The sequence below is a fragment of the Salinithrix halophila genome, assembly GCF_042650125.1.
Classification (GTDB): domain Bacteria; phylum Bacillota; class Bacilli; order Thermoactinomycetales; family DSM-45169; genus Salinithrix; species Salinithrix halophila.
The window spans coordinates 1-57,671 of sequence record NZ_JBHSAP010000007.1 but is presented as its reverse complement, the minus strand read 5'-3'; the positions used below and the strand labels follow the sequence as shown (position 1 = coordinate 57,671).

General features: G+C 51.8%; 46 protein-coding genes, 1 pseudogene and 2 riboswitches (1 of these 49 running past the window's edge). Of the genes and pseudogenes, 36 read left to right on the top strand and 11 right to left on the bottom strand.

The genetic code is table 11. The features are described 5' to 3' along the window. From ACFOUO_RS02475 to sdhB, 12 genes are all read left to right on the top strand, one after another. Positions 1–129 carry the final stretch of an ABC transporter substrate-binding protein gene (locus ACFOUO_RS02475; RefSeq protein WP_380701819.1) on the top strand. It extends 1,101 nt beyond the left edge of the window, so only the last 129 of its 1,230 coding nucleotides appear in the window; its start codon lies beyond the left edge, outside the window; it ends in the stop codon at positions 127–129. A gap of 170 nt (positions 130–299) precedes the next feature. Next, positions 300–1,154, top strand: coding sequence for a carbohydrate ABC transporter permease (locus tag ACFOUO_RS02470; protein WP_380703215.1), 855 nt, complete (start codon positions 300–302; stop codon positions 1,152–1,154). A 13-nt stretch (positions 1,155–1,167) separates the two neighbouring features. After that, positions 1,168–1,983, top strand: coding sequence for a carbohydrate ABC transporter permease (locus ACFOUO_RS02465; RefSeq protein ID WP_380701817.1), 816 nt, complete (start codon positions 1,168–1,170; stop codon positions 1,981–1,983). A gap of 253 nt (positions 1,984–2,236) precedes the next feature. Continuing rightward, positions 2,237–2,413: riboswitch (Lysine riboswitch) on the top strand. Positions 2,414–2,529: 116 nt separating this feature from the next. Next, a complete protein-coding gene (locus ACFOUO_RS02460) occupies positions 2,530–3,774 on the top strand; it encodes an aspartate kinase (RefSeq protein WP_380701815.1) in 1,245 nt (414 codons plus the stop codon). 263 nt (positions 3,775–4,037) lie between these two features. Continuing rightward, a complete protein-coding gene (locus tag ACFOUO_RS02455) occupies positions 4,038–5,666 on the top strand; it encodes a peptide ABC transporter substrate-binding protein (RefSeq protein ID WP_380701813.1) in 1,629 nt (542 codons plus the stop codon). Positions 5,667–5,764: 98 nt separating this feature from the next. Beyond that, the gene (locus ACFOUO_RS02450) at positions 5,765–6,694 is read left to right on the top strand and encodes an ABC transporter permease (RefSeq protein ID WP_380701811.1); all 930 of its coding nucleotides are present in this window, start codon (positions 5,765–5,767) and stop codon (positions 6,692–6,694) included. Positions 6,695–6,697: 3 nt separating this feature from the next. Further along, complete coding sequence (locus tag ACFOUO_RS02445) at positions 6,698–7,621, top strand: ABC transporter permease (protein WP_380701809.1); 924 nt, start codon at positions 6,698–6,700, stop codon at positions 7,619–7,621. A gap of 12 nt (positions 7,622–7,633) precedes the next feature. After that, positions 7,634–8,656 carry an ABC transporter ATP-binding protein gene (locus ACFOUO_RS02440; protein ID WP_380701807.1) on the top strand — a complete coding sequence of 341 codons (1,023 nt, stop codon included), beginning with the start codon at positions 7,634–7,636 and terminating at the stop codon, positions 8,654–8,656. A gap of 66 nt (positions 8,657–8,722) precedes the next feature. After that, a riboswitch (SAM riboswitch) is annotated at positions 8,723–8,841 on the top strand. Positions 8,842–8,974: 133 nt separating this feature from the next. Further along, complete coding sequence (metX, locus tag ACFOUO_RS02435) at positions 8,975–10,084, top strand: homoserine O-acetyltransferase MetX (RefSeq protein WP_380701805.1); 1,110 nt, start codon at positions 8,975–8,977, stop codon at positions 10,082–10,084. A gap of 368 nt (positions 10,085–10,452) precedes the next feature. Beyond that, the gene (locus ACFOUO_RS02430) at positions 10,453–11,103 is read left to right on the top strand and encodes a succinate dehydrogenase cytochrome b558 subunit (protein WP_380701803.1); all 651 of its coding nucleotides are present in this window, start codon (positions 10,453–10,455) and stop codon (positions 11,101–11,103) included. A gap of 15 nt (positions 11,104–11,118) precedes the next feature. Then, the gene (gene sdhA / locus ACFOUO_RS02425; protein ID WP_380703213.1) at positions 11,119–12,894 is read left to right on the top strand and encodes a succinate dehydrogenase flavoprotein subunit; all 1,776 of its coding nucleotides are present in this window, start codon (positions 11,119–11,121) and stop codon (positions 12,892–12,894) included. Next, positions 12,891–13,661, top strand: coding sequence for a succinate dehydrogenase iron-sulfur subunit (gene sdhB, locus ACFOUO_RS02420; protein ID WP_380701801.1), 771 nt, complete (start codon positions 12,891–12,893; stop codon positions 13,659–13,661). The genes sdhA and sdhB overlap by 4 nt, the downstream gene beginning before the upstream one ends. Before the next feature lie 113 nt (positions 13,662–13,774). On the opposite strand, the gene ACFOUO_RS02415 is transcribed toward sdhB, so the two are convergent. From ACFOUO_RS02415 to ACFOUO_RS02400, 4 genes are all read right to left on the bottom strand, one after another. Then, positions 13,775–14,671, bottom strand: coding sequence for a DUF1002 domain-containing protein (locus tag ACFOUO_RS02415; protein ID WP_380703211.1), 897 nt, complete (start codon positions 14,669–14,671; stop codon positions 13,775–13,777). Positions 14,672–14,769: 98 nt separating this feature from the next. Further along, complete coding sequence (locus tag ACFOUO_RS02410; RefSeq protein ID WP_380701799.1) at positions 14,770–16,863, bottom strand: penicillin-binding transpeptidase domain-containing protein; 2,094 nt, start codon at positions 16,861–16,863, stop codon at positions 14,770–14,772. A gap of 136 nt (positions 16,864–16,999) precedes the next feature. Continuing rightward, positions 17,000–18,538 carry a fumarate hydratase gene (locus ACFOUO_RS02405; RefSeq protein ID WP_380701797.1) on the bottom strand — a complete coding sequence of 513 codons (1,539 nt, stop codon included), beginning with the start codon at positions 18,536–18,538 and terminating at the stop codon, positions 17,000–17,002. Between the two features lie 148 nt (positions 18,539–18,686). Beyond that, positions 18,687–18,941 carry a DNA alkylation repair protein gene (locus ACFOUO_RS02400; RefSeq protein WP_380701795.1) on the bottom strand — a complete coding sequence of 85 codons (255 nt, stop codon included), beginning with the start codon at positions 18,939–18,941 and terminating at the stop codon, positions 18,687–18,689. Between the two features lie 140 nt (positions 18,942–19,081). Here ACFOUO_RS02400 and ACFOUO_RS02395 point away from each other — a divergent pair, with 140 nt between their 5' ends. Further along, positions 19,082–20,722 carry a M2 family metallopeptidase gene (locus ACFOUO_RS02395; protein WP_380701793.1) on the top strand — a complete coding sequence of 547 codons (1,641 nt, stop codon included), beginning with the start codon at positions 19,082–19,084 and terminating at the stop codon, positions 20,720–20,722. A 188-nt stretch (positions 20,723–20,910) separates the two neighbouring features. Here ACFOUO_RS02395 and ACFOUO_RS02390 read toward each other — a convergent pair whose 3' ends face one another. Together ACFOUO_RS02390 and ACFOUO_RS02385 are read right to left on the bottom strand one after the other, a co-directional pair. Next, a complete protein-coding gene (locus tag ACFOUO_RS02390) occupies positions 20,911–21,684 on the bottom strand; it encodes a hypothetical protein (RefSeq protein WP_380701791.1) in 774 nt (257 codons plus the stop codon). A gap of 165 nt (positions 21,685–21,849) precedes the next feature. Beyond that, on the bottom strand, positions 21,850–22,566 hold the full coding sequence (locus tag ACFOUO_RS02385) for a CAP domain-containing protein (RefSeq protein ID WP_380701789.1): 717 nt from the start codon (positions 22,564–22,566) through the stop codon (positions 21,850–21,852). A gap of 245 nt (positions 22,567–22,811) precedes the next feature. Here ACFOUO_RS02385 and ACFOUO_RS02380 point away from each other — a divergent pair, with 245 nt between their 5' ends. From ACFOUO_RS02380 to ACFOUO_RS02320, 13 genes are all read left to right on the top strand, one after another. Then, positions 22,812–23,243, top strand: a complete 432-nt coding sequence (locus ACFOUO_RS02380; protein WP_380701787.1) for a hypothetical protein — start codon at positions 22,812–22,814, stop codon at positions 23,241–23,243. Positions 23,244–23,522: 279 nt separating this feature from the next. Beyond that, on the top strand, positions 23,523–24,524 hold the full coding sequence (gene sbnA / locus ACFOUO_RS02375; protein WP_380701785.1) for a 2,3-diaminopropionate biosynthesis protein SbnA: 1,002 nt from the start codon (positions 23,523–23,525) through the stop codon (positions 24,522–24,524). A gap of 19 nt (positions 24,525–24,543) precedes the next feature. Then, on the top strand, positions 24,544–25,569 hold the full coding sequence (gene sbnB / locus ACFOUO_RS02370) for a 2,3-diaminopropionate biosynthesis protein SbnB (protein WP_380701783.1): 1,026 nt from the start codon (positions 24,544–24,546) through the stop codon (positions 25,567–25,569). Positions 25,570–25,648: 79 nt separating this feature from the next. Further along, positions 25,649–27,499 (top strand): IucA/IucC family protein, encoded by a 1,851-nt coding sequence (locus ACFOUO_RS02365; RefSeq protein WP_380701781.1) that lies wholly within the window; start codon positions 25,649–25,651, stop codon positions 27,497–27,499. After that, positions 27,496–28,728 (top strand): MFS transporter, encoded by a 1,233-nt coding sequence (locus ACFOUO_RS02360; protein WP_380701779.1) that lies wholly within the window; start codon positions 27,496–27,498, stop codon positions 28,726–28,728. Before ACFOUO_RS02365 ends, ACFOUO_RS02360 begins: the two co-directional genes overlap by 4 nt. A 39-nt stretch (positions 28,729–28,767) precedes the next feature. Next, positions 28,768–30,582, top strand: coding sequence for an IucA/IucC family protein (locus ACFOUO_RS02355; protein ID WP_380701777.1), 1,815 nt, complete (start codon positions 28,768–28,770; stop codon positions 30,580–30,582). Then, positions 30,579–32,459 carry an IucA/IucC family protein gene (locus tag ACFOUO_RS02350; RefSeq protein WP_380701775.1) on the top strand — a complete coding sequence of 627 codons (1,881 nt, stop codon included), beginning with the start codon at positions 30,579–30,581 and terminating at the stop codon, positions 32,457–32,459. The genes ACFOUO_RS02355 and ACFOUO_RS02350 overlap by 4 nt, the downstream gene beginning before the upstream one ends. Beyond that, positions 32,446–33,237 (top strand): HpcH/HpaI aldolase family protein, encoded by a 792-nt coding sequence (locus ACFOUO_RS02345; protein WP_380701773.1) that lies wholly within the window; start codon positions 32,446–32,448, stop codon positions 33,235–33,237. Before ACFOUO_RS02350 ends, ACFOUO_RS02345 begins: the two co-directional genes overlap by 14 nt. After that, a complete protein-coding gene (locus ACFOUO_RS02340) occupies positions 33,234–34,448 on the top strand; it encodes a type III PLP-dependent enzyme (RefSeq protein WP_380701771.1) in 1,215 nt (404 codons plus the stop codon). Before ACFOUO_RS02345 ends, ACFOUO_RS02340 begins: the two co-directional genes overlap by 4 nt. Before the next feature lie 24 nt (positions 34,449–34,472). Next, positions 34,473–35,228: a ParB N-terminal domain-containing protein gene (locus ACFOUO_RS02335; protein WP_380701769.1), complete on the top strand. Its 756-nt coding sequence runs from the start codon at positions 34,473–34,475 to the stop codon at positions 35,226–35,228. Between the two features lie 299 nt (positions 35,229–35,527). After that, a complete protein-coding gene (locus ACFOUO_RS02330) occupies positions 35,528–44,527 on the top strand; it encodes a golvesin C-terminal-like domain-containing protein (protein ID WP_380701767.1) in 9,000 nt (2,999 codons plus the stop codon). Between the two features lie 83 nt (positions 44,528–44,610). Beyond that, positions 44,611–44,991, top strand: a complete 381-nt coding sequence (locus ACFOUO_RS02325) for an Imm50 family immunity protein (RefSeq protein WP_380701765.1) — start codon at positions 44,611–44,613, stop codon at positions 44,989–44,991. Positions 44,992–45,029: 38 nt separating this feature from the next. Next, positions 45,030–45,410: an Imm50 family immunity protein gene (locus tag ACFOUO_RS02320; protein WP_380701763.1), complete on the top strand. Its 381-nt coding sequence runs from the start codon at positions 45,030–45,032 to the stop codon at positions 45,408–45,410. Between the two features lie 23 nt (positions 45,411–45,433). On the opposite strand, the gene ACFOUO_RS02315 is transcribed toward ACFOUO_RS02320, so the two are convergent. Continuing rightward, positions 45,434–45,646, bottom strand: coding sequence for a hypothetical protein (locus ACFOUO_RS02315; protein WP_380703291.1), 213 nt, complete (start codon positions 45,644–45,646; stop codon positions 45,434–45,436). On the opposite strand from ACFOUO_RS02315, the gene ACFOUO_RS02310 reads away from it, so the two are divergent. From ACFOUO_RS02310 to ACFOUO_RS02290, 5 genes are all read left to right on the top strand, one after another. Beyond that, the gene (locus ACFOUO_RS02310; RefSeq protein ID WP_380701761.1) at positions 45,608–46,126 is read left to right on the top strand and encodes a polymorphic toxin-type HINT domain-containing protein; all 519 of its coding nucleotides are present in this window, start codon (positions 45,608–45,610) and stop codon (positions 46,124–46,126) included. The two genes, ACFOUO_RS02315 and ACFOUO_RS02310, sit on opposite strands and share 39 nt — an antisense overlap. 59 nt (positions 46,127–46,185) lie before the next feature. Continuing rightward, positions 46,186–46,734: a hypothetical protein gene (locus ACFOUO_RS02305; RefSeq protein ID WP_380701759.1), complete on the top strand. Its 549-nt coding sequence runs from the start codon at positions 46,186–46,188 to the stop codon at positions 46,732–46,734. A gap of 174 nt (positions 46,735–46,908) precedes the next feature. Further along, positions 46,909–47,157: a CPCC family cysteine-rich protein gene (locus ACFOUO_RS02300; protein WP_380701757.1), complete on the top strand. Its 249-nt coding sequence runs from the start codon at positions 46,909–46,911 to the stop codon at positions 47,155–47,157. A 44-nt stretch (positions 47,158–47,201) separates the two neighbouring features. After that, on the top strand, positions 47,202–47,972 hold the full coding sequence (locus ACFOUO_RS02295; RefSeq protein WP_380701755.1) for a polymorphic toxin-type HINT domain-containing protein: 771 nt from the start codon (positions 47,202–47,204) through the stop codon (positions 47,970–47,972). 474 nt (positions 47,973–48,446) lie between these two features. Continuing rightward, entirely contained in the window at positions 48,447–49,604 is a 1,158-nt protein-coding gene (locus ACFOUO_RS02290; protein ID WP_380701753.1) for an FAD-dependent monooxygenase, read from the top strand. A 67-nt stretch (positions 49,605–49,671) separates the two neighbouring features. Here the strand turns inward: ACFOUO_RS02290 and splB are convergent, their stop codons facing one another. After that, positions 49,672–50,700 (bottom strand): spore photoproduct lyase, encoded by a 1,029-nt coding sequence (splB, locus tag ACFOUO_RS02285; RefSeq protein WP_380701751.1) that lies wholly within the window; start codon positions 50,698–50,700, stop codon positions 49,672–49,674. Beyond that, complete coding sequence (locus ACFOUO_RS02280) at positions 50,693–50,962, bottom strand: transcriptional regulator SplA domain-containing protein (RefSeq protein ID WP_380701749.1); 270 nt, start codon at positions 50,960–50,962, stop codon at positions 50,693–50,695. The genes splB and ACFOUO_RS02280 overlap by 8 nt, the downstream gene beginning before the upstream one ends. A gap of 294 nt (positions 50,963–51,256) precedes the next feature. Between ACFOUO_RS02280 and ACFOUO_RS02275 the strand changes: the two genes are divergently transcribed. The 3 genes from ACFOUO_RS02275 (at position 51,257) to ACFOUO_RS02265 (ending at position 53,477) form a co-directional block, all read left to right on the top strand. Then, the gene (locus tag ACFOUO_RS02275) at positions 51,257–51,655 is read left to right on the top strand and encodes a YxeA family protein (RefSeq protein ID WP_380701747.1); all 399 of its coding nucleotides are present in this window, start codon (positions 51,257–51,259) and stop codon (positions 51,653–51,655) included. Between the two features lie 207 nt (positions 51,656–51,862). Further along, positions 51,863–52,477: a PH domain-containing protein gene (locus ACFOUO_RS02270; protein WP_380701745.1), complete on the top strand. Its 615-nt coding sequence runs from the start codon at positions 51,863–51,865 to the stop codon at positions 52,475–52,477. 733 nt (positions 52,478–53,210) lie between these two features. After that, positions 53,211–53,477 (top strand): hypothetical protein, encoded by a 267-nt coding sequence (locus tag ACFOUO_RS02265; protein WP_380701742.1) that lies wholly within the window; start codon positions 53,211–53,213, stop codon positions 53,475–53,477. 357 nt (positions 53,478–53,834) lie between these two features. Here the strand turns inward: ACFOUO_RS02265 and ACFOUO_RS02260 are convergent, their stop codons facing one another. Both ACFOUO_RS02260 and ACFOUO_RS02255 read right to left on the bottom strand, forming a co-directional pair. Then, complete coding sequence (locus ACFOUO_RS02260) at positions 53,835–54,125, bottom strand: DUF3986 family protein (protein WP_380701740.1); 291 nt, start codon at positions 54,123–54,125, stop codon at positions 53,835–53,837. A 201-nt stretch (positions 54,126–54,326) separates the two neighbouring features. Continuing rightward, entirely contained in the window at positions 54,327–55,538 is a 1,212-nt protein-coding gene (locus ACFOUO_RS02255) for a peptidase M23 (protein WP_380701738.1), read from the bottom strand. A gap of 277 nt (positions 55,539–55,815) precedes the next feature. On the opposite strand from ACFOUO_RS02255, the gene ACFOUO_RS02250 reads away from it, so the two are divergent. Beyond that, the gene (locus ACFOUO_RS02250; protein WP_380701736.1) at positions 55,816–56,466 is read left to right on the top strand and encodes a hypothetical protein; all 651 of its coding nucleotides are present in this window, start codon (positions 55,816–55,818) and stop codon (positions 56,464–56,466) included. A gap of 681 nt (positions 56,467–57,147) precedes the next feature. Beyond that, positions 57,148–57,563: pseudogene (tnpA, locus tag ACFOUO_RS02245) on the top strand (IS200/IS605 family transposase). Positions 57,564–57,671 lie beyond the last annotated feature (108 nt).

Sequence of the window (57,671 nt, the reverse complement as noted above, 5' to 3'; positions counted from 1 at the left end):
CCCTTCCAATACGGCGATTACGGTAACAAGTTTGCCGACGAGGCCAGCAAAGCGGCAGAATCCGTGGTACTGAAACAGGAAAAATCCGTGGAAAACGCCCTCAAGAAGGCGCAGGAACGGGTCGAATGACAGAGAGAGAAAGGGAGGGAGCCGACTAGCTCCCTTTCGCCCTTGAAAGGAGGTATGGAACCATGTCCATGGACCACCCTAGAAAATCGCAACCAGTTCCCCCGTCTCGAGCGATAAACTCAAAACCGCCGTCGCCGGGGGGGAGAAAGAGGTGGACCAGTGATCCCGTGATGGGGTATCTGTTCACCTTGCCGGTGATCGTTTCCCTAACCGTGTTTTTGATTGGCCCGATCCTTTACGCCTTTTATCTCAGCTTTCAACAGTTCACGTTTCTTAATCCGGACTTGTCCCAGTTTGTCGGTTGGGACAATTATATGCGCCTGTTACAGGATAAACGCTTCCACACGGCGTTAAAGAACACCTCTTTTTATTCCCTAGGAGTGGTGCCGGTGCAAGTGAGTATTGCCTTGTTGCTGGCCCTGATCGTCAACAGCCGTCTCCGGGGGAAGACATTTTTTCGGGTGGCGTATTTCCTGCCCACAGTCACTTCTACCGTCGCCGTGTCCGTCATGTTCCTGTTTTTGTTTAAAAGGGATGGGCTGGTTAACGCTTTTTTGTCCCTCTTCGGGGTGGAGGGGCGCAGTTGGATGCTGGATATTGATTTTGCTTTACCCTCGATCATGTTGATGGCCGTGTGGACCACGGTCGGCCAATTCATGGTGATCTACTTGGCCGGGTTACAGGACATCCCATCCGATCTTTATGATGCGGCGGAGGTGGATGGGGCGGGCCCCTTCCGGCAGTTTTGGCACATTACGCTACCGCTCTTAAAGCCCACCACTTTCTTTATCGTGGTCATGTCGATCATCGGTACTTTTCAGGTGTTTGATCAGATGTACGTGATCTCCAAAGGGGAAGGCGGACCGTTGGATTCCACCCTCACGGTGGTACTGTATCTATACAATGTCGCCTTCAAAGATTTTGAGATGGGCTATGCATCGGCGATCGCGTTTTTCCTGTTTGCCGTTATTCTCGTCCTCACCCTGATTCAGCGCAAATTTTTCGGTGAGGAGACACGTATGTAAAGGAGGGGTTTCCATGAACCGCCTGTTGCGGATTTTATTCTACACCGTGGTGGTGGGATATGCATGTCTCACACTGGGACCCTTCCTGTGGTCCATTTACACCACCTTCAAAACGACGCCAGACATCAATCGGTTGTGGGTGCCGTTATCGGATCTCACTATCGCCAACTATGTCCATATCATTCTGAGTGATCAATATCCCTTTGCTCGCTGGTTTCTAAACAGTATCGTGGTAGCGGTGATCGTCACGGTCGGCAACCTCGTGTTCAATTCCATGGCGGGCTACGCCCTGGCGCGGATCGAATTTCCCGGTCGGACGGTGTTATTCTTAACCATTCTGTCCGTGATGATGGTGCCGGGACAGGTGATCCTGGTTCCGATGTATATCCTCTTGTCCAACCTGGATTGGGTCAATTCCTATGCCGGGCTGACAATACCGTTCCTGGTGCAAAGTTTCGGGATCTTTCTCATGCGTCAGTTCTTCCTGTCGGTTCCCCGGGAGCTGGAAGAGGCGGCCTTTCTCGACGGTCTCAGTCGTTGGGGGGTGTTCTGGCGGATCGTGATGCCCCTCGCCAAGCCTGCGCTGGCGGCCCAGACTATTTTCATTTTTATGGGAAACTGGAACAGTTTTATGTGGCCCAACCTGCTGGCCAGCACCAAAGATATGTATACAGTGCCCGTGGGCCTGAACACCTTGTACGGCGAGTATGACGCTTTCTGGAACAACATCCTCGCCGGCGCCATGTTTATGACCGTACCGGTAATTATTGTGTTTATCTTGTTTCAACGCCATTTTATTAAGGGAGTATCAACTACGGGCTTAAAGTGATGGGGTTCGGGTGGCGGGGTTGGTTCCATCATTTCCGTTCACAAGCTCCCTCTCTGACTGAAGGAGTACTGGTGACAGCCGGATGTCCATACGGTTCCCTTCTTTTCCCGTAAGAAAGGTGTTGTACTGTTTTTGTCGGTATGTTACCATCGTAAACAATTAAAAATACGGGCGAGAGCGAATGATTGAAAAATTTTACGTTTGCTTTTTTCGCTCGGGGGTAAGTGAACAATCGAAAACCCTCACGATTCACGTGTGAATAAGAGGTGCAAAAACCATCAGTATCCGTTGCGAGGTGCGGTGCCGAAGAACGGCGGAGAAAGGGGTTTATTGCCGAAGTCCGTCCACCCGCCGCGGGAGGAGGGGTTGGGTCCGTCACCGAACAGGGGCGGGACTGTCACGGGATTTTCCGTGGAGAGCTGATCACAGGGAGCGAGTGAGGCTGGTGTGTGCCGTTGGTTAAGGCGACAGCTGGAACTTCCTGCTGTGGCCTTTTCTTGTCTCAAGGGCCGCACCGTAAAAAGGAGAGGAGATTCTAACAGGAAAATGGGACTCGTCGTACAAAAGTTTGGCGGAACTTCCGTCGGCAGTGTGGACCGTATCCAAAACGTCGCGGAAAAAGTGGCTAGAACCCATGCTGAGGGTCACCAGGTTGTAGTGACGGTGTCGGCGATGGGAAAGACCACGGATGAGCTGGTCTCCCTGGCTCGGCAGATAAGCAGTCACCCTCCCCAGCGGGAGATGGATGTCCTCCTGACTACGGGCGAGCAGGTGACCATTGCCCTTCTTAGTATGGCTTTGCAGGAGAAAGGGTTGAAAGCGCGTCCCATGACGGGCTGGCAGGCGGGCATCCAGACGGATCCCATTCACGGAAAAGCGCGAATCGACCATATCGATACCCGCAGGGTAAAAGAATGCCTCGAGTGGGGAGAGATTGTTGTTGTTGCAGGCTTCCAGGGAGTTTCCGCCGAGGGAGAGATCACGACTCTCGGACGGGGGGGATCTGATACGACGGCCGTCGCCCTGGCTGCAGCGCTTCGGGCAGATCGGTGTGAGATCTTCACCGATGTTACCGGTGTCTTCACTGCTGACCCCCGGATGGCGCCCAAAGCAAGCAAGCTGAAGGAAATTTCCTATGAAGAGATGCTGGAACTGGCTAACTTAGGGGCGGGGGTTTTGCACCCGCGGTCTGTGGAGTGTGCCATGACCCATCAGGTCCCGTTGGTAGTCCGATCCAGTTTTGTTGACGAAGAAGGTACCTGCGTTAAGGAGGCGGACCAGATGGAAGAACAGATCAATGTGCGGGGAGTGGCCCACGATCTTCAGGTGGCGAGGATGAAAGTCCTGGGCCTTCCCAATCGGGCTGAGACGCTGACGACGCTCTTCACCCGACTGGCTAATGCTCACATCAATGTGGATATGATTGTTACCAGTGAACATGACGATGAGCGGATCGATGTGGCTTTCAGCGTTCACGAGGATGAAGGAGACGAGGCGCAAAGCGTGATCGAGGAGTACCAGGGTGAGTTGGGCTGTATCAAGGTTCTCTCTGAGACGGGCTTGGCCAAAGTATCCGCTGTGGGGGCGGGAATGGTCACCAATCCTGGTGTCGCGGCACGGATGTTCACATCCCTCTCCGAAGCAGGAGTCCGAATTAAGATGGTTTCCACATCGGAAATTAAAATCTCTTGTGTCATTCCTAAGGGACAGGCGGAAAAAGCGGTCCGGGAGCTCCATACGACTTTCGGCCTTGATGTAGAGGAAGAGGCGCTTGCCGGCGTCGTTTCATAAGGAAAGACGAAACGTATAAAAAACTGGGAGGGACTCCATTTCCTTCCCAGTTTTTTCTATGCTCTCAATCAAATAAAAATTGGCCATTCCTTGCAGGACTTTTTTTATAGAAGACGGAATATAGATAAAAGGGCTGAATGCTCGTTCAACCGGATTACGGGTCATTATCTCTTCGGTCCTGTCGGGGACGAGCAGACGGCACGGAACCTGGTGAACCTCAATGGTCGCTGGGGCCCATTTTTCTCAAGGGGGTTGTGAAGCAAATGTCAAAGAGGTGGACCAGTTGGATTGCAATCGGATTGGTACTCAGCATGGCTTTCTTGGCGGCTTGTGGGAGCGATGCCGGTAAGGGAGCTTCAGATGAACAAGTTCTCACTGCAGGGATGGTTGTAAGTGAGCCGCCAAACTTGGATCCGGCAAAAACAGAGGATTCTCAATCTGGCTTGATCGCCCGCCATGTGATGGAAGGGTTGGCCAATATGGATAAAGAGGGTGAACCGACACCGGGGATCGCTGAGAAATGGGATGTGAGCAAGGACGGAAAGAAAATCACCTTCCATCTGCGCGATGCCAAATGGTCCAACGGGGATCCGGTGACAGCGGGGGATTTCGAGTACGCATGGAAGCGAGTGCTCAATCCTGATACCGGTTCCACCTATGCCTATCAGCTGTTCTACCTGAAAAATGGCGAAAAGTACAACAAAGGGAAAGCCAAAGCGGATGAAGTCGGGGTAAAGGCCGTCGATGATAAGACGCTGGAAGTGGAATTGGAAAAACCGACACCGTATTTTATCTCGCTGACTTCCTTCTACACCCTGATGCCCGTCAACAAAAAAGTGGTGGAGAAGAATAAAAAATGGGCCGCCAACGCCGATACCTTCGTGAACAACGGAGCGTTTAACTTGGCCGAATGGAAACATGATTCCAAGATCGTGTTGAAAAAGAACAAGGATTACTGGAATGCGGACAAAGTGAAGCTGGCTCAGATCAACCTGCCCTTTATCGGGGAAGATAAGACCGGCTACCAGATGTTTAAAGCCGGTGAAATCGACTATGGCGACAAGACGATTATCCCTGCTGACATGATGGGAGACCTGATCAAAAAAGGCGAAGTGAAGAGCGTTCCGGAATTGGCCAGCTATGCCTACGAATTTAACGTGAAGGAAAAACCCTTTACCAACGAGAAGATCCGGAAAGCCTTCGCGATGGCCATGGATCGGAAATCCATCGTCGAAAATGTTGCGCAAGGGGGTCAACTCCCCGCCAATGGTTGGGTCCCCCGTGGAATGCCCGATTTTGCAGCTGAGAAGGATTGGGTACAAGCGCATGACACGTACTTAAAACCCACCGCCCAAGCCGAAGAAGCGAAGAAGCTTCTGAAAGAAGGAATGAAGGAAGAGGGCTGGGATAAGCTTCCGCCAGTTACCATCGATTACAACACAGATGAAGGACATAAGAAGATCGCTGAAGCAATTCAACAGATGTGGAAGAAAAACCTCAATGTTAATGTAAAACTGCGCAACTCCGAGTGGAAAGTGTATTTGGAGAAAAAACATACCGGAGACTTCCAGGTCGCCCGCTTCGGTTGGCTGCCGGACTATGTGGATCCGATGACCTTCCTGGATATGTACACGACGGATTCCGGTCAAAACGATCCCAGCTATAGTAACAAAAAATATGACGCATTGATTAAGAAAGCCAAATCGACAGCCGACCAAAAAGTCCGGATGGAAGCTCTGCACAAAGCGGAGAAGATCCTGATGGAAGATATGCCGATTGCCCCCATCTATTCTTACACGCACAACACGATGCAAAAGGAAAATGTGAAAAATGTGATCTACAAGAAAGATGGCCACACGGACTTCCGTTTTGCTTACCTGACTGAAGAGTAACCGTATAGGCAAGTGGCACTCTCAGTTTTGGTGCAGGAAGAGATCACCCCGATGGGGTGGTCTTTCCTTGCTTATAATCAAGCGGGAGGTGGATTGCAATGCTTCGCTATATTGGAAAGCGCTTAGCCGTTATGTTGACGACCTTATGGGTAATCTCTACCTTGACTTTTATCTTGATGAACTGCATTCCGGGAGATCCCTTCACCTCGGAAAAGAAACTTCCGGAACAAACCTTGAAAAATTTGAAGGCAGCTTATGGTCTGGACAAGCCGCTGCCGATGCAATATGTAGTTTATATCAAGAACTTGGCTCAAGGGGATTTAGGGTTTTCCATCAAAAACACGAACCGAACCGTCAATGATATGTTGAAAGAAGGATTTCCCGTCTCTGCCCAGTTGGGGTCGCAGGCCTTGATTCTCGCTATTTTTGCCGGAATCGTGATGGGAACGGCGGCTGCTCTGAAACAGAATAGGTTGCCTGACTATACCCTCATGGTTTTGGCGGTAATCGGTCTCTCGGTGCCCAGCTTTGTGATTGCTCCCCTGTTTCAAAAATATTTTGGGTTGAAGTGGGAGCTCTTGCCCATTGCAGGGTGGGGGGAATTTGACAAGACGATCTTGCCTGCCATCGCCCTCGCTTTTACACCGCTAGCGCTGGTGACACGGTTGATGCGTTCCAGCATGTTGGAAGTGATCGGGCAGGACTATATCCGGACTGCACGAGCCAAGGGGCTGCCTCCCTGGCGTGTCATCAGTTCCCATACCTTGCGGAATTCGATCATTCCCGTGGTGACACTCATCGGTCCCTTGGCAGCAGCGATTCTTACCGGGAGCTTTGTCATTGAGAAAATCTTTTCCATACCGGGCATTGGAAAATATTTTGTTGAGAGTATCACCAATCGCGATTATCCGGTGATCATGGGGACCACCATCTTTTTTGCCGCCTTTTTGATTACAATGAATTTCTTAGTGGATTTGGCTTATGGGCTGATTGATCCCCGGATTAAAGTCGGCAAGAGGGAGGCATAACGAATGGCGATACCCGCAGAAAGGTTTGAACAAGCACCGAAACGGGACCTTGAAGCAGAAACGATATCGAGACCCAGTGTCAGCTATTGGCAAGATGTATGGAGAAGGTTGCGTCAAAACAAATTGGCCATGATCGGACTCGGCATCATTACTTTGCTTTTGGTCATGGCGATCGCGGGCCCCTTTATGCTCCCATACACCTATTATGAGCAGGATCTCGGGGCTGGGAAAAACCTGGAGCCCTCCGCTTCCCATTGGTTTGGTACGGATGACTTGGGCCGGGATGTTTTTGTTCGGACCTGGCATGGTGCACGGATTTCTTTGACTATCGGTGTGGCCGCAGCTCTGATTGATCTGGTAATCGGGGTGATATACGGGGGTCTCTCCGGGTATCGAGGAGGGCGCACGGATGAGATCATGATGCGGATCGTGGATGTCCTATGGGGGCTTCCCTATCTTCTCGTGGTGATTCTGATCCTGATCGTTATGGATAACCCGGGCTTGATCCCCATCTTAATCGCACTCACGGTTACCGGTTGGTTGAATATGGCACGGCTGGTCCGCGGCCAGGTTTTGCAAGTAAAAGAGCAGGAATTTGTGATGGCCTCCAAAACCCTTGGTGCGAGCACCCGTCGGTTGATGACCAAGCATCTGATTCCTAACACCTTGGGTCCGATCATTGTCATACTGACCTTCACGGTCCCCAGTGCCATTTTTGCCGAGGCCTTCCTCAGTTTCTTAGGGCTTGGTGTCCAAGCGCCCATCGCGAGCTGGGGAACCATGATCAACGACTCCTTAGTAGTTGTCCTATCCGATGAATGGTGGCGGCTGTTTTTCCCGGCGTTCTTTTTAAGCTTAACCTTGTTGGCTTTTAACGCTTTGGGTGACGGCCTGCGGGACGCCCTGGATCCAAAGATGCGAAAGTGAGGAGGGAGATCCATGAAAACGATTCTAGAAATCAATGACCTGCATGTATCCTTTCAGACCTATGCCGGTGAAGTGAAAGCCGTTCGCGGGGTCAACCTCCGTCTGGAGAAAGGAGAGACGCTAGCTATTGTAGGGGAATCGGGGAGTGGAAAGAGTGTCACTGCCCAGTCTGTCATGCGTTTGATCCCCTCCCCGCCAGGTCGCATCAAGAAGGGGGAAATCCTTTTCGACGGCCGTGACTTGACTAAGGCTACCGAAAAAGAGATGTTCAAGATTCGAGGCTCGGAGATCGGAATGATCTTCCAGGATCCGATGACTTCTCTTAATCCGACGATGACGGTGGGACGGCAGATCACCGAAGGGTTGATGTGGCACCAGAAGTTCAGCCAAGCAGAAGCGAACAAGCGAGCAGTGGAGATGTTGCGCTTGGTGGGGATTCCCACGCCGGAAAGACGAGCCGGTCAATACCCCCACCAGTTCAGTGGAGGTATGCGGCAACGGGCGATGATTGCCATCGCCCTCGCTTGTAACCCGAAAATCCTGATCGCTGACGAACCGACGACCGCCCTGGATGTAACGATCCAGGCCCAGATATTGGAATTGATGACAGAATTGCAGCATAAGACAGAGACAGCCATCATCCTGATTACCCATGATCTTGGCGTGGTGGCAGAAACCGCTCAGCGGGTGGCGGTGATGTATGGAGGCAAAGTGGTGGAGACAGGCCGGGTGGACGACATTTTCTATCAGCCTCGCCACCCATATACCTGGGGACTAATGCACTCCATGCCCCGTCTAGACTGGAAGCAGGATGAAGATCTCGCCCCGATCCCCGGCTCCCCGCCGGATTTGTTCGATCCACCAAAGGGATGTCCCTTTGCTGACCGATGTCCCCACGCCATGCATATCTGTCACGATGAGATGCCGGAAGTGACGGAAGTATCGGGTTCCCATCAGGTCTCCTGCTGGTTAGAACACCCCCAGGCTCCGTCCGTGGGGAAGGACAGCCTGCAAATCAACATCGCTTCCAAGTGAGTCCTTGACAGCGGGCATTCGCTCGTCATATGATAAACAAAATGCAAGTGAATTGAATCGAAAATCTTCTTATCCAGAGCGACGGAGGGACTGGCCCGATGATGTCGCGGCAACCCCATTTCCCAATCAGGGGAAAGGAGGGTGCCAATTCCTGCAGGGCTTCTTGCGGCCCTGGAAGATGAGAAGAGGCCGTCGGATTGCGTATCCACCTTCGCATACCCGCCCTCTTCGTTCATCGAAGAGGGCGTTTCCTTTATCAAAAACTCTCCAATGAACCAACTAACAGGATATGGAACCGCGAACAAAGGAGGAGGTAGGATGCCGATCACCGCGAAGACATCGACTCCGTGTGAAACGAAAACCCGCAACCTGTCGATCGGATCCTTTGAACTGGAATCAGGGGAGACCTTATCGTCCGTGGAAGTGGCAGTAGAAACCGCCGGTATGCCGGCCCCGGGGTATACAAACGCTCTTCTCGTCTGTCATGCTCTAACCGGGGATTCCCGGACGGTTGGGGATGAATCGGCTTCCGGATGGTGGGAAGGCCTAATCGGTCCGGGAGGTTATGTGGACACAGGCAATTATTTTGTCATCACCATGAATGTTTTGGGTGGTTGCAACGGTACGACGGGTCCAAAGTCGATCAACCCCATAACCGGTCAACCCTATGGTTCCGATTTCCCCTTTGTCAGCATTCGCGATATGGTTCGACTTCAGAAACGCTGTTTGGAGGAAATGGGGATTTCCTCCGTACGGGCGGTGATTGGCGGCTCGATGGGAGGGATGCTTGTACTGGAATGGGGAATCCTCTATCCGAAATTCGCCGACAGACTGGTGCCGATCGCCACAGCTGATGCCCTTTCCCCTACGGCAATCGCATACAATGACATCGGTCGCCAGGCGATTCTTTCCGATCCGGATTACCGGGGTGGACATTACTATGATGGGAACGGTCCCGCCCGAGGGCTCTCCATTGCCCGTATGATGGGGATGATCACCTACCGGACGAGCACCCTTTTTGAAAAGCGGTTCAGCCGTCACCTACAGCAAGGGGAGACGATCAATAGCCTAGATTCCGTCTTTCAGATTGAGAGTTATCTCCGTTATCAAGGAAAAAAGCTGGTGGACCGATTTGACGCCAACAGTTATCTCTATCTTCTGAAGGCGATGGATACCCATGACATTGGTCGGGGAAGAGGCGGTCGATCAGCCGCCTTAGCCCGCATCCAATGCCCGGTATTTGTGATCGGGATTCGCGAGGATATTTTGTTCCCTGTTCACCAGCAACGGGAATTGCATGGCACACTCACCCAACTGGGGAAATCCAGCAAACTATTGGAGGTATCATCGGAATATGGTCACGATGCCTTTTTGGTCGAATTTGACGAAATCGGGCCCGCCATCCGAGATTTCCTGATGGAGGATTGAGGTATAGGTCAACCTATGGGGAAACTCACCAGCCCAGCCGAGGACAACACGGGAAAGTTTCAACCTTTTGAGCGGACCGGAGGTGATTCTGACCCGTTTTCTTTTTTGTGAATAGGAAGGCCTTTTCATAGGAAAGGAAATCCAACGGATGGCGTACCATAGTAGGGTAAGGGAGGTTCTGTCAAATCCAGTCAGGGTCAGCTTGACCAGTTCTAACCATGGGAGTACAATGAAGTTGTCAACAAGGTGAAACTTCTTTCCATACAATTAAACAGGAATGTTACCATTACCGGCGTTTCGCCGGTTCCGCTTTGAGGAGAGAAGCTTTTACAATTCGCAATCTTATAAGGGGCAATGGGGGGCAAAAGATGAGCAAGCAGGGTAGTTTCTTCAACCGGCGGCTGCACTCCCTTTTGGGTGTCATCCCAGTCGGCTTTTTTTTGCTTGAGCACCTCTGGACCAACTACCACGCCACCCAAGGGGTGGATTCCTTCCGGGAACAAGTGGATTGGTTATGGAGCATTCCGTTCCTGACGGTTCTTGAGATCTTCTTCATCTTCCTGCCGCTGCTGTATCATGGTGTGTACGGTTTGTACATCGCTTTCACAGCACAGAACAATCTGAACAATTTCGGCACTTTTCGCAACACCATGTTCATGTTGCAACGTGTGACCGGTGTCATCACCCTGATCTTCGTCACCGTTCATGTTTGGCAGACGCGGGTTCAGGTGGCGTTGCAGGGAATGTCGTCGGAAGAACTGACACGGCAGACGGCGGATGTGATCAACAATCCGGTTAACTTTGTCTGGTATCTGATCGGGATTGTGGCAGCCGTCTTCCATTTTTCCAACGGCATGTGGTCCTTTCTCGTCAGTTGGGGGATCACTGTCGGCCCCCGCGCCCAGCGGGTTTCCACCTGGGTTTGGATGGCCGTCTTCGTGCTGGTCTCCTATATCGGCATCCGCGCCCTGATCGCATTTACTAATCCGGAATTCACCAACATGCTGGCTCAGCGCTAAGAAGGGGGCACTGCCATTATGAAGGAGAAAGTGATCATCGTCGGCGGCGGCCTCGCCGGCCTCATGGCTACCGTCAAAGTGGCCGAAGCGGGAGCCGACGTCGATCTATTTTCAGTCGTACCTGTGAAGCGTTCCCACTCCGTCTGCGCCCAGGGGGGCATCAACGGAGCGGTTAACACCAAGGGAGAGGGCGACTCTCCCTGGGAGCACTTTGATGATACCGTCTACGGTGGGGATTTCCTCGCAAATCAGCCGCCGGTGAAGGCGATGTGTGATGCGGCACCGGGGATCATCTACCTGATGGACCGGATGGGAGTTCCTTTCAACCGTACACCAGAGGGCCTCCTCGATTTCCGCCGTTTCGGCGGCACCAAGCATCACCGGACGGCCTTTGCGGGGGCGACCACAGGGCAGCAACTCCTTTACGCCCTGGATGAACAGGTTCGCCGTCAGGAAGTAGCGGGCCGTGTAACCAAATATGAGATGTGGGAGTTCCTCTCTATCATTCAGGATGACGAGGGACGCTGCCGCGGGATTGTCGCTCAGGATCGCCGCAGCATGGAGATTCGGTCTTTCCACGCCGACGCCGTCATTATGGCCACCGGCGGGCCGGGGATCATCTTCGGTAAAACGACCAACTCCATGATCAATACGGGGACGGCGGCCAGCGCAGTCTACCAGCAGGGTGCCTACTATGCCAACGGTGAATTTATCCAGGTTCACCCGACGGCCATCCCTGGAGATGATAAACTGCGCCTCATGTCCGAGTCCGCCCGTGGTGAAGGCGGACGCGTCTGGACCTATAAAGACGGCAAACCTTGGTATTTCCTTGAAGAGATGTACCCTGCTTATGGGAATCTGGTCCCCAGGGATATCGCCACCCGGGCTATTTTCAAGGTCTGTGTGGACGATAAACTGGGGATCAACGGGGAGAATATGGTGTATCTTGATCTATCCCATAAAGACCCGAAAGAGCTGGACATCAAGCTGGGCGGGATCATCGAGATCTACGAGAAGTTCATGGGCGAAGATCCACGCAAAGTCCCGATGAAGATCTTCCCTGCTGTTCATTACTCGATGGGCGGCCTCTGGGTCGATTTCAACCAGATGACCAATATTCCGGGTCTCTTCGCAGCCGGAGAATGTGAATATCAATACCACGGAGCCAACCGTCTGGGAGCCAACTCACTCCTTTCCTGTATCTATGGCGGGATGGTGGCGGGCCCCAACGCGTTGGAATATGTCCGCGGGTTAGATAAATCTGCGGCAGATCTCTCCTCCAACCTGTTCGACAGCCATCAGGCACGAGAACAGGAGAAATATGATAATATCCTGAAGATGGACGGGGATGAAAACCCCTATAAAATTCATCAAGAACTGGGAGACTGGATGACGGACAACGTGACGGTGGTCCGGTATAACGACCGATTGAAGAAGACGGACGAGAAAATCCAGGAGCTGATGGAACGCTACAAGCGGATTAATGTCACTGATACCGGTAAATGGAGCAACCAATCAGCCACCTTTATCCGTCAACTGTGGAACATGCTGGAGCTGGCCCGGGTAATCACCATCGGTGCTCTCAACCGGGACGAAAGCCGTGGTGCCCACTATAAGCCGGACTTCCCGGAACGTAACGACGAGAAGTTCCTGAAAACCACCAAAGCCAAACATACCGACAATGGACCTGCCTTCGAATATGAAGAAGTGGACGTCTCCCTGATCAAGCCTCGACCGCGCCGCTATGATGTAGCCAAAGCAGCCGAGGAGAAAGGGGCAAAACAATCATGAGTGAAACGGCAGCAGCGATGGAGAAAAAGACCGTCCGTTTCCTTATCACCCGGCAAGATTCACCAGATGCTGAACCCTATACGGAAGAATTCGAGCTGGAGTACCGGCCCAATATGACGGTCAACTCTTCCTTGATGGAGATCCAGCGTAACCCCGTCAACTGCAAAGGGGAAAAAGTGGATCCTGTCTCTTGGGAGGCCAATTGTCTTGAAGAGGTGTGCGGTGCCTGTTCCATGGTGATCAATGGAACACCGCGCCAAGCTTGCACGGCCCTCGTTGATAATCTGGAACAGCCGATCCATGTTCAACCGATGAACACCTTCCCGGTAGTTCGGGACCTGGCAGTGGACCGCAGCCGTATGTTTGATGCGCTGAAGCGGGTAAAGGCGTGGATCCCTATCGATGGTACCCACGATCTGGGCCCGGGACCTCGTATGCCGGAGAATGAGCGACAGTGGCGCTATGAACTGTCCAAATGTATGACCTGTGGGGTCTGCCTTCAGGCATGTCCCAACGTCAACTCCCGTTCCGAATTCATTGGTCCTTTCGCGGTCGCCCAGGTGGACTTATTCAACTCCCATCCGACCGGGGAAATGAACAAACAGGAGCGGACGGACGCCCTAACGGCGGACGGCGGTCTGCAGGAGTGCGGGAATTCCCAGAACTGCGTCCAATCATGTCCTAAAGGAATTCCCCTAACGACCTCGATCGCCCGTATGAACTGGGAGGGTACCAAAAACATATTCAAAAAATGGCTCTCCATCTGATTGATTCGCTCTAAAGATTCCTGCCCCGTGATAGGAGGGTAGGGGTCTTTTTTTAGGAATCGAGGAGAGAAAAAAAGGCAGGGTACGATTTGTACCCTGCCTTTCCGGTGTGATTAGGAGAAGATGCTTTTTAGAGAGCTGAACAGGTCAGAAAGCCAATTCAGCAGTTGATCGAAAAAGCCTTGGGCTTCCTCGGATTTAGCCCAGTCCAATCCCTTCTGGAGATTCCCCTTCAGTTGGTCCAGCTGGCCGCTGAGGGCACCCCAGTCGATGTCGAGCTTGGAGAAGTCATGCATGACATTGGTAACGTTTTGGATCTGCTGATTGTTGAGGTTGATGTTTAAGTCTCCGGCAACATTAACAACAATCTGGCGCACTTCTTCTTCGCTCTTCGGTTGTTGTTTGGCGATCTCTTCTTTTACCTTGTTCATGAAATCGGCTGCTTTGTTCTGATCGCCAATCTGTTGACCCAGTTCAGAGGTGCGCTTCATTTCCTCGTTGGCTACCTGCCGTTGCTCCTGGCTGATCTGCTTGTTCGAAGCTTTTTCGAAAGCCATCATGATGCCGGTGAGAGCGGCAGTGCCGGTGACGGGTTCCGGGGAAGTAACGTATACTTGGGCATCCTGTATACCAGCTGTTAAGAGGGCGTTGGCATACATCTGTTCAGTGACCCGGGTGACGTTGTTGGCTTTCACCTGGATCCCGTTGCCGGAATCTTGAAGGGTAATCCGAGCAGAGGAATAGGCTTTGTTGTCTCCTGCGGCGGGAGTGCCACCTGATTGGCCTCCGTGCAGATAATTGCGGATATCGGCGATACTGACGTCAATGGTTTCCACGTTGGAATCCACATTCATCTCTTGCAGGAGGGACTGCCGTTGGCTTTGTGATAAATCTGCCCCAAGAGTAACCACGGTTTTGCCCGTTTGAGACTCTGCTGACGCTCCCCCCGGCAGTGCAAAAGAGCCGAAGGCCAGGGATAGGATGAGAGCGACCAGCACGAATTTGTTCATTTTCAAGTAGAAAACCCCCTTCTTCCTTATATAGACGATAAAAACGGAAAAGATGTTTCAACTGACCTCATTATAATCGATGAGGAAATATAAGGGAATCACCGATACCGTGCTTTGATCATTTTTTTGACTCCCGGGAAAAGGTAGTGGCTTCCGCCACGATCCTGAACTTCATCCACAAAGGCGGCACAGACAATATCCGGTTTATCGTCCTTATCTTTACCGGCCATCCAGGCAAGCCAACCGAGCTGTCGTTGATATTTGTCATCGCGGCTGGCCTTTAGCTCCGCTGTGCCGGTTTTGGCTCCCAGGCTGACCCCTGGAGTGCGAAGGTCACGGGCGGAACCTTTCGGTTTTGTTACCACCCCAGTGAGGAGTTCCCGGACTTTAGCGGAAACTTTAGGGGAGATCACATCTTTTTTCCATATTTTCGGCTTGTTGGTCGTATCGTCTTTCATCAAAATGCGGGGCTTCAACATATCCCCATCGTTGGCAAAGGTATTGTACATGGTTGCCAGATGGATGGGGCTGATCAGGAGTTGTCCCTGTCCGTATGAAGTATCCGCCAACTGAATCTCGGATTGGAACTTCTTGTCGTTGGAATACTGGGAGGGGGTAACATCCAGGGGAATATCCATTTTCTCATCAAAACCGAATTGTTTTAGGTATTTAATCATGGTAGGGCCGCCGATTTTAAGCCCCACACGGGCAAAGTAGATATTGTCCGACCAGGCGAGAGCTTTGGCTAAGTCGACGCCTCCACCGGGGTTATCCACCCGCCTTACAAAGTAACCGCCCCAGCTGGAATCCTTTTGCCACTTGCCGGAATCCGTATTGTAATGGGTTTTTGGCGTGATTTTTTTTGAATCAAGGCCGATGGCGGAGGTGATAGCTTTCATGGTTGACCCTGGCGCATACGTAACCTTGGCTCGGTTGGCCAGCGGTTGGGACGAGCTGCTGATCTGCGCCCAGTCCGAACGGGACATTCCCTTTATAAACGTATTCGGGTCGTAGGAAGGGGCGCTGACCATAGCTAGGATGTCTCCGTTTTTCGGATCGAGGGCCACCCCTCCGCCTTTATCCGTGGATTTCCGTTGAATGGCGCTAACCATTTGCTTTTGCGTTTTCAGATCGATGGTAGTTTGAATATCTTTTCCGTTTTTGGGGGGCTTTTTAGCGATCAGGGATTTTTCCTTACCATGAGCATCGGTGGTGACAATTCGGTAACCGGGCTCCCCGCGTAAGGTTTCTTCCATATATTTTTCCAGCCCAGATTGTCCGATCCAGTCTCCGGCTTGATAGCCCTCTTTCTTCTGTTTTTTCAATTGATCTTTGGTAATTGGCCGAATATAACCCGTTACATGGGCTGTCAATTCTTTTTGGGGATAGCGGCGGACCGAGGCGTCGCGAGCCATAACCCCGGGGATCGCCTTTTCTAGTTTCCCGGCCTTCGCCTGATCTTTCCCGGAGAATGTCCGGACGGTAACAAATTCCTCCGGTTTCTTTTCCCCGGATTTCACCTTGTTATAAACCTCTTTAGCGGAAAGATCGAGGGCTTTAGCCAGCTTTTGACTCGTCGCTTTCAAATCTTTGACCTGATTGGGGATTACACCAACGGCGGTTTTCTCATCATTGACCGCGAGGGGTTCGCCGTTTCGGGCCGTGATCTCCCCGCGTTTCCCAGGAGGCGTAGGGGTGACACGAATCCGGTCACTTTCTTTCAGTTCAGGGAAGATGAGGGAAGGCGACCAGTCGACCCGCCAACCTTCGTCGTCTTCGACAAGATGAGCCTTATTCTTGAAGCTGATGTCTCGGACGATACCGGATTGAATATGGGTGGTGAAGGGGATCGATTCCGGCTCTTCCTCATGAGTTTGGGCGAACTTAAACTGGATGTCTTTTTGTTGGATTCCTTCGGCGATAGCTTTGTGTCGCTTCACAAACGCTTTTTTCTTTACTTTTTGCTTGGACTCATTACTCAGAAGGTTATACATCGAATCGTACTTTCCTTGTTCCCAGTAGTCTATGTAACGGTTCATCACGGTTTTAGGACCGGGCCCGGAGTCTTGCGTCGCGTAGACCACTCCGGCCACACCAGTGACCAAGACCACACTCAAGGAAATCAAAGCTGTTTTTTTGTTTATTTTAAACCGACGGAACCATTCCACTATTCGCTTCTTCTGTTCCTCCATAAGCGTACTCCTCACCTCTGTTTCTCTGGTGTTGGGATTTTGACATTTCTCATTCTATCGCTTCTCTTGTATCCTGTGAATAAATTTCTTTCTCCCCAATCAAAAATAGGGCGGTTGTCGTACCGCCCTAACCTCCTCAGGAGAAAACTGGATCTTTCAACTTGGCCAGCCGCTCAAGTGACGTGTTTTCCACTTCTTTGTGCAGACTGTTGCCATTCGCATCCATGGTCACGATGGCGGCGAAGTTCTTCACCTGTAGGTGCCACATCGCTTCTGGTACACCGAATTCCATGAAGTCCACCCCGTCCACGTGAGTGATGCAGTCGGCATAATATTGAGCCGCTCCGCCGATCGCGTTAAGGTAGACGGCCCCGTGTTCCTTCAAACCTGCTAGGGTACGGGCTCCCATACCGCCTTTGCCGATAACGGCTCGGATGCCGAATTTGCCGATGATGTCGGCCTGATAAGGCTCCTCCCGGATGCTGGTGGTAGGGCCGGCTGCTTTGACCTCCCAGTTGCCGTCTTTGTCTTTCAGCATCACGGGTCCGCAGTGGTAAATCACTCCGCCGTTGAGATCCACGGGGGAGTCGTGGTCGATCAGGTACTTGTGAAGGGCGTCCCGCCCGGTATGGAGGGGGCCGTTAAGGATGACAACATCCCCTACTTTCAGGCTTCGGATCTGCTCTTCGGTGATCGGTGGAGTGAGAACGATTTCTCGGCTGCCTTCCGATGCAGCTGCTGGTTCTCCTTGGCTGGGTTCGGAGACGGTAACAGGAGGCTCTTCTTTATAAAGCCAGCGCGTGATCTTGCCGTTATCGGGGTCGATCATCACACCCTGGCGGCGGAAAGCCCAACAGTTGTAGGCCACGGAGACGTAAAAACTGGCTGGAATCCGGTGCATCGATCCGATTTTACAGCCCAGCAGTGTCGTGTTGCCACCAAAGCCCATCGTTCCGATGGAGAGTTCGTTGGCATGATCCATGATATAGGATTCCAGCTTCGCCAAGTCCGGATGGGGGTTGGTATCGAAGGTTTTCCGAAAGAGCTGTTTTTTGGCTAGCTCATATCCGGTGGTCCGATCGCCTCCGATCCCTACTCCGATGAAACCGGCACTGCAACCTTGCCCCTGTGCCTGATAGACGCTGTGCAGAATACATTTACGAATGCCGTCCAGATCGCGTCCTGCCCGGCCTAGGCCTTCCAGTTCACAGGGGAGGCTGTATTGGATATTTTTATTTTCGCAACCTCCCCCCTTGAGGATCAAGCGAATGTCGACTTCATCCTTATCCCACTGTTCGTAATGGATGACAGGGACGCCTTCGCCGAGGTTGTCTCCGCTGTTCTCTCCGGTCAGGGAATCGACGGAATTGGGGCGGAGTTTTCCGGTTTTTGTCGCCTCCACAATCGCTTTTTTAATCTCCCGAGTGATTTCCAACTGGTTAACGCCCACAGGGACGTGAACATAAAAGGTGGGCATCCCCGTATCCTGACAAATGGGGGAGACATTTTCCTCAGCCATGGTGATGTTGTCCGTGATGGTGGACAGGGCCAGGGCCGATCGCGTCCCGGCGTCTTCCTTCGCTTTGGAAAGACGGATCGCCGCCCGCACATCAGGGGGGAGGTTGGTCGAAGCCTCGGTGATCAATTCCAGCAAGCTGTCTTTTAATGAGTGCATCCGTTCCGACTCCTTTATCACAAAAAGTCCAGTCGTGAAAGCCTAATCATCCCCTATTATACATGAATCCGTTTGATCCTTCAGGAGGGTGGTCGAGAACGGCAAAAACCCCTTCTCTTACTTAGGAAGGGGTTGGTAACAGGAAGGCTCAGAGCTGTGGTTGACCGGTACCTCTCTGGGCGGATTTGACGAAACGCGTTTCCTCCTCCACCACTCCGCATACCCCGCACTGAACCCGGAATTTTTCCCCTTTGTAACGGGTCTGGAAGGGATCGTCTTCTTCAACGCGTTCTAATATCTCGCCGCTCTGGGGATCTTTTTTAACGGGAACGACTACCTGTTCAATCAAGTTAAACCGGCTACGATTGGTTCCGCAGGATGGACAGAGATAGGGTTTTTCCATCGTGATGCACCTCCTTTTCCTATCCTCCCCGGGCTGGTTTGATTCATTCGCAGCAGGGACGAAAGGGAAGCGTGTGGAAAAGGAAACAGGTACGGTTCCGAAACACCCTAAGAGACGATTGCTGGAGGAGGAGACAAACCATGAAAGAGAAAGCCCAAGCGCTACTGGATCAGTGGGTTCCGACTATCCGTTCGCTGGAGAAACGGATTGCCGAAGCTTATTGGATGGCACAGACAACCGGGGACAAAAAATACGAAGAGGAGTATGCCCGTTACTTGAAAGAATTGATCGCATTCTATGCGGATGCGAACCGCTTCGAAGCGCTGAAATCGCTGCGGGATAAAAAGTGCGAGGATCCGATCCTTTCCCGTCAGGTGGAGCTATTGTATCTGGAATTTGCGGGAAATCAGATGGCGCCGGATGAGATTGAGGAATTGGTCAACCTGGAAACAGAGATTGAAAGTGCCTTTGTTAACTACCGGGCAACGTATAGAGACCGCAAGGTCTCCGACAATGAATTGAAGGAAATTTTCCGCGCAGAGCGGGATACATACAAACGGAAAGATGCCTGGAAGGCGAGCAAGCAAGTGGGAGGCGTCGTTGCCGACCGTGTCCGGGAACTGGTCCGTTTGCGGAACAAGGTGGCCCGCAATCGAGGCTGGCGAGATTATTACGATATGTCTTTGCAACTTCAGGAACTGGACGAAAAAGAGCTGTTTACGGTCCTGGCCGATCTCAAAGAGCAGACCGACCAGCCTTTTGCGAATATCAAGAAGGAGATGGACAAGGCCATCGCCAGTCGATATGTCCACTTGCGACCGGAAGGGCTACGACCTTGGCATTATGAAGACCCCTTCTTTCAGGAAGCACCAGCCGTTTTCGATGTCGATCTGGACCGGCATTTCCGTGAGAAAAAACTAGAGGACTTGGGGAAGAAAACGTTTAGAGGGGTCGGACTGGATATCCAAGATATCCTGGAGCGGAGTGATTTGTATGAGCGGGAAGGGAAGTCCCAGCACGCTTTCTGTATCGATATCGACCGGGAGGGAGACACCCGGATCCTCTGCAATCTCCGCCCCGACGCCTATTGGGTAAACACGCTTCTCCATGAACTGGGACATGCGGTTTATGACAAATACCATGATGCCAAACTGCCTTATCTGCTGCGGAAACCGGCTCACATCTCCTCTACGGAAGCGATTGCCATGCTGATGGGGCGGATGGGCAAAGAACCCGTGTGGTTATTCCGGATAGCGGGCCTGTCTAAGGAAGCGCTGAAGGAAGTTGCGGAACCCCTTGCCAAGCAGACCATGCTGGAAATGCTCATTTTCGTTCGTTGGTGCCTAGTGATGATCCATTTTGAACGGGAGTTATATGCGGATCCGGAACAAGATCTCAATCGCTTGTGGTGGGACTACGTGGAACGATTCCAGTTTGTCCCCCGACCCGAAGGGCGCGATGAGCCGGACTGGGCGGCCAAAATCCATCTCGGTACTTCTCCGGTCTATTATCAGAACTATCTCCTTGGCGAGCTAACGGCATCCCAGATCTTCGCCTCGATGAAAGAGGTCTTCCCCGCTAAAGAACATCCTCTGGTGGAAAACGAAGAAGCGGGCCGTTTCCTCCAGGAGAGAATCTTCTTCCCTGGGGCCCGGTATCCCTGGAACGAAATGCTGGAGCGGGCCACCGGGGAAAAGCTGAGCCCCCGATATTTTGTCGAGCAGTTCCTACCAGAGAATTCGGAGGAAAAGGAAGAACCCCCGGTGCCTCGTGGTCGATGAGCCTTCCATAAGTTATATCGGAAGATATAAAATCTATCGGCGATTCGATTTGGAGACAGGATGTAGAGGCTCTTCCTATGTTCAGGCTATTTCTGGGGTTTGGTTGGGGTTCATAGGGCAGTTCGGCGATAAAGGAGCAATCAAGGAGCAATCAAAAAAAGGGCGGCACCGAGGGGTGTCGCCCTTTTTCATGTTTCGTCGTCGTCCTCTTTCTGAGTCGGTTCCAGGGAGCGCAAGAGCTCGCGGTAGCGGTGGACCGTGTGTTTGAAATGATCGCGGATCCGCTCCCGTGACCAACCCTTTTCCGACAGGAGAAGCAGATGGTCCAGCCACAAGGGAGACCAGGAGAGCCCCATTACTTTTTGAGTAAAGGCGTGGGCGGCGATTTCCCGGAGTCGCACCAGCCGTTCCCGAAAAGCGAAAGGACCCCAACGTTTTCGGACCACCCGAGGTAAGCGGGAATCGGTTCGTCCCAGCCGGGTGTTCTCCAAATGGTGAAACCATTCATGGAAAAGGTGGAGGGCGATTAGGTCATCCTCCCGAACCCGGAATCCTCCCTTCCGGATGAACTGATCCAGTTGGTCGAGAGAAGAGCGATAGATTTCGATCGTAGGAGGCTTAGGGCGGTACTGGGCGCGTACCCATCCGGAGGAGGACGGCTCCTGTTGTGCGAAGCGCACTCGTACGCCCGTATGGATCACACGGTCAATCCAATGGCCCAGATCCCCGTCGTAAGTGAGCCCCTCCGCCGCTTCTTGACCGATGGCCAGGGCCCCCTCCAGACAATGGGGGATTTTCTGCGTCGGGAGACGAGGGAACATCTCATCCTGTTCCAGCTCGGTATAGGCCAGTTCGAGGGCGGGGATGGAAGGCCAGTTCCGATCCAGGGGAATCTCTCGCAGACTGTCTGGTGGACGGACGGCCTTTGTCGATGGGACGGACCGCCCTGATTTTCTTTCCATGCCAATTCCTCCCCGTGGTGCTCCTTCCGTCCCAATCTATGACCGCATAGGCTTGACTCATTCGCCTGTTTAAAAGGGAAAAAATAAGCCGGGGATCCGACGAAAAAAACCTCTTCCTATGGGGAAGAGGTTCAGATGATGCAAAATTTTTTAGAGCAGGAAGTTCTATTTTGCGATGAACATTTGGGTCCAGTAATGGCCGTATGATCCCCCTCTGGCATAACCGACGCCAATCGTGGTGAGATCGGGGTTCAAGATGTTGGCACGATGTCCTTCGCTGTTCATCCAGCCTTCCATCACCTTTTTCGCAGTAGACTGTCCGCCGGCGATGTTTTCGGCAGCTGTAGAATAGCGGATTCCGTATCGTTTCATCATATCGAAGGGGGACCCATAGGTTGGAGAGTCATGGGAAAAATAGTTATTGGCGATCATGTCTTTCGATTTGTCCCGAGCAACAGAGGAGAGTTTACCGTCCGCCCGCAACGGTTTTAGCCTGTTTTTGGCCCGTTCTTGGTTGACCAGCTGCACCACTTCCCGCTCGATGGCCTTCATAGACGAGGGCTGATTGGAACCGGTGGACGGAGTAGTGGAGGGCGTTTGGTTCCCGGAAGAATTCGCCTTGTCACGGTTGTCGGTCGGTTGCTGTACCGCCTTTGGACGTTTCTTTTTCTTAGTGACTTTTTTCGGTTTTTTCGTTACAAACCAACTGGGGTTTTCTTCCTTAAGCATTCGCATCTGGTAGCCGATGACAGCGTTTTGGACGATACGATCACAAGTGAGCGACTCCCCTTTTTCACGGGCATCGATTGTGGGGGCGGGCCCCGCAGATACCAACCCGAAAGTAAGCACTGTCAAAAAGAGAATAAGACCGCTTTTTTTCACATTCAAGCCTCCCTTGTTCCTCAATCTTTGGCTTTCATACAGAGTAACGGAAGAGATGGACAAGAAGTTTCTTATTGGAATAATAAAGAAGCCAAATGGGCATCTTTAATTATAAAAACGTCCGGGGGGATCTTAGGAAAATAGCGATCCTAAGCTTTTTGTCGACGAGCTCCTGTGGAGGTTTGCCAAGGGGGCTCTACTCTATAGGCCTCTATTTGTCACGAACCTTGAAGGAGGGATCGTTGTTGTTTTTTCATGGCATCCCCTTTATCCATCTGATCCGTCAATTTCCAGTACTTGCCTCCGGAAGCCGAGGAAACCGCAGAAGCCCGACTCAGGCTGAAGATGCCCGCAGCCTCCGGGAAAGCCTGGGTTTCGTCCCTGTCCATCTGTTACGTTCCTCACGGGAATACCCAATGGAAGTCTGCTTGAGAGAGTGCCTCCGGTATGGGGATACGGTCCTGGCCTTTCCAACGATCCCTTATCCCCGAGTCCAGCTGAGCCGGCGGGAGTGGGGTGTTCCAAAACTGGCAGTGGAAGAGGCTGCTTGGGTTTTTACCACTCGGGAAACATCCCTGGGATGGCTGAGGAAGCATTTGCCGGAACGCCCTCTTTTGCTAATGCAACCGGGAACAATCGGGCATCGTAGGCATTTATCCCCCCGGCTCCGCCCTTGAGGAAATCACCCTGGCGAGCCTCTTCGTAAGAAAGCTGGATTTCAAACTGCATAAAAAGTCGTACTATTCAGTCATAAGAGTGAAACTCATCTTTCTACGAATGATACCTCTGTGTTTTATGTAGAAGAACAGACGTACAAAGCGGTGGCAAGACTCTCCCGATTAATTTTGCGAGATTTTTTAAGAGAGAATGGGTTGACCTGATAACGATTATCATTTACATTGAAAACGGACCTTAATTGAGAAGTGTTCTCACACTAGGAAAGCAGGGTGATCTTTTTGCCTGAGAACCGTAACCCATATGGCTCGGTGAAGAAATCGGTACTGGACTGTGTCGGCAATACCCCCCTAGTCTCTCTGGACCGGTTGTTCCCCGATCCAGGCTTCCATGTCATCGCCAAGTTGGAATTGATGAACCCGGGTGGAAGCATGAAAGATCGACCCGCTCGTTTTATCATCCAGCAAGGGTTGAAGAACGGGACGATCCCCCCGGATGCCCATATCATCGAGAGTAGCTCGGGAAATCTGGGTGTGGCGATTGCTATGACGGCCAAGGTGTACGGACTGAAGTTCACCTGTGTGGTGGACCCCAAGACGACAAAAACCAACGTGAACATTCTCCGCCAGCTGGGCGCCAATGTAGAAATCGTTCAGGAGCCCGACGATCAGGGTGGATACCTGAAAACGCGAATCCAGCGGGTGAAGGAGTTGTTACATACCATTCCGGACAGTTTCTGGATCAATCAGTACGCCAATGATTTGAACTGGCAATCCCATTACTACGGCACCGCCAAAGAAATGGCTGAACAATTGGAGGAGCCGGTGGACGTATTTTTCGCCCCGGTCAGCACCTCGGGTAGTATCCTAGGTTGCGCCCGGCGCCTCCGGGAGAAGTTTCCCCACATTCGGATTGTAGCTGTGGACGCTGTTGGATCGGTTATCTTTGGCGGCAAACCTGGTAAACGGGAACTTCCCGGAATCGGCTCCAGCCGGGTACCCGAGCTTCTCAACCCCGACGAGATCGATGACGTGGTCTATGTCAGCGACCGAGAGGCGGTGGAAGGGTGCCGCTCCCTCCTTGGAAAGGAGGGCATCTTCGCCGGAGGCTCCTCCGGCTCCGTCGTGGCGGCTATCCGCAAGACCTTGCCCAAACTATCCCATCCCTGTCGGGTGTTAACGTTGTTCCCGGACCGGGGGGACCGCTATCTCGACATGGTCTATGACGACGAATGGGTAGCTGGACTGGAATCCGACGTCACCAATCAACTGATCGTAACCTGATATAGAAAGGATCCATGAGATGAACAACCAAACCACCGTCGAACCGAAACTCCTCTACCTAAGCAAAAGCGACATCGCCCGATTGGGTGGTGACCGATCCCATCTGTACGTTGATGCGATCCGGCGCGCCCTGACCCTGCATGCCCGGGGGGATTTCGTACAGCCGTTGAAACCGTATTTGCGTACGAAAACCCAAGGGGGGCACATTGCGGACCGCATCATCGCGATGCCGGCCCACCTCGGAGAGCCAGCGATCTCCGGTCTCAAATGGGTGGGAAGCAAACACGATAATCCCTCCGAACGAGGGATGGAACGGGCAAGCGCCCTTATTACTCTAAATGATCCTGATACGAACTACCCGGTAGCCGTCATGGAAGGGAGCCTGATCAGTGGTATGCGGACGGCGGCAGTTACAGCCGTTGCCGCTGGCCATCTCGCCAAAGAAGGATTCCGCCGAATCGCTCTCATCGGATGCGGTGTCATCGCTCGGATGCAGGTAATGTCGCTCCTGGAACAGTACGGACACGCTGACGAGGTTTTTCTTTACGATATGCGTCGAGAAGCGGCTAACTGGCTGGCAGAAGAAATCAAGGCTCAACACCCACGTGTTGCAGTGACGGTTACTGAGGGGGCCGAAGAGGCGGTACGGCAGGGCGAAGTCGTTGTCACCTGCACGGTGACGGACAAACCCTACATCCCCTACGAGTGGCTGGCTCAAGGAACCTTTGTCAGCAACGTCTCGATCATGGACGTAGAAAAAGAGGTTTTCCTCAAGGCGGATAAAGTGGTTGTCGACGACTGGGAGCAGAGCAACCGAGAGAAAAAAGTGATTAACCAGTTGGTGTTGGAGGGGCGTTTTTCCAGGGAAGCTCTCCATGGGGAACTGGGGGAGATCGTTGCTGGAAGCAAACCCGGTCGGGAAAGGGATGATGAAATCATCCTGCTCAATCCCATGGGAATGGCGATTGAAGACATCGCCTGTGCTCAGGACGTCTACCAGAGGGCTCTGGATGAGGGAGTCGGTACCTGGCTAGACCTGTACTGATCAGACAATGAATTTGTCAATCATCTGGATATGCGAAGATCTTCAATATGGAATCGACTGACGGCATGGAGGCGTTGATATGCAGCCATTGACAAGCACTGCGTCCGAAGCGGCCCCTTCCTCCACCATGGAACGGGCCCGTGACAGGGTGATGGAGGATCTCGTCCAGGCCCTGATCTACGAGAAGCTGTTCGGCATCGTAGAACGGGGAAGTATCACCGAAGCGGGGCCCCCACCGTCTGTCAGAACCTACCCCCTGACGGCTGGAGAGTCGTGGTTCCGCCTCCCATTGAACAGGGGGAAAGAGATATGGTTTCGGGTCAAAGATGATCCCCGTTTTGGCGGATTTCGCCTGAGTCGGCTTCCAGTCTTTTGTCTGAAGCTGTCGGAAGGCGGGGAGGACCGGCTGAGTCGTCCCACACCCGCAGAACTGGTTCGTCTTCTTCTTAAGGAAAAAGGGGCGGGGTTGGATTCCTATCCTAACGTCGACGGCTTTTGCGAAGAATTGGAGACAGCAGTCTTCCATACCGCCCTCTCTATGGAAGCGGAAGGTGAGAAGACGGCGTACGGTACAGGACCCTTTTTGGAAGGGGAGCGGCGCGCCGCCCTGCGGGATCGTCCCTTTCACCCAACGGCGAAAGCGAAGGTGGGGTGGAGCGAGTCCGATTGTCGCCAATATGCCCCGGAATGGGGGCGGGATTTTGGCCTAGACTGGATCGCGGTGGCGCGGGATCGGCTTCGTTCCGGAGGAGACTTCGATCCTGACGGATTCGCTGAGGTGCTCCTAACGTCTGGTGAACGGCAGGAGTTGAAAGAAGCCGCTAGCCGTCGGGGTATCGATCCCGAAGGTTTTGCCCTGTTGCCCGTCCACCCGTGGCAAAAGGAACGGGTTTTGCCCGGTATGTTCGAAAAGGAGATGGCGGAAGGGAAAATCTGTACCGTTGCCCAGGGAGTGGGGCGCTATCGGGCGACTTCTTCCCTTCGTTCTCTCGCTCCCGCCGGGGGCGGCGATGTCCATGTCAAACTGCCCCTCGGTGTGGGCTCCCTGAGCGCATTACGCATTCTGCCTCCTCGGTATCTCGACAACGGGGAGAAGGCGGAAGCGGTGATGCGTGGACTTTGCCGCCAGGATCCCCTTCTAAAGAAGCGGGTACGCCTCTGTGGGGAAGGGGAGTGGAGTGCCTGGCAGGCGCCGGGAGAAGATCTCTTCGCCGACAAACCCGGTCATCTGGCCGCTCAGATCCGAAGGTATCCGTCAGACCTAGCGATAGATCCAGAGGTGACGCTCCTCCCAATGGCAGCCCTGGCGGCGGATGACCGAGAGGGAGGGCTCCGATGGGTAAAAGATCCTCTCGTCCGTTTCCGAGAATTGTGCGACCGCTTCTTTGAAGTGGGCTTCCTGTTTGCCGGTTACGGGGTGATGCCGGAGTTACACGGGCAGAATGTCGTTCTCATCCTGCGGGGCGAGCGGGTGGAGGGGCTCCTGCTTCGGGATCACGACACCTTGCGTATTCACCGCGGCTGGATGGAACGGGCGGGAGTTTCCGACCCGGGTTACACGGTGAAACCAGGGACGCGGAATACCTTGATCTTGCCGACGCCGGAAGATATGGTTTCCTACTTGGTAACCCTGGGTATTCAAGTCAATCTCTATGCCATCGCCGATGCCAACTGCCGCCGTTTTGGGATGGAGGAGGAAGATTTCTGGCGGGGGATGGAGGAGTCAGCCCGAGACACCTTATCCCGCCTCCCCCTGAGAGACGAGGTGCATTCCGTTATCGAACGGGTGCTGTTTCAAGAGGATGTCTGGCCTTTCAAACAAATCTTAACGCCGCTGTTGAGGCGGGAAGGAACGGGGGGCGGCAGTATGCCGTCGGGGACCGGGAGCATCCCAAACCCTTTCCGCCGGAAAGGAAAGGCGCTCCGATGACGGCGAGCCAGTGGCGGCGCAGCTTTCGTGCCCTCTGGTTCAGCCAGTTCATCTCCATTGCTGGCCTCACCGTGGTCGTCCCGCTCCTCCCTTTCTACATGGAGGAGCTGGGGGCCCATGGTGACGCCAACCGTTGGTGGACGGGGCTGGCCTTGGCCGCACCCGCGATCACTCTCTGTTTGTCTTCCCCTATTTGGGGCCGGATCGGGGATCGGTGGGGACGGAAGTGGATGGTTGTCCGGGCCGTCTTCGGCCTCTCTGTCAGCGTTGCTTTCATGGGAGTAGCCCAGACGCCGCTCCAATTTCTCTTCTGGCGTTTAGTACAGGGATCTTTTGGCGGCGTTGTGGATGCAGCGGCTGCCTTCGCCGGTTGCCAGGCTCCAGAGAAGGCACGGGGCAAATCCCTGGGTTTTCTGCAGAGTGCTACGGCGGCAGGTTCCTTGGTCGGTCCCTTGATCGGAGGTCTGCTTGCCGACTTGTGGGGGTTCCGCCCCCTTTTCTGGCTGATGGGGGGGCTCACAGCGGTCGCGGGCTTGATCGCGATGATCGTCCTGAAAGAGCCCGCTCGCGAACCTGTCAAGGAGAGTGAGAAAAGGGCATCCTTTGCACAGATTTCCCGCTCCCTATTGGAAAACCGGGGGGTTCGATCCCTGATTTTGGCAGGAATCTGTGCACAAGCAGGGGTGTTCGGTCTCGTTACTGTCTTCGCCCCCATGGTGCGGGATATGGCTGGATCCGATCAGTTTGCCGCCACCTGGGTAGGGGGGCTCCAGGCGGCTACTTGGGGGGCGACCATCTTGGGCGCACCCTGGTGGGGCCGAAAGAATGATCGGGGGCAGATTGAACGTCATTTTTTCTGGGCATCCGCGGGTTGCGGGGTGAGTATTTTCCTGCAGATCCTTCCCCATGACCCAGCATGGTTGATTCCCCTTCGCATCTTGCAGGGTTTCTGCTTCAGTGCCCTTCTCCAGTCCGTCTTTCTCAAAGTAACCCGGCATGCGGGAGAAGCGGTGCGCGGCACCTCCATCGGTGTTACCAACAGCTTTCTGGTCTTCGGCCAGGTGCTGGGATCCCTCGGGACTGCCTGGGTAGGGGGATGGCTGCCGGTGGAATGGGTAATTATCCTCCTTGGCACTCTTTTCATGACCGGAGCCCTTCTGGTTCACCACCAACCTCGTTTTGGAGGTCCCCGCCTGGCGTCCTGGACACCGTCACGGGATCGGCAATAAAAGCACTGGACGACAATTTTCTGGAAATGGGGTAGGATGATGAAACCGACTGAACCACGACCGAAAGGAAAAACAACCTCCGCTTCCCCCCGGAAGGAGGCGGAACGGGCGGCTCTTCGCCGCCTCCTCAACGCCTGGCTGCGGGAGACGGGGATCTCCGATCCTCGCATGTCTCCGGGGGATTCGTCGATCCGCGACTTGCCGGAAATGGTCTGGTCCCAGGTTCGCGTGCAAGGAGAGCCGATACGGATCGACTTGCCGAAAACCGGGAAGGCCCTCCTCGGCGGGGTGACTTGGCTGTCTCCCTTCGGTCACCATGACTTTGGCGATGGCTGGTGGGTGGCCCCCGTTCCCGGGGCGGCTCTCCAGGAAACGGGTTCCTATAGGGAGACGGCACGACTCATCATGGAGGAACTGGCAGCAGGGGAGGGAGAGTCCGAAGCCGCTCGGGCAAGGATGGAACAGCTCCTCGACCAGGTAGAAAACAGTGTCGGCAAGACTGCCCGCTACCTTTTCCACCGTGCTCAGGCATCGGTTGATCCCTTGGGGGACGCCGATCCCATTGACAGGGTCCGGGCGGCGGAACAATCCCTCTTTTTCGGTCATCCTTTCCACCCGACCCCGAAAAGCTCCGAAGGGTTTTCTGAAGAGGATCTTGAGCGGTTCGCTCCCGAGCTGGGAGCCGCCTTTCCCCTGCGTTGGTTTGCGATCCATCCAGATTGGGTGGAAGAGGCGGGAACCTCTTCTGTTCCGACTGAGGTAGACAGGGAAGCCATGCGGAACCTTCCAGAAGGGAAGCACGATTATCGTTTGATCCCCGTTCATCCTTGGCAGGCGGAGTACCTTTTTTCCAAAGAATCCATCCAGCGACTCATTGGGGACGGAGTGCTCGTTGATTTGGGAGAAGTGGGAAAGCCTGTATACCCCACTTCTTCGGTACGGACGGCCTGGGGGCCGGGTCATGCCGCTGCCTACAAGATGCCTCTCCATGTTCGCATCACCAACTTCATCCGCAATAATCCCCCGGAACACCTGCGCCGCTCCCTGGATGCGAGCCGGTTTGTCGCTTCGAAGCGAAAAGGGTGGGATTATCCCGGGTTTGAGGTGTTGACGGAGACCGGGTACCGGTCTTTCCACCCCACTGACGGTGAGGGGGATTTGGCGGCGGATTTGAATGTGCTGTTCCGGGAACATCCTTTTTCAGACAGCAAAGAAGCGCCCTTGGTGGTGGCTTCGCTATTGGAAGAACCGGTGGAAGGGGAGAGCCCTCTCCTTCTGCGCGCTGTTAAACAGGCTGGAGGGGAAACCGGGGAGACGATTTCCGCTGCCCTTGCCGAAACCTGGCTCCGGCGGTACCTGGAGATTTCCATGGTTCCCCTTCTCCGGGTGTTTGCTGATGACGGCGTCAGCCTGGAAGCTCACGTACAAAACTCCATGCTTCATCTGGAGGAAGGTTGGCCGGTTCGTTTTTATGTCCGGGATATGGAAGGGGTGAGTCTGAGCCGCGAGCGTCTCAGTGTCTCGGGGGAGAGCATCCTTCCAGCGGACAGCCCGGTCTTGTATCCCGATGGGGAGGCCTGGATGCGTCTGCAATACTATTTCTTTACGAATCACTTGGGCCATCTGATCCATATCCTGGCCCGGTATGGCAACCGGGACGAAGGGGAGCTGTGGGATGTCGTTCGGGTCATACTGGAGGAATTGAGGGATCAGGAGGGCAACCGGTATGCTGCCGATCTGGCCGCCTCCTCTAATCTCCCAGCCAAAGCCAATCTGGTCAGCCGCTTCCGAGAACGCGGCGAACATCCCGATTATGTGGCAATCCCCAACCCCATGCGAGAGGTGAGTCGATGAAGATGATCGAAGGAGATTCCCGGACCGATACGGAATCCGCTGTGATGGAACGAGATCTCGATGCTCTGCTCCAGGAGACGGTGAAGTCTCAGGAATATGTTGCGGTACGCCGACGGATTTTCCGCCAGTTGGTGGAATCCCTCCTCTATGAAGGGGTGCTTGGGATCCGGATCGAAGAGAAGGGCGGAGTGAATTGGTTTGTGATGGAAGGCCGAACGGAAGCCGGAGAACCTGTCTTATACCGAGCACCCGGAACCCGACGCTTTACCTTCAACCGAATCCGCCTGACGGGACCCGTGGAGCGCGTGGAAGGGGGACGGTCGGAGGAGGCCAGTTCCCTCGCCTTGTTCCTGACAGAGACGAAAGAGACGACGGGGGCGGATCCAGAGCGGTTAAAAGGATTTATCCGTGAGCTGGAGGAGACGCTGTTCAAAGACGCCCTCTGCCAAACCGTTCGCCGGAAGGAAGGGCGCCGTTTTGCAGGGCGGGATGGGGATGCCCTGGAGGCGGAGTTGATGGATGGCCACCCCTACCACCCTTCGTATAAATCTCGCGTCGGTTTTGATGTGGCTGCTCACTTGGCCTACGGGCCCGAATTTCGCCGTCCGATCCATCCGGTCTGGGTGGCAGCAAGGCAGGAAGCGACCCGGGTGGACGCCCTCGACCCCGGATGGGAAACGCTGGTTCGACGACAATTGGGCGATGCCCTTTGCACCCGATTTGCGAGACGGATCCAGGAAGCGGGCCAAGACCTCGCCAGCTATGTGTGGCTACCCCTCCATCCTTGGCAGTGGCGGAATGTGGTTGCTCCGCGCTTCCAGACGGAGATCCAGGAAGGAACCCTTATCTGGCTGGGTGAATCGGAAGAAGCCTACCATGCTCAACAGTCGATCCGTACCCTGATGAATGCCGATGCGCCGGATAAGGAGTATCTAAAGCTCGCCCTGAGCATCCTGAACACCTCCACCGGGCGCGTACTGGCTCCTCATACCGTGGCTAACGCTCCCCGAGTGAGCGGATGGATGAAACAAATCCTGGCGGCAGATCCCTTCCTTCAGGAGGAAATCGGTCTTGTCCTATTGGGAGAGACCGCCGGTGCCAGCTTTATTCCGACTGTACCAGAAGCCGTTCGCGACGGGGTATACGGAGTGATGGGAAGTATCTGGCGGGAAAGTATTCATCCGTTTCTGGAAGAGGGAGAAGCCTTTGTCGCCTTCAACGGTCTCACCCAGCGGGATACCGACGGAACGCCTCTGATCGATGCCTGGGTGAAAGAACAGGGCGTGGAAGAATGGACCCAGCTCCTGCTCCAAGCGAGCGTCATTCCCTTGATCCATCTTCTCTACGCCCATGGAATCGGAGTGGAAGCCCATGCTCAGAACATGGTCCTGATTCATGAGGGGGGCATTCCCAAGCGGGTGGCTTTGAAAGATTTTCATGACGGGATCCGTTTCTCTCGGCAGCACTTGGCTGCTCCCATCCCTTGCCCGGAGCTGGAGGCGACTCCCGAGGAACACGCCCGGGTCAATCGCAATTCCTTCATCGAAACCGAGGATCCGCGGCAAGTTTCCGATTTTATGCACGACGCCTTTTTCTTTATCAACTTGGGAGAACTGGCGATGTTTCTGCACGATGCCTATGATCTGTCGGAGGAACGCTTCTGGTCGATGGTTCAGGACATCATCCACTCCTATCAGGCACGTTTTCCTGAGCAAAAGTTGCGCTATGAACGGTTCGACCTCTTCTCGCCGACGGTGGAGGTGGAACAGCTGACCAAGCGGCGGCTGTTCCCGGAGACGGAGATCCGTGTCCACCCCGTGGACAACAGCCTGTCCCCTCTGGCTGGGAAGGAGGGGCGCACCTGTGCGACGAAATGAAATGAAGCGAAAGCTGGAGGTGGGGGAGCCGGTCTATGGCCTTTTCTGCACGACCCCCTCTCCGGTTCATGTGGAGATGGTGGGGCATGCCGGATACGATTTTGTCATCTTGGATACGGAGCACACCCTTGTCAATCCCGAGACCTTGGAGCACATGATCCGAGCGGCTGAAGCGGTCTCCCTCACCCCCCTGGTGCGGGTTCCGGAAGCAGATCCCGGCGCGATCCTGCGTTCTCTGGACGCGGGAGCTCAGGGGGTGGTCGTTCCCCATGTACGGAGGCGGGAGGATCTGGAAGCGGCTCTCCATGCCGCCCGGTACTTCCCCGAAGGGATGCGCAGCCTAAACGGAGGCCGTGTGCCGGGATTCTTCGGAGAGGTGTCCCCGCAGGAATATGTGAAACGAGCCAATGAAGAAACGATGGTCATCCCCATGATTGAGGATCGGGAAGGGGTGGAAGGGATCGATGAGATCCTCTCCATTCCTGGAATCAGTGGGGTGCTGGAAGGGGCGGCGGATCTTTCCCAGTCCCTCGGAATTCCCTGGGAGACCCGCCATCCGGAGGTGCGGGAAGCGGTCATGAAGGTGAAGGAAGCGGCCAACCGTCACGGCGTGCCGTTTTTCGCCCTCCCCCGGGTGCCGGAAGATCTAGGAGCCTGGAGAAAAGCAGGGGTACACGCCTTTGTCTTGGGCGAGGAACGAAGCCTGGCCTTCCGAGCCCTTCATAACCACCTTAGGGCTCACCAAACCCATCTTCCCAACAAGGAGGGAGCGAGATGAACCGGATGGAAGAAATAATCCGACAACGAAAAGCGGAGGATGACGCTCCTCTTTGCGCTCATCTGTATGATCTGGATCATCTGGCTTCCCATGTGAAGCGGATCACGCAGTCCCTGCCGTCCCGCATCGGGATGTTTTACGCGATGAAGGCCAATTCGGAGCGTCCGGTCCTGGAGACAATCGCTCCGCTGGCGGCTGGCTTCGAAGTGGCTTCCCTGGGAGAAGTGGAGAAGGCGAGGGCCGTCAGCCGGGACATTCCCGTCATCTTCGGAGGGCCGGGGAAGACGGATCAGGAATTAGAGGGGGGGATCCGCCTCGGCGTCACCCGATTCCATGTGGAAAGTTTGCAGGAACTGCTCCGTCTAGAGCGAATCGCTGCCCGGCTGAATGTCCATGTGCCGATCCTGCTCCGGATCAACCTGAAAGGCCCTTTTCCCTCCGCCACTCTGCAAATGGCGGGACGGCCCACCCAATTTGGCATTGATGAGGATGAGGTGGCGGTGGCGATCCAACTGGCCCAGCAATCGTCCCACCTGAAGTTGGAGGGGTTCCACTTTCACTCCCTTTCCAACAATCTGGACCCGGAACGCCACCTGGCTCTCCTGACCATGTATCGGGATAAGGTGATGGCTTGGGAGGAAGCCCTGGGGATCCAAGTGACGACCCTCAATGTAGGGGGCGGGATCGGAGTCAACTATGCCGATCTTTCTGCCCAGTTCGACTGGGAAGCTTTTACCCGAGGGTTGGAAGGGCTTCTGGATACCTTCCCCGCTCATTGGCGGAACCTGATGTTCGAATGCGGTCGTTTCCTGACCGCCTCTTGTGGGGGTTATGGGGTCGAAGTACTGGATATCAAAAAAAACCATGGCCAATGGTATGTCATCGTCCGTGGGGGGACCCATCATTTCCGTCTGCCCGTTTCCTGGCAACACAGCCACCCCTTCGATGTGGTGGAGATCGATCACTGGGACTATCCCTTTCCCCGCAAAGAGACGGGAGGGGAACCAGTCACAGTCACAGGGCAACTCTGCACGCCCAAGGATGTGTTGGCCCGGGATGTAATCCTCCCTCGGGTTCGGATCGGAGACGTCCTTCTCTTCCGGTTTACCGGGGCTTACGGCTGGTCCATCTCCCATCACGATTTCCTGAGTCACCCCCATCCTGACCAACTCTACCTAAAACAGGGGCAACCGGTGTTAACCGGCGTCTGATCCCTGCACGGAGGCGGAACAACGTTGGACATTCTGTCATCCTTACAAATGGTGCCGATCAACCGGCTCCATCTCCATGAAGGACATGAACCCCACCGCCTGGAGGAGACGGCTCGCGCCATCGAGGCGGAAGGAGTGCTATGTCACCCGCCCTTGGCCTACCGGATGGCGGGCGGCGACTATCTCATCCTAGACGGGGCTCACCGTACAGGTTCCTTGGGCTTGCTCGGTTGTCGACATGTCCCCGTCCAGGTGGTGCGGCGAGACCAGTTCTGCTGGGAAGCTTGGGATCATGTGGTGGAGAGAGGACCCTGGCTGAAAGATTTGCTCCAGGATCCCGCGCTTCACCCGGTGGAAGGGGAAGATCCGGGGAACGATGCAACTCTTTGTGTAGTGGATGAGGAAGGAAGGCATCTCCGGATCGAGCCCGCAGAGGGAAGCAGTCGGTTGGAGGTCTGGCATCGGGTGGTTCGAGCTTACCGAGATATCCCCGTGCGCCGCTGTCCACCGGATCCGGACTCCATCCCACCGGCGGGCTTCGTCCTCATCCGGCACCCCCAACCCTCCACTCGGTTTCTAGAACAAACGGTGAAACGGGGCGGTGTCCTGCCAGCGGGAGTAACGCGTTGCCTGGTGGAAGGGCGGCTCCTGAACCTCCGTATCCCCCTCCAGCTGTTGCACGCTCCCACCGTCGACAAGCAGGAGTGGGAGCACCTGAAGCACCGCTGGGCTGGGCGGATGCGCCATTATACGGAAAGTGTCTATCTGTGCGAAGCATAGAAAAGCCGTCCTGATCAAGGACGGCTTTTTTCATTGCCTTCACCCATTTTTAATAGGCAATCGTTTGCTAGGCCATAAGTCTTATTCATCTATAGGAAGGGTAATCGATAAAGCCCTTATATAAAAAGGGTTGAACTCATTTGCCCGACCCGTCGCTTTCCTATAACACCCATTAATAAGGGATTATTGTTGTTTATTAGAAGAGTCAACAAGTTAGTAGAAAAGATATTCATTGACGGAGGTCCTCCCTTCGATTATATTTATGCACTATTACAAAGAAGAGGAGGACAGTCCTTACATTGAAAAAGAAACGACGATGGGCTCAAAAGAGTTTCATATCCTGTTTGGTCCTCATCTTTCTATTCACCAGTTTGACTCCTACCCCTGTATTTGCAGCGGAGCTTGCTCGCAAAGGGTGGAAGGATGCAGGTGCAGTCAGCGGGTTGGTTCAAGGGATTGGGGCAACCGTGGCGGCGACCGGCCAAGGTTTCATGGATGATGTGATCGATTTTTTCACCGATCGGGATGAGGAACAAGCGAAAGAGGAAGCGATCGAGGATCAGACCCTCTACACCAATGAAGAAGCTCCCGTCGGCGATAAAGTGCCGACTCCGGTAAAAGAGAAGGAACTTACCGACGAGCGGGATGCGAATACCAAGGTGTTTAAGCTGAAAGATGGTCGGTTGCAAAAAGAAGTTACCGCCTCCCCCATCCACTATCAAGATGGTCAAGGGAATTGGAAACCGATTGATCCGGATGTCAAAGCTACGGATAGCTCTGGATTTGTCTACGCGAACAAGTCCAATACCTTCCAGACGTTTTTCGGTAAAACCGCCGAGCGGGTCTTGCGCTTTGAGGAAGGCAAACACCAAATCGACTTCGGTGCGGTGGATGGAAAAGATGTTCAACCGGAAGCGAAAGAGAACCGTGTTACCTTTCCGGGATTATGGAGTCATGCTGATCTTCTGTACGATATCGGATCGGACTCGCTAAAAGAGACGATCCGGCTTCAAGAAGCTCCAGATGACCCGACGTATTCTTTTTCCTTGAAGCTGAAGGGCCTTGTGGCGAAAAAACAAGCCGATGGCTCCATCGCTTTCCTTAGTGAAAGCAAAGGGCGCGTCGTCTATACGATGCCGAAGCCGTTTATGATCGACAGCCAGAAGGATGATGAATCACCTCATGGTTACACCACCAGCGAACAAGTCACCCAATCGTTGAAGCAAGACGGGGATCAGGTCACGGTGACCCTCAAAGCGGATCGGGCATGGCTTCATGACGAGGCACGGAAATATCCTGTTCACATCGATCCCACGATTGAGATCGCCCCGACACCCGCCCAAAGCGAAGATACCTACATCGACAGCGGGGACCCCGATGATAACTACAACCATACCTGGCAGATGAAAGTGGGAACCGGACGGGAATCCAAATACCGGGGCTTGGTGAAGTTTGACTTGAGCCACGTACCCGATGGGGTCCGTCTGGCAGAGGCGAATTTGTCGCTGTATTACGACCAAACCCACACGACGAACAACCAGGATGTACCGATCACCGTTCATCGGGTTCAAGAAGCATGGGACCCGGACACCGTCAGCTGGAAAAAGGCCGGTGCCGGTGATAACTGGAAAGACGGAGGTGCCTTTGACGATACCCCGATTACCTATAGGGAGACCGTCGATAACGAGGATGATAACCAAACGGCGGCCAAGGGAAACTGGCCCCTGTCGGACAGCGTCAAAGGGGCTTATAAAGGGACGTACCAACCCAATGGCCAAGGGAAGCTGGGTGCAACCTTCACTTGGGTTCCCCACTTGAAAGAACGCGGGACCTATCAAGTACAGGTGCGCTATACGGCAGCCGATGACCGTGCCACCAACGCACCCTACACGATCTATCACAAGGGCGGGAAAACGGTCAAGAAAGTCAACCAGCAGAAAAACGGCGGCAAGTGGGTAACCCTCGGCTCCTGGGATTTTGATGCCGGTTCTTCCCACAAGATTGTCCTGGACGATGATGCCAACGGGTATGTGATCGCTGACGCTGTCCGGTTTGTCAAAGTCGCCCGGGCCGTCAAGAAAAAGGATACCAATAACGTCTGGCATCAGTTTCCCGTCACCTCGGTCGTTCAGGATTGGTTGGACGGTAGCAAACCGAACGATGGATTTCTGATCAAATCCGAGAGTGATGCCCTGGAACAAGGCGGCCCGATCTATACTGCCAGCCAGCACTATGATGAGACTAACATCCGTCCCAAGCTCACCCTGATCTATGAGAAACCCAGTGTCACCGTGGAAGAGCCGACCACGTTGCACGGGACCGGTGCGGAGTTGAAATGGTCTAAATACAAGGAAGACGACTTTGTCGAATACCAGATTCACCGCAGTAAGGAGCAGCAGTTCCTTCCGGATGAATCCACCTTGATTGCTCCTATCGAGGATCGCTATCAGTCGATGTTTACCGATACAACAGCGGAACCGACCCCGGCAGATTTCCCCACCCGGGTGGGGGATGCCTACTACTATATGGTGGCGGTGAAAACCAAAGATGGAAAGGTGCATCCATCCGGAACCGTCATCGCTCGGCTTCCCAAAGCGGGGATGACCCGGGTGATTCGGGTGGGTGCCGAGGATGATACCACCCTATCGGATGAAAAAACCTCCAGCAATCTGAATCACATCGAAGGCGAGCCCAACCTGATGGTAGGGAACAACAGCGGCACCTACGGCAATACCCGGGCCGTGCTGGATTTTGATTTGACCGGGATTCCCAAAAATGCCAACGTTGTCGATGCAGAAATGCAATTGTGGGCGTGGTACATGTATCAGTCGGATCCCGACGCTCCGATGGGAACCTATCAACTTCATGCCCTCAACAAAAGCTTCACCGAAACCCGTACCAACTGGAAAAGCCCCTGGAGCAAAGACGGCGGCGATTATGATTCCAGCGTTATCGATGAAGAAGCCAGCATTACCAACGATCCTCGCTGGCGCGATTTTGACGTGACCGGCATGGTCGGGGATTGGGTGACGGGCAAGAAAGATGCGAACGGGCTCCTCCTGAAACAAAAGAAGGAAAAAGGTGTGTCCGAGCGGGTGCTGTTTTTGAGCAGTGAAGCCCGGGAACGCTCCCTGCGACCGCGCCTGGAGATTATCTACACCACCCCGACGGCGGACAGTACCTACCATGCACCGGAATTGCCGGGGGACATGGTGAGCGGCGACGAGTATGAGATCGACGTCACCGTCACCAACACCACTGACCGTGTGTGGAAAAAAGGGCAACAGTCCTTGGCCTATCGCTGGGCGGGCCTGGATGCTCCCCAAGGTAAAGAACGGGTGGATCTGCCGGAAGATCTCTCCCCTGGGGAAGTGATCCGTCTCAAAGCGAAAGTTCACGCCCCTCAACTGAAAGGGAAAGGCGCTTATCGCGAGACGCGCTCCTTGGAGTGGGACCTGATCGATCACAACGGGGATTGGCTGTCGAAGAATGCCCATGGGATTCCTGCTCTTTCACAGCCGATCGTGGTTGTGAAGAAAGAGAAAGCGGACCGCCTGGGAGAGGAAGCGGACCAAGGTCTCATCCGTGAAGAGACAGGAGGGGAGACTGAACTCCTCGTCAACTTGTTCGAAGGGAATACCATGTTCGACTATACGCCCTTCGAGAACCCGTCCAAGGGTTTTGATACCGCTCCCCAGATGACCTACAACAGCCGCGACTTCTCCGATTCCTTGATCGGACCCGGCTGGTCCTTTGCCCTAACCAACATGATGCGCCTCGGAACACCTTCGACCAAGGAAGGCGTAAAGTTGGGACTGGATGGCAAGGTGAAGTCCGGAAAAGTGACCATGGTTGACGGGGACGGCACCCAGTACACGTTCCGCTTTGATACAAAAAGCAAGAAATTTAAGAGCCCAAAAGGGACGCATTTGTACCTGAAGCTCCTCTCGATCAAGAACAAAACCCGCCAGTGGCAGATCACCACCAAGGACGGGACCCGGTATTATTTCGACAGGGAAGGCTACATCTCCGAGATGGTGGATCGCAACGGGAGGAAGCAGACCTATACCTACGAGAAGCGGCGGATCGATAACCACAATGTGAAACTGCTTCGCTACCTGACGGATTCCGAGAACCGGCGTACGGTCAAGCTGGAATACTACAGTGGAAAAGATGCCAATCCCCATATCCGTAACCAGTTGAAACGACTCACCGATATCTCGGGACTGAAAGTAGAGTTCGCCTATGATGATGACGGGCGGTTGACCAAGATTACGGAAGGTGCAGGTCTGAAAGAAGAGAAGGTCTATCAACTTTCTTACGAATATAATCTGATCCGAACCATCACCGATCCGAGAGGCCATACCACGCGCGTCTACTATGACGATTACGGTCATATGACCAAGCTGTATAACCGGGAAGACAAATTGACAACGGTGGAATACCGCTCCACGGCAGACAGCGACGAACAGGCGGTCACCATTGTTACGGACCCGGAAGGCCGGAAAACAGCCACCACGTTCAACGATGATGGAAAGCCCGTGGAAGTGGTCAACGCCGAGAACGAGAAGACCACATTTGAATGGGACGACGACCTGAACCTAACCAAGATGACCGAGCCCAACGGAGCCGTCACCACCTGGACCTACGATAAACACGGCAATGTGTTGACGGAGACCGACGCGGAAAACAACGTGCTCAACGATCCGGCAGATCGGAAATCGACAAAAATGGAATACGAATACCGGCTGGAGGGCAACGTCGCCGATCTCGTGAAGGAGACCAGCCCCGAAGGGCGTGTCACCACCTACGACTATGATGAGGAAGGCAACCTCATCTCGTCGACGGAACCGAAGGGAAATGCCACCTCTACTGCCAGGGATTTCACCACGACCTATACCTATGCCAAGGGCGGACTGCTCACCTCGGTCAAGGATGCCAAGGGCAACGTCACCAAATACGGCAACTACGATGCCAATGGCTCCCCCCAAACCATCACCGATGCCGAGGGGAATGTCACAAAAGTCGAGTACGGCAAACGGGGCGAAGTCCTCAAGGTAACCGACGCAGAAGGGCATACGTCTACCTACACCTACGACCATCTGCTGCGTCCCTTGACCAGTAAGGTGCCGAAAGAGGCGGAGAAAGGGAAGTACATTACCATCCCGGCTCCCGTCTACGATGCCAACGACAATGTCTTGGTGGAGACATCGCCCAACCAGGCGAAAGTGACCTACACCTACAACAAAAACGACTGGGTGACCTCTGCTGTATTGCCCCCGGATCAAACCGGCGGCCTCGAGCGGAAAGTGACCTATACTTATGATGATGTCGGAAACCTTCTAAAGGAAACCGAACCGAAAGGGAACCGGACTCCCGAGGAAGCTGATGACTATGCGACGAAATACGTCTATGATCATCTGGACCGTATCCGACACGTCACCAACAGTCAGGGACACAAGGTTTCCTACGAATACGACAACGCTGGCAACCTGACCAAGGTGACGGAACCCAAGGGGAACGAGACGAAGGACCCGGATGATTATACGACCACCTATGCCTATGACAAGAATCATCAGGCGACCCAGGAGACCGATACCAAGGGCAACACTGTCACCTATACCTACGATGCTGATGGCCTCATCACCCAGGTGACCGACGAAGAAGGCCATACCACCAAAGCGGTGTACGATGAAAACGAGAATCTGACGGAGATGCATACGCCCCGCGACAATGGGGTGGTGAATGTCACCCGTTATGTCTACGATGCCGTGGACAATCTGACCCAGACGATTACCCCGCGGGGGGTGGCCACGGAGCAAGCAGGCGACTACACTGAAAAGACGGTGTACGACAAGCTGAACCGGGTCAAGGAAGTCCACTACCCTCGGGATCCGAACAGCGACAATCCCCGATACTCGAAGCAGGACAAGCTCCTATACAGCTACGACAAACTGGGGCGGATCACGAAGATCAGCGCACCGGCTTCCGAAGGGCAGACCGTACGCAATGAGACGGCCATCGATTACTTTGATAACGGCTGGATCAAGCGGACGGCTGATCCCCACAACATCCAGACCACCTACGACTACAACGATCTGGGGCAAACCATCCGCCGCCAGCTGATCGGAGAAGACAGCTCCAAAGACACCCGCACTCAGACCTGGGATTACTACCCCGACGGGAAGCTGAAGGCGGAGACGGATGAAGGCTTTGCTAAGGCCTCCCTGGTCGTGGATAACACGGATCGCCAACACGTCGAGGCGAAAGGCGACTGGAACACCTCCGACAGTGTAGACGGCCACCAAGGGTTTGACTATCTATGGAACCACAGCGGTACGGGGGACGATGTCTTTACCTGGAACCTGGCTGTGCCAGAGGACGGGGACTATGACGTTTACGTCAAGTATCTCTCCCATACCGACCGGGCTACCAATGCCCCCTATACGGTTCAGTACGACGGGGGCACCGATATCCAGAAAGTCAACCAGAAGGAAAACGGCAGCCAGTGGGTAAAGCTGGGCACTTACGGTTTTCGTGCTGGTAAGCGGGGGAAAATCACCCTCTCCGATGATGCCAACGGCACTGTCGTTGCCGATGCGATCCGGCTGGTAAAGCATACCGAGGACAAAAAAGAACGAAAAGCCTTCCGCTACACCTATGATGTCAACGGCAACCTGACTGAGGTGAAGAATCAGAGCACCGGAGCCAAAGTCGATGCCTACCAGATGCACTACGATGGCCTCAACCAAGTGACCCGCCTGGAGAAGATCATCCAAGACCAGGTCAAAGAGACCATCGGGTATACCTACGACGCCAACGGCAACCTGACCGGACGCTCTCACGACGGGAAGCAACAAACCTACACCTACACCGAACGCAACTTATTGAAGATGATTGAAGACAAGAAAAGCGCCGACGATGCGAAGCCGCGGGTCTGGTCCTATGGGTATACGAAACGGGGCGAGCTGGATCATCAGACCCAGCCGAATGGTACCGTAACGAATTTCGCCTATTATCAAGATGGTTTGTTGAAGAAGCAGACCACGCACAAGAAAGACCAGACACTGCTCAACCAACATGAGCTAAAGTACAACAAGAATGGCCACCGGATCGAAGAAGCGCTGGAACTCCTTGATGCCAAGGGCAAGAAGGTCAACAGCCAGATCCAGTACCAATACGATCCCAGAGATCGGCTGGTCTCTATGACCAAGACGGGGGACAACCCGCTCACCGAATCGGTGGAACTGGATGCCAACAGCAACATCGTGCGGCATACACAGAATGGAGCAACCAAGCATTACACCTACGACCGCAACCGAATGCTGACCCAGACCGTCGACGGCAAGACGAAGGACTACACCTACGATTCCTTCGGCCGCCTATCCACGGTCACCGAAGGCGAACGACTGGAAGAGAAAAACCGCTACGACGGTTTCGACCGCCTGCTGGAGCATACGAAGCGGAAAAAAGACGGCACCCTAAGCCGCACTTCCTACACCTATGATGCCTTTGACCGCACCTTAAGTAAGACCGGAAACGTCGGCACCGAGAAGGAAGAGACGACCACCTTCCAATACCTCGGGATGTCCGACGATGTGGTGAGCGAGGAAGTAGCCGGAAAGCTGACCCGCTCTTACACCTACGCCCCCTGGGGCGAGCGTCTCTCCATGACTCACCATGGAAAGGGCGAGACCTCCTACTACGGCTACAACACCCGCGGGGACGTCGAAATGCTGCTCGACGAAAACGGTGGCGTCCGCGGCACCTACGGGTATACGATGTATGGAGAAGACCAGGCCAGTGCCTTTACCGGAGTGGACAAGCCCGGCAGCGAGACGATGTACAACCCATACCGGTATACCGCTAAGCGCTGGGATCCCAATGCGGAAAGCTACGACATGGGCTTTCGTAACTACGATCCGAGCATTGCCCGCTTCGACACCCGGGATGCCTACAGCGATGCCTCCCAAGACCTCGGCCTCGCGATGGATCTGGCCACCGGAAGCCGCTATGCCTTCGCAGGAGGAAATCCGGTCTCGTACAGCGAATTGGATGGGCATAGACCCATCATGGGATCCTTTTACACCACGAATACAGTAAGATCGGCAATAAGATCTGCATTTCGCTCGGTATACAAATCCCCCACTATGGGTTATTGGAAGAGGACCTACAAAAGAGCGAAAAAAAGGGCCAAGAGAAAGGCGTATCAGCGTAGATACAGAAAACGCGCCTACAAGAAGAAGGCTTACAAGAGGCACTCCTACAGGAAACACTCGCACAAAAAACGATCGTATAAGAAAATCAAACGATCCAAGCCCAAGGCAAAACCAAAGCCAAAACCCAAAGCACCCCGGGTGACCTTCAGTGAAGCGGGCCATGCCACACTCGATGTCCTCGGGCTCATCCCTGGTGTTGGCGAATTTGCCGATGGGGCTAATGCAGCGTGGTATTCGGCAGAAGGCGATTATGCCAATGCTAGCTTATCTGCCGCGGCCATGATCCCCTTTGCCGGATGGGGAGCAACGGGTACCAAGCTCGGAATGAAAGCCCTCCCCGGCATGTGCTTTGTCGCCGGAACCAAGGTTATCACCGATGATGGCGAAAAACCGATTGAAGAGATTAAAGTGGGGGACAAAGTCCTCTCCAAAGACGAGAAGACCGGGAAGAAGAGTTACAAAAAGGTAACCCGTCTTTATCGCCGCCACGTCGACACCCTTTACGAAGTCCACGCCGGTGGAGAAAAAATCAAAACCACCGCTGAACACCCCTTCTGGGTGCAGGACAAAGGCTGGGTCAAGGCGAAAGACCTGCAAAAAGGCGACCGCCTCCAAGCTGCCGACGGCAGACAAGTCCGTGTGGATCGGGTTGTACAGAGGAAGACCAAGCCCATCAAGGTGTACAACTTCGAGGTGGAGGACTACCACACGTACTTTGTGTCCGATGCGCAAGTGTGGGTGCATAATAAGTGTGGGAAGCTCCCATCTAGAAAGGCGGCATTTAGACAGGCCAAGAGAGATGCAGGTATTCCGATGTCGCAAGCACCATACAAAGTAGAAAGGCCTGATATGGTAGATAGAAACAATCGGAGAATCCTTGATAAAAACCATAGACCGATTGTGACAAGAGATTATTACTTCCGAAAAAAGGGTGGTGATATAATAATCCAAGATCATGGAGCGGGACATTATTATGGACAAGGAGGTATTGGAGATCAAGGTCCACATTTTAATGTTAGGCCTATTGAGAAACCTAGAAGAGGAAAAGTTGGTGGAACTCTAGCACATTATGAGTGGTAATTGATTTGAATTATTCTATACTATGGAGTGGGGTTGCGTATTTTCACCCGCTCCATAGTATATTATATTGGAGGTAATATTTCATGTGGACCGATTTTATCTATAATCCAAGACCGATATTAAATTTATATCAATATGACATTCCAACATTGAATAAAGTCAAAATAGAACATATAACACTATATGATGGGCATGAATTGATGTTGACAATAAATTTAAATAAACTGCCAAATCCGATCCCTAATAGATGGAGGGAACGGGAGTATAATAAATCGTTAGTGAAGCTTGGTTTTTTTCATATTAATGAGTTTGAATTAAGTGGATGGAACTATGATAGTTTTGTGGAAATTAATTTTTCAAAGGAAAACAAAACAATGTTTATGGAGGTTAATGCGGAAGATTACTTCATCAAATGTTATTTTGACCAACATATTTCTTTGAGGAGAATATTCGGAAGTAAATAAGGGTAGATTTTTTACGTAACTTGGAGGTGTTAAGGATTATGTGGCTTGATTTCGTGAGCAACCCAAAAGAGATAGCTGATATTTATGATGAAGTCCCTGCCTTGTCAGATGTTACTGTAACCATGATGAAAATAACTAAGAATGAGCTTAGCGTCTTTATTGAATTAGATAGTTTTCCAGACCATTACCCCCCTGATCAGAAAGGTAATAATACTTGTAACATAGAATTAGGGTTTAAAAACGTTGATAAAGTCTACTTCTCCGGATGGGAAGTGGATGGTCGCTTTACTTTTAAGTTAAGTAAAGTAAATAGTCGGGTTAAAATGTTTGGACAGTCTGATAGGTGTACAGTAAGCTTGATTTGTGATGAGGTTTCTATTTTGAGTAAAGGGTTTTATATAACTGATAATAATGACTGATAGATATAAAAATGGTTTTAGCGCTAGGTAATCGGAGATTTAATAGAAATAGCAATTGCCCTGCGCCCTATTCTTCTGCAAAGACAAAAAAACGGTAGAAGACCTACACCCGCCTCTACCGCCGCCACGTCAACACCCTCTACGAAGTCCACGCCGGTGGAGAAAAAATCAAAACCACCACCGAGCATCCCTTCTGGGTGCAGGGCAAAGGCTGGGTGAAGGCGAAAGACCTGCAAAAAGGCGACCGCCTCCAAGCTGCCGACGGTAGACAAGTCCGTGTGGATCGGGTTGTACAGAGGAACACAAAGCCCATCAAGGTCTACAACTTCGAGGTCGAGGACTACCACACGTACTTTGTGTCCGATGCCCAGGTGTGGGTGCATAATCGGTGTGGGGGTTATATCCCTAACTCGCCATTAAAGAAACAAAGAGTAAAAAAGCAAGATATACCATTGCCTGATCCGAGAGCAGAAGGACGTCCCCATACAGTTTTAGGTGGGAAGATGGGGAGTGATGGTGTATACTATCGGCAATCAGCGACATTTTCAGGACCATCTTGGCCAAAAGCTAATGGGTACGATGTACCAATAAGCGAGGTGCATTGGCATAATCATAGTACACCTCAATTTCATTCCAACCCCCATCAGCATGTTTTCCGATATAACACAGAACAAAAGTCTTGGCGAAGAGGAGATCAAGAGTCTTTGTATCGATAAGCTTTTTTAACGGATAAGCTCCTATGGGAGCTTATCTTAATAATAAGGAGGAAGTTGCAATGGAGTCATATCTGTATATTTGGATACCCGATATAGAAAAAAACGTTCATTTCGAAGAGGAGTTGGTTTCTTTCGGGGGAGAGGTGTATAGTCAGGAACCAAGGGTCTATAAATGGGGAGGGCACTTTAATTTCTTTGTAAAAAACTTAGAATTATACTTAAAAAAATATAAAAGGACTATTTACCACGAATCTTTGAGTTTTTTACCTCCTAATTATATAGATGAGTGTTGGTTATATATAACAGATTCAGTATTTAAATATGATAAGTATATAAATGTTGGAAATATTTATTCTGATTCATTTTTTTCGAAACACTTGCAAATTGTTTTTCACTCTACAAGCCAAGGGGATTATTATTACAAGGAAAAGCCCCATTTAGAAGAATTCTTGCCCTGCTTTTTGAGCAAATTTGAGAAATGGGTTGTAATTTTTCATGTTGTAGATGGAAACCTCGATCCTTACCAATTCAACGAAACAGATGTCGTTAATAAAATAAGAGAGTATTTTTCTCGGGAAAAAAAAGATGGCTTCGTGGCATGGAAATAACTAAAAGGAATTGCACTTGGCTTCCAGGAATGAAGGATGAGTAGGATTTTAGTGAGACCAAACTGGAATCAGAACCTTATAGGGCTTGGAGTCCGTCCTATGGAAATATTACGGTACTTAGAGGGACCCAAGGATAAATAGGGTTTTTACTGAGCCAATAAAAGAGATGTTAAAATGAAAATGTACCCATGTCCATGTTGTGGTTATTTAACATTATCAGAAAAACCTCCAGGGACATTTGAGATTTGCGAGGTTTGTTTTTGGGAAGATGATTATGTTCAATATCATGATCCTTCCTATGAAGGTGGAGCTAATAAAGTAAGTCTTTCTCGGGCTCGGGATAACTTCAGAAGAATTGGGTCATCTTCCGAGGAATTCGTAAAAATGGTAAGAAAGCCGAACAAGTGTGAGCAAAGAAAATAAAAATTGATCCTATGAAAAGAGGCTGATTCAAAGAAGGAGGTAATGTGTTCTTTGGTCGGCCCTTTTCATTTTTATGGCCATGGTCCCCTAGGGTGGGGAGCTACTGGCTCAAGCTTTTAAAAGCTCTCCTAGGCATGTGCTTTGTCGCCGGAACCAAGGTTATCACCGATGATGGCGAAAAGCCCATTGAAGAGATTAAGGTGGGGGACAAAGTCCTCTCCAAAGACGAGAAGACAGGGAAAAAGAGTTACAAAAAGGTAACCCGCCTCTACCGCCGCCACGTCAACACCCTCTACGAAGTCCACGCCGGTGGAGAGAAGATCCAAACCACCGCCGAGCATCCCTTCTGGGTGCAGGGCAAAGGCTGGGTCAAGGCGAAAGACCTGCAAAAAGGCGACCGCCTCCAAGCCGCCGACGGCAGACAGGTCCGTGTGGACCGGGTTGTACAGAGGAAGACAAAGCCCATCAAGGTGTACAACTTTGAGGTGGAGGACTACCACACGTACTTTGTGTCTGATGCCCAGGTGTGGGTGCATAATAAGTGTGATATTAAATTTGCCTCTAAACCTACTGAACATATGGACAATCCAGGGAGATATGTTCCAGTTCAAATACTAAAAGAAGCAACCAAATCGACAAAAGGATATCCTGATCCTAGAGGGGCTTCAAACGCTTTGATGCACTATACCCCTATGTATAGGAATAGGAAGAAATACAATTTAGAAGTCCTCTTTGATCATAAAGAAAATGAAGTATTACATTTTAAGTATGACCGAAGACCACTAGGACCTTTACCAGCTATAAAGCAAAGGTGAATATATTAAGGCAGCTAAGGTATCAACTTAGCTGCCTTTAATTAAAATGTTTAGCAAGTGAGAAAGGGTGTATAAAATGTTTTTGAAAGATAAGGTTTTATATTTAATTAATTGTTTTATAAAAGGGTACCCGGTGAAGATAAACTGTGAAACATTTTGTGATGAACTGTGTTTTGATTTTGGGTTAAATGACAATGACGGAAGTCTATCAAAATATGAAGAAAAAATAATTTCCGATCTGTATGAGGTAACATCACGTTTTTCTCAATACCAAAGTGATCATGATAAATACCCTGGTGTATATTCGACTGAGAACGAAGTAATAGAAAATGCAAATAAATGCTTAAATAAATTAGTGAGGAACCGATAAAGAGTGTTCTGTCCGTTTGGGAGTTTGAGAAGGAATAAACAGGTGGCTTTTTGCATCTTGTCAAGGGCGCTTACAGTCATTTCCCCATGCCTAGGAGGGTTCTCATGAAAGTACTCATTGTCGGTGGCGGGATTGCGGGGCTGACCTTGGCCGATTGTCTGCTTCAGTCGGGTCATGAGGTCATCTTGGTGGAAAAAGCTCCAAAGCTTCGTACGGAAGGCTATATGATCGATTTCTTTGGTCCGGGGTATGAAGTAGCAGAAAAAATGGGTTTACTGCCCGAGCTGGAGGCGATTCATTATCCGATCCAATCCGTGAAGTTTCTCCATGTTCAAGGGGAGGAAAAGTTATCGATTTCCTACGCGTCTCTTCGCAGTCTGTTTCAAGGTCGGCATTACAACTTTATGAGGGAGAGCTTGGAACGCCTTTTATATCAGCGTGTGAAAGGGAGGATCGATTTCCGTTTTGGAACTACGATTCAATCCCTTGCTCAAGACCCCGATCAGGTGGATGTGACGCTCTCCGATGGTTCTTCCATCACCTGTGATCTGATGGTGGGGGCGGATGGGGTTCATTCTAAGGTGCGTTCGCTGGCTTTCGGAGAAGATCGATCTCCCCTCAACTTTCTGGGTTATTATACGGCTGCGTATGTCCTCGATAAACCGTGGGGGGATTCAAAAGAAGATTCCTTCTACATGCTGACGAGTCCCGGGCGGCAGGTTGGGGTATATCCCATTGATGAAAAAAGACTGGCCACGTTTTTCCTCTATAAAGCCCCCCGATTGGACCAATCGATTACCAGGGAAACCATCAACCGGGAGCTCCAGTCGCACTATGGAGATTTGGGTTGGATTGTCCCCGAGCTATTGACCGCTTGTGAAACAGCTCCCGATCTTTATTTTGACGAGGTTTCACAGGTCCAGATGGCCGAATGGAAACGGGGGAGAGTGGTACTCGTCGGAGATGCGTGCCAAGCGGTGTCGTTGGTCGCAGGACAAGGGGCTTCTATGGCCATGGCAGGGGCTTATATTCTTTCCCGTGAACTTCAGAGGGAACAGAATATTTCGATTGCCTTACAAAACTATGAACGCCTGATGCAGCCTCCCATTACGAAAATCCAAAAATCTGCGAGACGGTTTGCAAGCTGGTTTGTGCCGGAAAATCGCTTGACCCTTTGGATGAGGGAAACAACGATGCAATTGGCTGTAAAACCTTTGTTCAAGCGATTGGTGAATTTAAACCAAGTCAAGTTGCCCCGATAAACAGACCCGAGGCTAAAATAGCCGGCTCCCTGTTGATGGGAGCCGGCTTTTGTTCCGCGGGAGTTCGTCAAGTGAAGTATTCCAGTTTGGCCGCAGGAAAATGTTTCTCCAGGTAACTTTTCAATTCCGTTTGGATCTCCTCCTGCTCTTCATCGGTGTACACGTATTTTCCGATCCCGTAACGCCCCCATTTCCATTTGCGTCGGGACTCGTCCAGCTCCAGCTTCGTCAAGGGGTAGTTTTTTTGGATGACCCGTTTGGCTGGTTTCGTGAAGCGGTGCTGAATGAACTCAAAGGTGAGGTCCTTTTTCGCCGCCTCTGGCAAGGCGGCTTCCAGCTTCTCGAACATGTGGCGATATCCCTCTCTCCAGCCTTCATGCAGGTAGATTGGGGCAACGATGAACCCCAAAGGATACCCGGCTTGGGCAACCTTGGCGGCGGCTTCGATGCGGTCTGTCAAGGGAGAGGTGCCCGGTTCCATGTATTTAATAACGTAATCGGCGTTAACGCTAAAGCGAAAACGGGTTCTGCCGCGGTGCTGTGCATCGAGGAGATGATCCACATGGGCGAATTTGGTCACGAAGCGGAGCCGTCCGTACTCCGACTTACCGAAGTACTCGATCGTTTGCTTCAACGAATGGGTGAGGTGATCCACCCCGACGACGTCCGACGTACAGGAGGCTTCGAAGCGGGTGGTTTCGGGGGCCCGCTCCTGCATATAGGTTTCGGCTGCATCAAGGATTTCTTCGATGTTGACGTAGGTACGGATGTAGGGCTTACTTCCCATCGTGGTCTGTAAATAGCAATAGTGGCAGTGTCCCATGCATCCCGTCACGAGTGGGATCGCATACTCCGCGGAGGGCTTGGACGTATCGAATTTGAGGGTTTTCCGAATCCCTACGACCAGGGTAGACTTTGCAACCCGGTATCTCTGGAAGTCGTTTTCACCGGGCAAGTTTCGCACTTGGTTATGGGAGGTGGTTTCTCGGATTTCGATCCCCATATCGGTAAATTTCTTTTTTAACTGCCGACCGAGGGGATATTCAAGTGCCCGGGGTTCTATGTAAACGAGTTGCGGTACAAACGGCTTAACCATGCAACTCCCCTTCCTCGGAAGTGCCAAAGTAATACTGGTATGCCCGTTCGGCTTCTTCTTCCGTGCGGTAAATGGCGATTTCATCATTCAAGGGGTAATGGGTTTCGTATACGAACAGGTTTAATTCATCGGGTTGTTCCGGATTACGGACCACGGCGGCTTCCTGGATAGAGGCCACATCTTGAGCGTGAGGATTCCGCATCATGACGTAGACGATGTCTCCGGCCTGGATCGGTGAGTGGTCCGACTCGTGAATGTCCATCCTATCACCTTTTCTCTCGGTTTTTGGTTCCCTTATGCTTCCACAAACTGAGAGAAGATATTTCCTCTATATAGCAAGGGGATTTCTGACAAAAGAAATCCTCTAAATCCAACGAAACTAATATGGAGTAGACGGGTGAATCGACTCGGTAAACAATTGGGGGTTACCGAACATCCGGTTAATCCAGAACTTCGCCGGTAAGTGGGAGAGGTTCATTTGACAGGAATTCTATATTGAAAAACCGTAAATCAGGTGGCATGCTGTTAATAACAGCCACCTCGGGAGGTGAGTCGGATGAAAAACTACTTTTGGATCATGCTCACGGTGCTCATTGTTCTTATCACATCACCGTTTTACCTTGGGGGGAATCCCATCGATCTGGTAAAGGATCAAGTAGAGAGAATCATCGCTGATGAATATTATGTGCTTATTGATAGGGATGGTAAAAAGGTTAAGGGCATTGAAACCCCTGAGGATAAAGAGGTTTGGAATCGAGAATACACCCTTAAAGCTTATGATGAAGAGGGGAAAGAGAAAGAAGTCAATTTCTATGGTTATAAAAACCTAAGAAAAGGGGCTTATTTGAGGTTAAGCATTATTTCAGGTGATGTACAGCGATATGAAGAGGTAAAGGAAAATCAGGTCCCCTTGGAGGCGACAGAAAAATTAAAAACCTTAACTTCCAAGGAATAAAACAACCCCCGGTGCTTAGTACCGGGGGTTGTTGCGTCTAAGGGGGATCATTCGGTCTAGGGTGAGTGGACTTTTTCAGTATATAAGCGGCCACAATCCGGTTGAACCCGGTGATTTATTTGAATTTACCTAACTCTTCTTTTACCCAGTTCTCCTGTCTTGTTATAATCAAAGGGTAAGGACCTTAACCTTGGAAGGTGTGATCGCATGTTTGGGAAAGTCGCAGCGGATGTGTTGGGGTTAAGTGATGTGGGAGCTGTCATCCAACCGGAAGACTACGATAAAGTGGACTCCGATGATTACGTGCTCCATGAAGACAACGAGAAAATCTTCTTCCTGATCAAATCCAAATCAGATGAGTACTGCTTTACCAACAAAGCCCTCCTCCATCTGGATGGGACCAGCGCCGCCAGCAAGAAGCGAACGCTCCGTCGCTATGAATACAGTACATACAATATCTCAGCCGTGACTCTGGAAACAGCGGGAACAGTGGATCTAGATGTGGAAATTAAGTTTACGATGGGTTCCGTGCCGTTCTCTCTCGATGTGAATAAAAAGCATCTGGATGAATTGAAGGATCTATATAAAGCCTTAATCAAAATCGCGGAGATTTCTCGTGAGAACGCTTTTTCCATGGAATTTGCGAAACAGAGTCTGGAGCTGGCCTCTACCACGATCGGCCAACACGCCAGAACCGAGGGAAATCTGGCCGAACAGTTTAAAGAAGTGAACCAAGCCGCATTTTCCTGGCTTGCCGATACCCATAAACAATATGTTGTCAAGGATTATGGGTTTGTTTTTGAACGTTTTATCAACAACTGATCCAAAGGGATCAACCGTACCCACCCGTTTTGGCAGGGGTCTTGACCACCTTGCGTCAAGATAAATCCAACAACCCCCGGTGCTAAAAAGAACCGGGGGTTAATTGCGTCTGTAGAGCAAGTCCCAGGATCACCGGCATGACCTTCCCACCGGTTTCTGGTTCGACCCTTTATCCGAAATGGTACAGTGGCCTCATATTGGTCTGCTCTTATCGGGGAACCTCTGGATATTCGCCCGAATTTATATAGACAACCATCTCGAACGTACACAGCCAAATATTCTAGAGGGAAACCAAAACGAAGGATGGAGGGACAGCGATGTATTATGGTCCGTATTCACTTTCCAGTCCACCCTACTCGCCCTATTTACCTTTTGGTCCTGCATATGTAACGCAACGGATGGTTTGCACTTGGGAATGCATAGCGCCGGGTTATTGTGCACCCATATGTCGATACTATGACCTTCCCATGTAGGTCCAGAAGCCATCCCAAGGATATAGGATGGTTTTTTCATAGTGACATCAAGAAAGACCCGAGCTATACCGCTTCCATGTGGGAAGGATAAGGGGTGGTTTTTATTTTGGGAGTGTGAGAATGCGCGTTCCTGTGTCTATTCAAAGGGATGCATGATCGCTAATGGTTGTTGCGTCCAATCATTATTGTCACAGGGGCAGATGATTATATCAGGGGGGACCTCTCTTACATATAAATGATAGAAAAGGAGGGTGAGGTCAATGGCCGTCAAAACTCGCAAAATCAGAAAGTCTAATTTCGGCAGCGCCCCTCGAGCAATCAATGTTCCTCCCGGGGATTCATTCAGTCTCGCATGTGATTTCTTCAAGATACAGGTGGCCAAAATCCGACTGAGACCCGGTGATTTTGTGAAGGTCACCTGTCAGGGAAGAAGTGTCGTGGTATTCAACTCGTTCTTCCGTTTCAACCGAGGCACCATCAATCTTCGTCGAGGGGAGTTTATCAACTTCTTCGGAAGCTTCTTCTAGAGTGTACTCCGTTAAATAACCAGAGCATTTTTGTACAGGTCATGGTGTCCATGGCCGGTTTTTTATATTGGTACTGAGAAGGGCTTTAGGATAAGTCCAATGGGTAATATTCTTCCAACGTGAACTCATGAAGAAAAAACGTTCAGAGCCTATGTTTAAAAAGTAAGGGGTGAATCATCCCACATTCGTTGGGATGATTTTTTCTACTTAAAGGGAATGGGAGAAGCCTTCGCGACACGGGCCTCCCTGAGATCGACTTTCCAGAGCCGGTAAAAACCGCCCGTAAGTCGAGGGCTGTCACTGGCCTTTGGCGGATCGAGAAGTCCCCCTAGCTACTACCGTTACCGGGGGGATGTTTTAGCCAAATCGATGATTACAATTCTGCTTTAACCAATTTGAGAATAAGGTGTTCATTTCTTCCTCGTCAATGTCTGCTTTTTGCACTGTCATAATTTTATAACCATACTCATCCCATTTGTCTTCATCCTTTATATAGATAGGGACCTTAAGGCCATACTCCTCAAAGTTAAAATATACGTCCCAATAATTGTCTTTAGTCCTTTGGAATGCTGTAGCTTCTATAGTAGGTAGGTTTTCTTGGTAATAACCAATATGCCAATGGTGTGTATCCAAGTAGTCGGGGATCATTTTAGTCACCTCGTGTAAAAGTGGTTCTACTAGAACAAACGATGTTCTTTGAGATGGGGTGGTCGAATGGGAACTTCATCTTATTTTAGGGCTTGTCTGAAATAAGTTTCAGTTCTGGTATATAGAAAAGGTAAAAACCGCCGTAAGGCGGATAACTGTCACCGGTTGGCAGGGGAAGTTGCGGGAATGAGCTCCATAGGATTAATAACAAGAGGGAGCGACAGGACCATTGGTACCTGTATAGAGGAAAGCGTCACTCATCCATTGTCCGTTGGCTAATTGATTCCACAGATTTGTGCTGCCCCAACGTCCAGTAAAGGAGGAACCCCTGCCAGTACAAGAAACGTTGACAATCGCTCCATCATCAACGGAGCCAATGATCGGGTAACCCCTCCCTGGCCCCGAGCGGAGATTGACGGTTCCACCCCCATTGGCATCAACAATGCCTTGATTGGTGGCAAGTTTTCCGTAATTATATAAGGAACGGTCAGGATATCTTACCGTGCTGCCATGCATGGCATACCCATCGTAGGCTGATCCCTCAAAGAATACCCAGCCTCCGATTTCTTTCCCATCCAATGCGACACGATTCCCGCTAGAAAGCAAGGAGAAATGGACATGTCGCCCACTGGCAAATCCCCCGCAAGAGACATCGGTCCCCGTATATCCCAAGAAGGATCCTTCTGTGATAAAACTCTCATCGGTTGGGGTGATATTATTCCACAGGTGGTAGTAATCCGTTGCATAACCATTGTCATGATATACTCGAATCCAACCTCTATTATTAGAACACATCGTAAAAGCATTTCCATCCCGTGCGGCTAAGACCCTCTGATCCCCGCCATATAAGTCGATCGAGCTATAGGGTCGATTATTTCCTGACCAACCGTGGGGACCGCCAGACATAATCCATGATTGACCCACTGTATAGGGCAAACGAAGTTCTGTTCGCGCGCTGAGTGTAATCTGATCCTTTCCCAATAAGGAGAAGGTCTCTTTTTCATTCTCCTTTACAATAGTGGTGGGTGCTTTTTGAGCGAGGTCAACAAATAAGGAGGTCCCTTCTAAACCCACTTCCCAATCTTGATCATTCTTTCTAGCGATAAAGAGCCACCCCTCTGGGTATGCTCCCTTTACGTTTGGTGCCAGGATCACGGCTGTCCCCAAGGCCCACTTTTCATCTTTAGTCATACGCTTTACATGAAGTTGAGCTCTTTTCCTAATCGTGGCCTCACTTTTGGTTACATCTTTCTGCTTGATTAGGGTGTTCACAACCGCTTGTTCAATGAGACTGTTTGGTGAATTTTCCTGTGGCGATTGAGGTTGGTCATCCCTTGTCAAAAAGACTACCATGATAAAGAACAGCGACAGAATGCCAGGGATTAAGAATCGTCGTGCACTCCATGATCTCATAATTTCTCCACTCCATATACTTAATATTCTGATAGTATATGAAGGTTAGAGGGTAAGGGTTAATCATTGAATGCGTGAGAGGTCGAGTTGTAGGTAATCATCGAGAAAGCGATCTGGGTAATTATCAAACAGAAAACGATTCGGAAATTATGAGACGATAGTCTTAACAAATCTACTGCTTTTTACTGAAGTATAAAAGGCCCTCCTACTACAATGAAGAAAAACAAGGAAGGTAAATGCGAAGAGAAACCTTGGTATGGTGGAGGTGTGTGAACGGATGCAGTTATTTCATTATCATTTTTGGACGGACAAAGTGGAAAGCATGGAACAGTTTTATCGGTCGCACGGCTTTCGGATAGCCTTGCGCATGGGTAAGGAAGACGGTGAAATGTATAGGTACAACCCTCCGCTGGAATGGGATGATTTTCGCCATCGCCCCATTCAATTTCGCATCATTGAGGTAATCCGGGGGCAGGTGAATGTGACCTTCGGGGCGGGAACGCGGGACCGGTTTGATCATTTGGGACTGTTGGTAGATGGGAAAGAGCTTGATCATATCCTAATACGAGCACAGCAGACGGGTATGAGGGTTAACAAATCCGAAGCCCGAACGTTTGTACAAACACCTTGGGGGATCCGCATTGAATTGCAACAACGTAGGGATGTCGTGGATGATGAGCGGGAAGGGGTCATCAAGGAAGCGGTGCTACGATTACCGTTCTCCACCGATCCCCGCATGTTGGAAGAATGGTTCGAGGCCGAAGTGCTTGAAGAAACGAAGGGAGGGATAACCATTCACCGAGACGGTTGGTGCCTGCGCATCACGGAAGGGGATAAACCCCGGTTGGACACCGTTTACTTAAAATCGGTTGATCCATTCGAAGCAGTAGATCCATTGGGTGTTCGGTTGATAGGGATGGGGAGATAGGTTTATTTTATATTGGAGTTTTGCCCCTAATGGCAGATTTGTTGGTACTACCCCAGCCGCAGATTTGAACCGAAAAAAATTAATTTTAAAGGAGGTGTTTGTAAATGGGAGTAGAAATGATGGGATATCAAGTTTTTGAATCGTTACTATCTCAATGCAGAGCACCTCGGTTAGAGGATTGAAAGTGCTCACCAAGGGGTGCCAATAGCCCTCATGCAAGAATCTTACACCTCGGTTAGAGGATTGAAACAAGAGAATTAAAACGAGCTGTTTAAACATACCATCCCACGTCCGTTGGGGTGATGGGCCACCTTATGATCGATCTTCCAGCTCCCGGTTAAGGACACTCATAAGCTGGAGAATAGCTCTTGTCATCGGATAAGATCTAGACAATCCCGTATGCTAACAGGATGCTACTCAAAGGGCCAATTATTTTTTCTTGTCGAGGCGTTTAGCGTACGAATTTTATCGAAATGAATCCTTCATTCTTATGTGTAATTTACTTACTCGTTCTCCTTTAACAAACCTGCGCCAGAAGTCTCCCACTTCTACAAGCGGTGAGATGAATGGCGCGTCAGACGAGGGAGGGTGCTTTTTACCCCTCTCGCTAGTCTGACCACTTAGTAGAATCATGGTTGCCTTTATGATTCACCGGATCTATCATCAGTATTAGGTGATGAAATGGTTGATATAAATAGGAAATTGGATAGCAACAACCATTCAGTATTCATAATGTACTGCCACTTAGTCCTCGTGATCAAATATCGAAAGAAAGTACTGGATGATCCTATCTCTCGTCGTGCAAAGGAAATCTTTGAGTACATCGCATCCAAATACAATATCACGCTATAAGAATGGAATCACGAGCAAGATCATGTCCATATCTTGTTCAAAGGACATCCAAATTCGGAATTATCCCGGTTTATCAATGCTTACAAAAGGGCTTCTTCCCGCTTGTTGAAAAAGGAGTTTCCAGACATCCGGAAAAAGCGATGGAAAGAATCTTTTTGGTCGAGAAGCTTCTGCTTACAACAGGCGGGGCTCCAATAGACATCATCAAAAAATACATCCAATCACAAGGACAGAAAGCGAGGTGAAACGATGCTTCGAGCGAAGAAAGTACATTTTGTTGCCTCCCTATCCGATGTGAATCGCCTCTTTGCCTGTAACCGTGAATCCGCTCTTGTTTGGAACGAATGTCTGCA

What these genes read in the sequence shown, in the direction of transcription:
- ACFOUO_RS02470 (WP_380703215.1), top strand. Translation starts at nt 300, where the DNA reads ATGGGGTATCTGTTCACCTTGCCGGTGATCGTTTCCCTAACCGTGTTT.
- ACFOUO_RS02465 (WP_380701817.1), top strand. Translation starts at nt 1,168, where the DNA reads ATGAACCGCCTGTTGCGGATTTTATTCTACACCGTGGTGGTGGGATAT.
- ACFOUO_RS02460 (WP_380701815.1), top strand. Translation starts at nt 2,530, where the DNA reads ATGGGACTCGTCGTACAAAAGTTTGGCGGAACTTCCGTCGGCAGTGTG.
- ACFOUO_RS02455 (WP_380701813.1), top strand. Translation starts at nt 4,038, where the DNA reads ATGTCAAAGAGGTGGACCAGTTGGATTGCAATCGGATTGGTACTCAGC.
- ACFOUO_RS02450 (WP_380701811.1), top strand. Translation starts at nt 5,765, where the DNA reads ATGCTTCGCTATATTGGAAAGCGCTTAGCCGTTATGTTGACGACCTTA.
- ACFOUO_RS02445 (WP_380701809.1), top strand. Translation starts at nt 6,698, where the DNA reads ATGGCGATACCCGCAGAAAGGTTTGAACAAGCACCGAAACGGGACCTT.
- ACFOUO_RS02440 (WP_380701807.1), top strand. Translation starts at nt 7,634, where the DNA reads ATGAAAACGATTCTAGAAATCAATGACCTGCATGTATCCTTTCAGACC.
- metX (WP_380701805.1), top strand. Translation starts at nt 8,975, where the DNA reads ATGCCGATCACCGCGAAGACATCGACTCCGTGTGAAACGAAAACCCGC.
- ACFOUO_RS02430 (WP_380701803.1), top strand. Translation starts at nt 10,453, where the DNA reads ATGAGCAAGCAGGGTAGTTTCTTCAACCGGCGGCTGCACTCCCTTTTG.
- sdhB (WP_380701801.1), top strand. Translation starts at nt 12,891, where the DNA reads ATGAGTGAAACGGCAGCAGCGATGGAGAAAAAGACCGTCCGTTTCCTT.
- ACFOUO_RS02415 (WP_380703211.1), bottom strand. Translation starts at nt 14,671, where the DNA reads ATGAACAAATTCGTGCTGGTCGCTCTCATCCTATCCCTGGCCTTCGGC.
- ACFOUO_RS02410 (WP_380701799.1), bottom strand. Translation starts at nt 16,863, where the DNA reads ATGGAGGAACAGAAGAAGCGAATAGTGGAATGGTTCCGTCGGTTTAAA.
- ACFOUO_RS02405 (WP_380701797.1), bottom strand. Translation starts at nt 18,538, where the DNA reads ATGCACTCATTAAAAGACAGCTTGCTGGAATTGATCACCGAGGCTTCG.
- ACFOUO_RS02400 (WP_380701795.1), bottom strand. Translation starts at nt 18,941, where the DNA reads ATGGAAAAACCCTATCTCTGTCCATCCTGCGGAACCAATCGTAGCCGG.
- ACFOUO_RS02395 (WP_380701793.1), top strand. Translation starts at nt 19,082, where the DNA reads ATGAAAGAGAAAGCCCAAGCGCTACTGGATCAGTGGGTTCCGACTATC.
- ACFOUO_RS02390 (WP_380701791.1), bottom strand. Translation starts at nt 21,684, where the DNA reads ATGGAAAGAAAATCAGGGCGGTCCGTCCCATCGACAAAGGCCGTCCGT.
- sbnB (WP_380701783.1), top strand. Translation starts at nt 24,544, where the DNA reads ATGAACAACCAAACCACCGTCGAACCGAAACTCCTCTACCTAAGCAAA.
- ACFOUO_RS02365 (WP_380701781.1), top strand. Translation starts at nt 25,649, where the DNA reads ATGCAGCCATTGACAAGCACTGCGTCCGAAGCGGCCCCTTCCTCCACC.
- ACFOUO_RS02360 (WP_380701779.1), top strand. Translation starts at nt 27,496, where the DNA reads ATGACGGCGAGCCAGTGGCGGCGCAGCTTTCGTGCCCTCTGGTTCAGC.
- ACFOUO_RS02355 (WP_380701777.1), top strand. Translation starts at nt 28,768, where the DNA reads ATGAAACCGACTGAACCACGACCGAAAGGAAAAACAACCTCCGCTTCC.
- ACFOUO_RS02350 (WP_380701775.1), top strand. Translation starts at nt 30,579, where the DNA reads ATGAAGATGATCGAAGGAGATTCCCGGACCGATACGGAATCCGCTGTG.
- ACFOUO_RS02340 (WP_380701771.1), top strand. Translation starts at nt 33,234, where the DNA reads ATGAACCGGATGGAAGAAATAATCCGACAACGAAAAGCGGAGGATGAC.
- ACFOUO_RS02325 (WP_380701765.1), top strand. Translation starts at nt 44,611, where the DNA reads ATGTGGACCGATTTTATCTATAATCCAAGACCGATATTAAATTTATAT.
- ACFOUO_RS02320 (WP_380701763.1), top strand. Translation starts at nt 45,030, where the DNA reads ATGTGGCTTGATTTCGTGAGCAACCCAAAAGAGATAGCTGATATTTAT.
- ACFOUO_RS02305 (WP_380701759.1), top strand. Translation starts at nt 46,186, where the DNA reads ATGGAGTCATATCTGTATATTTGGATACCCGATATAGAAAAAAACGTT.
- ACFOUO_RS02300 (WP_380701757.1), top strand. Translation starts at nt 46,909, where the DNA reads ATGAAAATGTACCCATGTCCATGTTGTGGTTATTTAACATTATCAGAA.
- ACFOUO_RS02290 (WP_380701753.1), top strand. Translation starts at nt 48,447, where the DNA reads ATGAAAGTACTCATTGTCGGTGGCGGGATTGCGGGGCTGACCTTGGCC.
- splB (WP_380701751.1), bottom strand. Translation starts at nt 50,700, where the DNA reads ATGGTTAAGCCGTTTGTACCGCAACTCGTTTACATAGAACCCCGGGCA.
- ACFOUO_RS02280 (WP_380701749.1), bottom strand. Translation starts at nt 50,962, where the DNA reads ATGGACATTCACGAGTCGGACCACTCACCGATCCAGGCCGGAGACATC.
- ACFOUO_RS02275 (WP_380701747.1), top strand. Translation starts at nt 51,257, where the DNA reads ATGAAAAACTACTTTTGGATCATGCTCACGGTGCTCATTGTTCTTATC.
- ACFOUO_RS02270 (WP_380701745.1), top strand. Translation starts at nt 51,863, where the DNA reads ATGTTTGGGAAAGTCGCAGCGGATGTGTTGGGGTTAAGTGATGTGGGA.
- ACFOUO_RS02265 (WP_380701742.1), top strand. Translation starts at nt 53,211, where the DNA reads ATGGCCGTCAAAACTCGCAAAATCAGAAAGTCTAATTTCGGCAGCGCC.
- ACFOUO_RS02260 (WP_380701740.1), bottom strand. Translation starts at nt 54,125, where the DNA reads ATGATCCCCGACTACTTGGATACACACCATTGGCATATTGGTTATTAC.
- ACFOUO_RS02255 (WP_380701738.1), bottom strand. Translation starts at nt 55,538, where the DNA reads ATGAGATCATGGAGTGCACGACGATTCTTAATCCCTGGCATTCTGTCG.
- ACFOUO_RS02250 (WP_380701736.1), top strand. Translation starts at nt 55,816, where the DNA reads ATGCAGTTATTTCATTATCATTTTTGGACGGACAAAGTGGAAAGCATG.